Source organism: Thauera aromatica (genome assembly GCF_023093595.1).
Lineage (GTDB): Bacteria > Pseudomonadota > Gammaproteobacteria > Burkholderiales > Rhodocyclaceae > Thauera > Thauera aromatica_A.
This window is the reverse complement of record NZ_JALLIK010000095.1, coordinates 1-57142: the sequence shown is the minus strand read 5'-3', so window position 1 is coordinate 57142 and position 57142 is coordinate 1. Positions and strand designations below refer to the sequence as shown.

51 protein-coding genes (1 of these 51 cut by a window edge) are annotated in these 57142 nt (G+C 66.2%); 11 read left to right on the top strand and 40 right to left on the bottom strand.

Annotated elements, in window-relative coordinates; all coding sequences use genetic code 11:
- From infB to ylqF, 11 genes are all read right to left on the bottom strand, one after another.
- On the bottom strand, window positions 1-626 hold the 5' portion of the coding sequence (gene infB, locus MXC99_RS07200; protein ID WP_247724804.1) for a translation initiation factor IF-2. It extends 2257 nt beyond the left edge of the window; only the first 626 of its 2883 coding nucleotides appear in the window; the start codon lies at window positions 624-626; its stop codon lies beyond the left edge, outside the window.
- Window positions 627-639: 13 nt separating this feature from the next.
- Complete coding sequence (nusA, locus tag MXC99_RS07195) at window positions 640-2115, bottom strand: transcription termination factor NusA (RefSeq protein ID WP_107220556.1); 1476 nt, start codon at window positions 2113-2115, stop codon at window positions 640-642.
- Window positions 2116-2142: 27 nt separating this feature from the next.
- Complete coding sequence (gene rimP / locus MXC99_RS07190) at window positions 2143-2577, bottom strand: ribosome maturation factor RimP (RefSeq protein ID WP_247724810.1); 435 nt, start codon at window positions 2575-2577, stop codon at window positions 2143-2145.
- Between the two features lie 309 nt (window positions 2578-2886).
- Window positions 2887-4050, bottom strand: a complete 1164-nt coding sequence (gene rluB / locus MXC99_RS07185) for a 23S rRNA pseudouridine(2605) synthase RluB (protein ID WP_247724803.1) — start codon at window positions 4048-4050, stop codon at window positions 2887-2889.
- Window positions 3998-4600 (bottom strand): SMC-Scp complex subunit ScpB, encoded by a 603-nt coding sequence (gene scpB, locus MXC99_RS07180; protein ID WP_247724802.1) that lies wholly within the window; start codon window positions 4598-4600, stop codon window positions 3998-4000. Before scpB ends, rluB begins: the two co-directional genes overlap by 53 nt.
- Window positions 4578-5408 (bottom strand): segregation and condensation protein A, encoded by an 831-nt coding sequence (locus MXC99_RS07175; protein WP_247724801.1) that lies wholly within the window; start codon window positions 5406-5408, stop codon window positions 4578-4580. The genes scpB and MXC99_RS07175 overlap by 23 nt, the downstream gene beginning before the upstream one ends.
- 37 nt (window positions 5409-5445) lie before the next feature.
- Entirely contained in the window at window positions 5446-6648 is a 1203-nt protein-coding gene (locus MXC99_RS07170) for a tryptophan--tRNA ligase (protein ID WP_247724800.1), read from the bottom strand.
- 9 nt (window positions 6649-6657) lie between these two features.
- Window positions 6658-7317, bottom strand: a complete 660-nt coding sequence (locus MXC99_RS07165) for a site-2 protease family protein (RefSeq protein ID WP_247724799.1) — start codon at window positions 7315-7317, stop codon at window positions 6658-6660.
- A gap of 25 nt (window positions 7318-7342) precedes the next feature.
- A complete protein-coding gene (locus MXC99_RS07160) occupies window positions 7343-7969 on the bottom strand; it encodes an L-threonylcarbamoyladenylate synthase (RefSeq protein ID WP_247724809.1) in 627 nt (208 codons plus the stop codon).
- 112 nt (window positions 7970-8081) lie between these two features.
- Window positions 8082-8945, bottom strand: coding sequence for a 3',5'-nucleoside bisphosphate phosphatase (locus MXC99_RS07155; protein ID WP_247724798.1), 864 nt, complete (start codon window positions 8943-8945; stop codon window positions 8082-8084).
- A 113-nt stretch (window positions 8946-9058) separates the two neighbouring features.
- Window positions 9059-9982, bottom strand: a complete 924-nt coding sequence (ylqF, locus tag MXC99_RS07150) for a ribosome biogenesis GTPase YlqF (protein WP_247724797.1) — start codon at window positions 9980-9982, stop codon at window positions 9059-9061.
- 261 nt (window positions 9983-10243) lie between these two features.
- On the opposite strand from ylqF, the gene cspE reads away from it, so the two are divergent.
- From cspE to MXC99_RS07135, 3 genes are all read left to right on the top strand, one after another.
- Window positions 10244-10453 carry a transcription antiterminator/RNA stability regulator CspE gene (gene cspE, locus MXC99_RS07145; protein WP_002926583.1) on the top strand — a complete coding sequence of 70 codons (210 nt, stop codon included), beginning with the start codon at window positions 10244-10246 and terminating at the stop codon, window positions 10451-10453.
- Window positions 10454-10640: 187 nt separating this feature from the next.
- Window positions 10641-12569: a DEAD/DEAH box helicase gene (locus tag MXC99_RS07140; protein WP_247724796.1), complete on the top strand. Its 1929-nt coding sequence runs from the start codon at window positions 10641-10643 to the stop codon at window positions 12567-12569.
- A gap of 170 nt (window positions 12570-12739) precedes the next feature.
- On the top strand, window positions 12740-15874 hold the full coding sequence (locus MXC99_RS07135; protein WP_247724795.1) for an EAL domain-containing protein: 3135 nt from the start codon (window positions 12740-12742) through the stop codon (window positions 15872-15874).
- Here MXC99_RS07135 and MXC99_RS07130 read toward each other — a convergent pair.
- Together MXC99_RS07130 and MXC99_RS07125 are read right to left on the bottom strand one after the other, a co-directional pair.
- Window positions 15863-16429, bottom strand: a complete 567-nt coding sequence (locus MXC99_RS07130; protein ID WP_247724794.1) for a YaeQ family protein — start codon at window positions 16427-16429, stop codon at window positions 15863-15865. The genes MXC99_RS07135 and MXC99_RS07130 overlap by 12 nt on opposite strands.
- On the bottom strand, window positions 16429-17199 hold the full coding sequence (locus tag MXC99_RS07125) for a hypothetical protein (protein ID WP_247724793.1): 771 nt from the start codon (window positions 17197-17199) through the stop codon (window positions 16429-16431). The genes MXC99_RS07130 and MXC99_RS07125 overlap by 1 nt, the downstream gene beginning before the upstream one ends.
- Window positions 17200-17334: 135 nt before the next feature.
- Here MXC99_RS07125 and folE point away from each other — a divergent pair, with 135 nt between their 5' ends.
- Window positions 17335-17967 carry a GTP cyclohydrolase I FolE gene (gene folE, locus MXC99_RS07120; RefSeq protein WP_247724792.1) on the top strand — a complete coding sequence of 211 codons (633 nt, stop codon included), beginning with the start codon at window positions 17335-17337 and terminating at the stop codon, window positions 17965-17967.
- A 10-nt stretch (window positions 17968-17977) separates the two neighbouring features.
- Here the strand turns inward: folE and MXC99_RS07115 are convergent, their stop codons facing one another.
- From MXC99_RS07115 to MXC99_RS07105, 3 genes are all read right to left on the bottom strand, one after another.
- Window positions 17978-18319, bottom strand: coding sequence for a DUF3301 domain-containing protein (locus tag MXC99_RS07115; protein WP_247724791.1), 342 nt, complete (start codon window positions 18317-18319; stop codon window positions 17978-17980).
- 28 nt (window positions 18320-18347) lie between these two features.
- A complete protein-coding gene (locus tag MXC99_RS07110) occupies window positions 18348-19928 on the bottom strand; it encodes an inorganic phosphate transporter (protein WP_247724790.1) in 1581 nt (526 codons plus the stop codon).
- 92 nt (window positions 19929-20020) lie between these two features.
- Window positions 20021-20866, bottom strand: a complete 846-nt coding sequence (locus MXC99_RS07105; protein WP_247724789.1) for a 23S rRNA (adenine(2030)-N(6))-methyltransferase RlmJ — start codon at window positions 20864-20866, stop codon at window positions 20021-20023.
- A 173-nt stretch (window positions 20867-21039) separates the two neighbouring features.
- Between MXC99_RS07105 and MXC99_RS07100 the strand changes: the two genes are divergently transcribed.
- The 3 genes from MXC99_RS07100 (at window position 21040) to MXC99_RS07090 (ending at window position 23005) form a co-directional block, all read left to right on the top strand.
- Window positions 21040-21594, top strand: coding sequence for a gamma carbonic anhydrase family protein (locus MXC99_RS07100; RefSeq protein WP_107220541.1), 555 nt, complete (start codon window positions 21040-21042; stop codon window positions 21592-21594).
- Between the two features lie 4 nt (window positions 21595-21598).
- Window positions 21599-22327, top strand: a complete 729-nt coding sequence (locus MXC99_RS07095) for an SIMPL domain-containing protein (protein ID WP_247724788.1) — start codon at window positions 21599-21601, stop codon at window positions 22325-22327.
- A gap of 126 nt (window positions 22328-22453) precedes the next feature.
- A complete protein-coding gene (locus tag MXC99_RS07090) occupies window positions 22454-23005 on the top strand; it encodes a C40 family peptidase (RefSeq protein ID WP_247724787.1) in 552 nt (183 codons plus the stop codon).
- Window positions 23006-23044: 39 nt separating this feature from the next.
- Here the strand turns inward: MXC99_RS07090 and ftsB are convergent, their stop codons facing one another.
- From ftsB to MXC99_RS07055, 7 genes are all read right to left on the bottom strand, one after another.
- Window positions 23045-23317 (bottom strand): cell division protein FtsB, encoded by a 273-nt coding sequence (ftsB, locus tag MXC99_RS07085; RefSeq protein ID WP_247724786.1) that lies wholly within the window; start codon window positions 23315-23317, stop codon window positions 23045-23047.
- 148 nt (window positions 23318-23465) lie between these two features.
- A complete protein-coding gene (gene eno, locus MXC99_RS07080; RefSeq protein WP_247724785.1) occupies window positions 23466-24749 on the bottom strand; it encodes a phosphopyruvate hydratase in 1284 nt (427 codons plus the stop codon).
- A gap of 52 nt (window positions 24750-24801) precedes the next feature.
- A complete protein-coding gene (kdsA, locus tag MXC99_RS07075; protein WP_247724784.1) occupies window positions 24802-25641 on the bottom strand; it encodes a 3-deoxy-8-phosphooctulonate synthase in 840 nt (279 codons plus the stop codon).
- Between the two features lie 10 nt (window positions 25642-25651).
- Complete coding sequence (locus MXC99_RS07070; protein WP_247724783.1) at window positions 25652-27289, bottom strand: CTP synthase; 1638 nt, start codon at window positions 27287-27289, stop codon at window positions 25652-25654.
- Between the two features lie 152 nt (window positions 27290-27441).
- Complete coding sequence (locus MXC99_RS07065) at window positions 27442-32289, bottom strand: NAD-glutamate dehydrogenase (RefSeq protein WP_247724782.1); 4848 nt, start codon at window positions 32287-32289, stop codon at window positions 27442-27444.
- A gap of 163 nt (window positions 32290-32452) precedes the next feature.
- Window positions 32453-32995 carry an isochorismatase family protein gene (locus MXC99_RS07060; protein ID WP_348772090.1) on the bottom strand — a complete coding sequence of 181 codons (543 nt, stop codon included), beginning with the start codon at window positions 32993-32995 and terminating at the stop codon, window positions 32453-32455.
- Window positions 32996-33055: 60 nt separating this feature from the next.
- Window positions 33056-33475, bottom strand: a complete 420-nt coding sequence (locus tag MXC99_RS07055; protein WP_247724780.1) for an acyl-CoA thioesterase — start codon at window positions 33473-33475, stop codon at window positions 33056-33058.
- A gap of 187 nt (window positions 33476-33662) precedes the next feature.
- Between MXC99_RS07055 and MXC99_RS07050 the strand changes: the two genes are divergently transcribed.
- Window positions 33663-35306, top strand: coding sequence for an electron transfer flavoprotein-ubiquinone oxidoreductase (locus MXC99_RS07050; RefSeq protein ID WP_247724779.1), 1644 nt, complete (start codon window positions 33663-33665; stop codon window positions 35304-35306).
- A 20-nt stretch (window positions 35307-35326) separates the two neighbouring features.
- Here MXC99_RS07050 and MXC99_RS07045 read toward each other — a convergent pair whose 3' ends face one another.
- Window positions 35327-35887: a GrpB family protein gene (locus MXC99_RS07045; protein WP_247724778.1), complete on the bottom strand. Its 561-nt coding sequence runs from the start codon at window positions 35885-35887 to the stop codon at window positions 35327-35329.
- 164 nt (window positions 35888-36051) lie between these two features.
- Between MXC99_RS07045 and MXC99_RS07040 the strand changes: the two genes are divergently transcribed.
- The 3 genes from MXC99_RS07040 to parC are packed head-to-tail and all read left to right on the top strand — an operon-like array spanning window position 36052 to window position 40682.
- Window positions 36052-38040 carry a DNA topoisomerase IV subunit B gene (locus MXC99_RS07040; RefSeq protein ID WP_247724777.1) on the top strand — a complete coding sequence of 663 codons (1989 nt, stop codon included), beginning with the start codon at window positions 36052-36054 and terminating at the stop codon, window positions 38038-38040.
- A gap of 18 nt (window positions 38041-38058) precedes the next feature.
- Window positions 38059-38238 (top strand): hypothetical protein, encoded by a 180-nt coding sequence (locus tag MXC99_RS07035; protein ID WP_247724776.1) that lies wholly within the window; start codon window positions 38059-38061, stop codon window positions 38236-38238.
- Window positions 38235-40682: a DNA topoisomerase IV subunit A gene (gene parC / locus MXC99_RS07030; protein WP_247724775.1), complete on the top strand. Its 2448-nt coding sequence runs from the start codon at window positions 38235-38237 to the stop codon at window positions 40680-40682. The genes MXC99_RS07035 and parC overlap by 4 nt, the downstream gene beginning before the upstream one ends.
- A 61-nt stretch (window positions 40683-40743) precedes the next feature.
- Here parC and MXC99_RS07025 read toward each other — a convergent pair whose 3' ends face one another.
- The 16 genes from MXC99_RS07025 to had all read right to left on the bottom strand — a co-directional run bounded on the left by MXC99_RS07025 (window position 40744) and on the right by had (window position 56663).
- Window positions 40744-41211, bottom strand: a complete 468-nt coding sequence (locus tag MXC99_RS07025; RefSeq protein ID WP_247724774.1) for a DUF192 domain-containing protein — start codon at window positions 41209-41211, stop codon at window positions 40744-40746.
- A gap of 117 nt (window positions 41212-41328) precedes the next feature.
- A complete protein-coding gene (locus MXC99_RS07020; protein WP_247724773.1) occupies window positions 41329-42096 on the bottom strand; it encodes an ABC transporter ATP-binding protein in 768 nt (255 codons plus the stop codon).
- Window positions 42096-43910, bottom strand: a complete 1815-nt coding sequence (locus MXC99_RS07015; RefSeq protein ID WP_247724772.1) for a branched-chain amino acid ABC transporter ATP-binding protein/permease — start codon at window positions 43908-43910, stop codon at window positions 42096-42098. Before MXC99_RS07015 ends, MXC99_RS07020 begins: the two co-directional genes overlap by 1 nt.
- Window positions 43907-44944 (bottom strand): branched-chain amino acid ABC transporter permease, encoded by a 1038-nt coding sequence (locus MXC99_RS07010; RefSeq protein WP_247724771.1) that lies wholly within the window; start codon window positions 44942-44944, stop codon window positions 43907-43909. Before MXC99_RS07010 ends, MXC99_RS07015 begins: the two co-directional genes overlap by 4 nt.
- Window positions 44945-45052: 108 nt before the next feature.
- Window positions 45053-46201: an ABC transporter substrate-binding protein gene (locus MXC99_RS07005; protein WP_247724770.1), complete on the bottom strand. Its 1149-nt coding sequence runs from the start codon at window positions 46199-46201 to the stop codon at window positions 45053-45055.
- A 627-nt stretch (window positions 46202-46828) separates the two neighbouring features.
- Complete coding sequence (fabG, locus tag MXC99_RS07000; protein ID WP_247724769.1) at window positions 46829-47539, bottom strand: 3-oxoacyl-ACP reductase FabG; 711 nt, start codon at window positions 47537-47539, stop codon at window positions 46829-46831.
- 76 nt (window positions 47540-47615) lie between these two features.
- Window positions 47616-48161: a GNAT family N-acetyltransferase gene (locus tag MXC99_RS06995; RefSeq protein WP_247724768.1), complete on the bottom strand. Its 546-nt coding sequence runs from the start codon at window positions 48159-48161 to the stop codon at window positions 47616-47618.
- A gap of 36 nt (window positions 48162-48197) precedes the next feature.
- Window positions 48198-48665, bottom strand: coding sequence for a GNAT family N-acetyltransferase (locus tag MXC99_RS06990; RefSeq protein ID WP_247724767.1), 468 nt, complete (start codon window positions 48663-48665; stop codon window positions 48198-48200).
- A 57-nt stretch (window positions 48666-48722) separates the two neighbouring features.
- Window positions 48723-48968 carry a YfhL family 4Fe-4S dicluster ferredoxin gene (locus MXC99_RS06985; protein ID WP_107220521.1) on the bottom strand — a complete coding sequence of 82 codons (246 nt, stop codon included), beginning with the start codon at window positions 48966-48968 and terminating at the stop codon, window positions 48723-48725.
- Between the two features lie 25 nt (window positions 48969-48993).
- Entirely contained in the window at window positions 48994-49842 is an 849-nt protein-coding gene (bcrD, locus tag MXC99_RS06980; protein WP_103893749.1) for a benzoyl-CoA reductase subunit D, read from the bottom strand.
- 2 nt (window positions 49843-49844) lie between these two features.
- Window positions 49845-51161 (bottom strand): benzoyl-CoA reductase subunit A, encoded by a 1317-nt coding sequence (bcrA, locus tag MXC99_RS06975; protein WP_247724766.1) that lies wholly within the window; start codon window positions 51159-51161, stop codon window positions 49845-49847.
- A 10-nt stretch (window positions 51162-51171) separates the two neighbouring features.
- Entirely contained in the window at window positions 51172-52470 is a 1299-nt protein-coding gene (bcrB, locus tag MXC99_RS06970) for a benzoyl-CoA reductase subunit B (protein WP_107220518.1), read from the bottom strand.
- Between the two features lie 2 nt (window positions 52471-52472).
- Window positions 52473-53633, bottom strand: a complete 1161-nt coding sequence (gene bcrC / locus MXC99_RS06965) for a benzoyl-CoA reductase subunit C (RefSeq protein ID WP_247724765.1) — start codon at window positions 53631-53633, stop codon at window positions 52473-52475.
- Window positions 53634-53635: 2 nt separating this feature from the next.
- A complete protein-coding gene (locus MXC99_RS06960; RefSeq protein ID WP_247724764.1) occupies window positions 53636-54412 on the bottom strand; it encodes a cyclohexa-1,5-dienecarbonyl-CoA hydratase in 777 nt (258 codons plus the stop codon).
- Entirely contained in the window at window positions 54412-55545 is a 1134-nt protein-coding gene (gene oah, locus MXC99_RS06955) for a 6-oxocyclohex-1-ene-1-carbonyl-CoA hydratase (RefSeq protein ID WP_247724763.1), read from the bottom strand. The genes MXC99_RS06960 and oah overlap by 1 nt, the downstream gene beginning before the upstream one ends.
- A 50-nt stretch (window positions 55546-55595) precedes the next feature.
- Window positions 55596-56663 (bottom strand): 6-hydroxycyclohex-1-ene-1-carbonyl-CoA dehydrogenase, encoded by a 1068-nt coding sequence (had, locus tag MXC99_RS06950; RefSeq protein ID WP_247724762.1) that lies wholly within the window; start codon window positions 56661-56663, stop codon window positions 55596-55598.
- Window positions 56664-57142: the final 479 nt, after the last annotated feature.

Genomic DNA, 57142 nt, shown 5'->3' with positions numbered 1-57142 from the left:
GCCGCCTGCGGCGGCGCGGCGGCAGGCGACACAGCTCCAGTGCTGCTGGCGGGCACTTCCGCCGGCAACTGTTCGGCTGCCTCGGGCGCGGCAACCAGTTCGGTCGTCACTGCTTCGGCAGGGGCCGGCGCCTGGGCTTCGACAGGGGTCTGGGCTTCGGGCTGCGCCGGGATCTCAGTGGCGGCTTCCGCAGGCACTTCAGCCACCGCCCCGGCCTGCACCTGCTCGAACGCTTCTTCCGGGAGCTCCGCTGCGGCTGCAGCGGCAAGCACCGATTCAGGCACGGCAGCCGCTTCGCTCACCTCTGCGCCCGCTTCCCCTTGCAGTTCATCGCGTTTGACGAAGGTGCGCTTCTTGCGCACTTCGACCTGAACCGTGCGTGCGCGGCCGGTCGAGTCGGTTGCGCGGATTTCGGTCGTCTGCTTGCGGGTCAGGGTGATCTTGCCTTTGGGCTGGACATCGCCATGCGCCCGGCGCAGGTATTCGAGCAGCCTCGCCTTGTCCTGTTCGGTGAGCAGATCGGTGGGGCCGGTTTTTTCCACGCCCGCACGCTTCAACTGCTCGAGCAGCGCCGCGGCCGGCATTTTCAGTTCGCCGGCAAACTGGGTCACGCTCATTTGTTCCATTACTGCCCTCCCATCATTCTTCGAACCAATGGGCGCGCGCAATGGAAATCAGCGCCTTGGCTCTTTCTTCGTCGATCCCGGCCAGTTCGACCAGTTCGTCGACCGCGAGGTCGGCCAGGTCGTCACGGGTACGAATGCCCTTCTGGGCCAGGGTTGCGGCAAGGGATTTCTCCATGCCTTCGAGATTGAGCAGATCGTCGGAGACGTTCTCCAGCTGCTCTTCGGTGACGATCGCCTCGGTCAGCAACACGTTGCGAGCGCGGTTGCGCAGCTCGTTCACCGTGTCTTCGTCGAAAGCCTCGATGTCGAGCATCTCGGCCAGCGGTACGTAGGCGACCTCTTCGAGCGAGGAGAAGCCCTCCTCGATCAGGATGTCGGCGATATCCTCGTCGACGTCCAGTTTTTCCATGAACAGCTTGCGTAGCCCCTGCTGCTCCTGAGCGGTCTTTTCGGCCGACTCCTGCTCGCTCATCAGGTTGATCGTCCATCCGGTCAGTTCAGAGGCGAGCTTGACGTTCTGGCCGTTGCGGCCGATGGCGATCGCGAGGTTGTTCTCGTCGACGACGACGTCCATCGCGTGCGCTTCCTCATCGACGACGATCGATACCACTTCGGCCGGCTGCAGCGCGGCGACCACGAACTGGGCCGGATCGGCCGCCCACACGATGATGTCGATCTGCTCGCCGCCGATCTCGTTGCGCACCGCGGTGACACGCGAACCGCGCAGGCCGACGCAGGTGCCGATCGGGTCGATGCGCGGGTCGTTCGATTTCACCGCGATCTTGGCGCGCAGCCCGGGGTCGCGGGCGCAGGCCTTGAGCTCGAGCAGGCCGTCCTCGATTTCGGGGACTTCGAGCTCGAACAGTTTCATCAGGAATTCGGGGGCGGTGCGCGACAGAATCAGCTGCGGACCGCGGGCGCCGCGATCGATCTTGAGCAGGAAGGCCTTGACCCGGTCGCCCACGCGCAGGTTCTCGCGCGGGATCTGCTGATCCCGCGGCAGGACCGCTTCCATGCGCCCCACTTCGATGATCGCGCTGCCGCGCTCCATGCGCTTGATCGAGCCGGAAACGAGGAATTCCTTGCGCTCGAGGAAGTCGTTGAGGACCTGCTCACGCTCGGCGTCGCGGATGCGCTGCAGGATCACCTGCTTGGCCGCCTGCGCACCGATGCGGCCGAAGTCGATCGGTTCGAGCGCTTCCTCGACATAGTCGCCGAGCTGGATGTCCGGATTGACTTCGCGCGCATCGATGATGCCCATCTCGGCTTCGTCGTTGGCTACGTCTTCATCGAGCATGACCAGCCAGCGCCGGCGCGAGGTGTAGTCGCCGGTCTCGCGGTCGATCGACACCACCACGTCGGCGTCGTCATGGATGCGCTTCTTGGTGGCGGAGGCCAGCGCGGTTTCGAGCGCGGCAAAAACGATGTCCCTGGCGACGTTCTTCTCGCGTGCCAGCGCATCAACAAGCAGCAGGATCTCGCGGCTCATTTCAAGAATACCTCCACATCCACAGTCTTAGAATTTGGGTACAAGGCGTGCTTTCTCGATGTCTTCGAAAGGCAGCAGCACTTCGCCCTTCTCGGTGGAGAGCACGACCACAGCATCGCGCACTCCTTCGATCACGCCCACGAAATTACGCTGATTGCCGATCGGTAGTGAAAGGCGCACCTGGGCCTCGCTGCCGCGAAAACGTTCGAAGTCGGCGAGCTTCTTGAGCGGGCGATCGAGTCCCGGCGACGATACTTCGAGGCGGTCATAATCGACGCCTTCGACCTCGAACACGCGCTGCAACTGATTGCTCACCGTGGCGCAGTCATCTACCGTGATGCCGCGCTCGATATCGAGGAACACCCGCAGCAAGCGGCCCTTGGGGGAAAACTCGACATCGACGAGCTCATACCCGAGACCGCTCACCACCTGTTCGATCAGTTGCTCGACATCTGCACGCATGTACTCGACCCGCTCTTCGACCGGCGCCACGACCGGCGCCACAAATAAAAAATGGGCGAAACGCCCATCAAACGATTGATCCCGCCGGAAACACGCCACTGCCCACAACCGGATAACTGACAAGGCCGGCGGCAGCTGAAGCGCGCAGCCGGAAAGCCACTCATCAAAGCTTTAAAATTATAGCGTGAAAGCCGCTGCCCAGGCAAACCGTCGCAAGTCAACGGCGGCACCTGGAAACAGCGGAAGAAATGAGGGTGAGCACGGCCGTCCCGCCGCGGCAAGGCCGCGGATCGGGCCCGCTCGTGACGGTCAGCGCATTTTCGCCGCACCGCGCGGCTGGGTACGATGCATCTTCGCCGGACGCTTGGCGCGCTCGTCCTGGCTGCGCCCCTGCGGCACCGGCAGGCCGGCCAGGCTGCAGGCATCGGCCTCGGGCATTTCCATCCACATCCCGCGCTTGAGGCGGGCCGGAAGCTCGACGCTGCCGTAGCGCACCCGCATCAGCCGGCTGACGGTCAGGCCGACCGCCTCGAACATGCGCCGCACCTCGCGGTTGCGGCCCTCGGAGATCGTCACCCGGTACCAGTGGTTGGCCCCCTCGCCGCCTTCGTCGCGCAGGCTGGTGAACTTCGCCGGACCGTCTTCGAGCTGGATGCCTTCGGTCAGCGATTTCGCCTGCTCCTCGGTGAGCTCACCGAGGAGGCGCACCGCATATTCGCGCTCGAGCTCGTAGCGTGGGTGCATCAGCTTGTTGGCGAGATCGCCATCGTTGGTAAACAACAGCAGACCCGAAGTATTGAAGTCGAGCCGCCCGACCGCCAGCCAGCGCCCCTTGCGCAGCAGCGGCAGGCGCTCGAACACGGTGGGGCGGCCTTCCGGGTCATCGCGTGAGACGATCTCGCCTTCGGGCTTGTGGTACATCAGCACCCGTGGCGAACGCTGGGTGAAGCGCAGCGGCACCAGCTTGCCATTGACCTTGACCCGGTCGCCGGGGCCGATCTTCTGCCCCAGGGCGGCGGGCAGGCCGTTGACCGAGATGCGCCCGGCCACCACCCATTCCTCGATCTCACGCCGGGAAGCGACGCCGGCCTGAGCCAGTACTTTCTGCAACCGCTCGGGCTCGCTCAGGGTCGTCGGTGCCGCACGCTCGCCTCCCTGGGGGCGGCCTCGCGGTGGCCGCTCGCCGCGTTCGGGCCGGCCGAGCGCGGAATGATAGGCGTCGGGCCGGCGCGCCGGGTCGTCCCGGCTCCGCCCCGCCTCCCTGCCCGCCGCCCCCGGGCGCGGCGCCCGCGATCCGCGCGGATCGGCATTGAGGTGAGCGCCCTTGTGGCGCGGCTGGGCGTCGTCGTCGACGTGGGCAGGGCTTTCGCGATGAGCCGCACGCCCTGGCCGCGGGTCGCGATCGAGGATTTCGACCGCGTCAGACTTCTTCTTCAGGGGTGGGCGCAAGGGCCGGTTCGTTTTGCGAGACATCGACTAAGTCCATGATTTTTTGAATTTCGGTGAGCGCCGGCAGCTCGGTCAGGCTGCGCAACCCCATGTCGTCGAGAAAACGCCGGGTGGTGGCGAACAAGGCCGGCCGACCGGGCGTATCGCGGTGGCCGACGACATCCACCCAGCCGCGCGACTCCAGCGTCTTCAATATGTTCGGCGATACCGCCACGCCCCGGATCTCCTCGATATCGCCCCGGGTGACCGGCTGGCGGTAAGCGATGATCGCCAGGGTTTCCATCACCGCCCGCGAATAACGCGGCGGCTTTTCCTCCTTCAGCCGGTCCAGGTAAACCTGGTACTGCGCCCGCGTCTGGAAGCGCCAGCCGCTGGCCAGTTGCACCAGCTCGATGCCACGATCGGCGGCGCGCCATTGCGCGCACAGCTCGTCGAGCAGGCGGCGAATCAGTTCCGGGCCGGGATCTTCGTCGAACAGCCGACGCAGCTCCGACACCGGCAGCGGCGCCGGCGCGGCCAACAACGCTGCTTCGACGATGCGCAGGTACGCCTCAGGTGTCGTTGCGGCTGGCATCGGCGAGTTTCACGTAGATCGGCGCAAAAGCCTCGTTCTGAGTCACTTCGACCAGCCTTTCCTTGACCAGCTCGAGCACAGCGAGAAAGCTCACCACCAGCCCCGACGGCCCGAGCCGCACATCGAACAAGGTGTCGAACACCACGAAGGCGCCATCGCCCAGCATGCGCAGGATCGCCGTCATCAGTTCGCGCACCGACAACTGCTCGCGGCCGACACGGTGGTGCTGGCTGAGCCGGGCCTTCTTCATGATCCGCAGCCAAGCAAGTTGCAGGTCGTGCAGACTGACGTCGGGCAGGCGCTCGACCACTTTCTCGGCGACGAACACGCCCACCCATTCGAAATCGCGCTCGGCCCGCGGCAGGCTGTCGAGCCGCGCGGCGGCAAGCTTCATCTGCTCGTATTCGAGCAGGCGACGCACCAGTTCGGCACGCGGATCCTCCTCTTCGGCATGCTCGCGCAGCGGCCGCGGCAGGAGCATGCGCGACTTGATTTCAAGCAGCATCGCCGCCATCAGCAGATACTCGGCGGCCAGTTCCAGGTTCGTGGCCCGCATCGCCTCGACGTATTCGAGGTACTGCGCGGTAAGCGGCGCCATCGGAATGTCGAGGATGTCGAGGTTGGCCTTGCGGATCAGGTACAGCAGCAGATCCAGCGGCCCCTCGAACGCGTCGAGGAACACCTGCAGCGCATCGGGCGGAATATACAGGTCTTTGGGCAGTTCGAGCAGGGGTTCGCCGTAGATGCGGGCGAGCACATCCAGTGCTTCGGCGGTTTCGGGAGGCGCCAGCGGCAACGGCAGATTCATCGGCACCCCGGCCGGTGGAGGTGAATCCGTCCGTCCATCAGCCGTAATCCAGACCCATCGCTTCGCGCACGTCGCGCATCGTTTCCTGCGCCAGCTTGCGCGCGCGCTCGCAGCCGTCGGCAAGGATGCTGCGCACCAGCGTCGGATCGTCGAGATAGGGCTGGGCCCGTTCGTGCAGGATTTCCTGCTCCTCGAGTATGGCCTCGAGCAGGGGCTGCTTGCACTCCAGGCAGCCGATCCCGGCGCTTCGGCAACCCTGCTGCACCCAGGCCAGGGTCGCTTCGTCCGAATAGATCGCATGCAGCGGCCACACCGGGCAGCGCTCCGGGTCGCCCGGGTCGGTGCGCCGCATGCGCGCCGGATCGGTCTGCATGGTGCGGATCTTGCGCGTGACGCCGTCGGCGTCCTCGCGCAAGTTGATCGTGTTGCCGTAAGACTTGGACATCTTCTGCCCGTCCAGCCCGGGCATGCGCGCTGCCGAAGTCAGCAGGGCCTCCGGCTCGACCAGGATCATCTTGCCGCTGCCTTCGAGATAGCCGTAAAGGCGCTCGCGGTCCCCCAGGCTCAGGTTCTGGGTTTCATCGAGGAGAGCCTTGGCCTGCTCCAGCGCATCTTCGTCACCTTCTTGCTGGAAGCGGATACGCAGCTCCTGATAAAGCCGCGCACGCTTGGCGCCGAGCTTTTTGACCGCCTCTTTCGCCTTATCCTCGAAGCCGGCCTCGCGCCCGTAAAGGTGGTTGAAGCGGCGGGCGATTTCGCGTGTGATTTCGACGTGCGGGACCTGGTCCTCGCCCACCGGCACCTTGTCGGCGCGGTAAAGCAGGATATCGGCCGACTGGAGCAGGGGATAGCCGAGAAAACCGTAAGTGGACAGGTCGCGCCCTTCCAGCCTTTCCTGCTGCTCCTTCCAGCTCGGCACGCGCTCGAGCCAGCCGAGCGGCGTCATCATCGACAGCAGCAGGTGCAGCTCGGCATGCTCGGGCACGCGGGACTGGATGAAGAGAGTGGACTGGGCGGGGTCGACGCCGGCCGCGAGCCAGTCGATCACCATATCCCAGACATGGTCCGCAATCACCTGCGGGGTGTCGTAATGGGTGGTGAGCGCATGCCAGTCGGCGACAAAGAACAGGCAGGGATATTCTTCCTGCAGCTTCACCCAGCTCTTGAGGACACCATGATAATGGCCGAGATGCAGGCGGCCGCTGGGGCGCATGCCGGAAAGGACGCGTTCTGCGTACATGGGCGGAACTCAGAGACCGAAAACGAGGGAGAGCAGGTAGCGGAAGCCGGCGATCAGCGGCCACAGGATGGCGCCGAGAATGCCGGTAAACAACAGCACGAGCAGGATCGGAAATCCGTACGGCTCGAGCTGGGCGAAACGCCAGGCGAGGCGGTCCGGCAGCAGGCTGACCGCGATCCGCCCGCCGTCGAGCGGGGGAATCGGCAGCAGGTTCAGCACCATCAGCACGGCATTGATCTGGATGCCCGCATCGGCCATCTTCAGCATCGCCAGTGAATAGCCGCCGGGCTCGGCGGCGGCGGCGATGCGAAACAGGAGTGCCCAGCCGAGCGCCATCAGCAGGTTGGTGAACGGCCCCGCCGCCGCCACCCACAGCATGTCGGCCTTGGGCCGGCGCAGGCGGCCGAAATTCACCGGCACCGGCTTGGCCCAGCCGAACAGGATGCCACCCCCGCCCATCAGGGCGCTCAGCGCCAGGATGCCGACCGGCACCAGCACCGTGCCGACCGGATCGATGTGGCGCAGCGGATTGAGCGTGATCCGTCCGGCCAGGTGCGCCGTCGGGTCGCCGAAATGGCGTGCGACATAGCCGTGTGCCGCCTCGTGCAGGGTGATCGCCAGCAGCACCGGCAGGGCCCAGATGGCCAGGGTCGGAATCAGCGCGTCCATGACGGAGTCGGCGGCAGTAAAGCGTTCATTCTAGCCCGAAGGGTGCGAGCGGACCGCGTCCGGCCCGGATCAGCTCGGGCGCCCCCGAAGTGAGATCGATCACGGTGGTCGCCTCCGGCCCGCAGTAACCGGCTTCGATGATGAGGTCGACCAGCTTGTCCAGGCGCTCGCGGATTTCGTCGATGTCGCTGAGCGGCAAATCCTCGCCGGGCAGGATCAGGGTGGAGGTCAGCAAGGGGCCGTCGAGCTCGGCGAGCAGCGCCGACACCACCTCGTGCACGGGCACGCGCAGGCCGATCGTTTTGCGCTTGGGGTGGAGCACGCGACGGGGCAGTTCCTTGGTGCCTTCGAGAATGAAGGTGTAAGGGCCGGGCGTGGTCGCCTTGAGCAGCCGGTACTGGCGGTTGTCCACCCGCGCATAGGTGGCGATTTCGGACAGGTCGCGGCACATCAGGGTGAAATGATGGCGCTCATCGACCGCGCGGATGCGGCGGATGCGGTCGAGCACACCGGCATCGCCGATCTGGCCGCCGAGGGCGTAGGCGGAATCGGTCGGCAGCACCACCAGGCCACCAGCGCGGACGATTTCCGCGGCCTGGCGGACCAAGCGCGGCTGCGGATGCTCGGGATGAAGGGTGAAGAACTGTGTCATGGTCGTATTGTTGATTGCGGGACGGTGCACATGCACCCCGTCACGCTCGAAGCGGATCGGCGGTGGGTCGGGAAAAGGCATCCCCGGGCAGGCGGGCAGCGCGGGCTCGCCCTTACAGCAGGCGCGACCACACCGGCTCGAGGTCGGGAGGAAGAGGATTGCAGCGACCGAGATCGACCGCGCTTTCCTTTTCGCCGTGGAAATCCGACGCGCGCGAAGCGAGCAAACCACGCTGGCGCGCGACCGTGGCGAAGCGGCGCATCTCGTCTTCGGTATGCGCCCCCGAAACGACTTCGACCGCCTCGCCCCCGGCGGCGACAAAACGATCGAAAAGACGCGCGAGATCGGCCGCGGACAGACGGTAACGCGCCGGATGGGCGATCACCGCGATGCCGCCGGCAGCACGGATCCAGCCCACCGCCTGCTCCAGGGTCGCCCACTGGTGGTCGACGAAGCCGGGCTTGCCGCGCACCAGATAGTGGTCGAACACGGTCCTGACGTCGGGCATCACGCCGCTCGCCACCAGATGACGGGCGAAGTGGGCCCGGCTCAGCAGGGCCGGATTGCGCGCGAAGCGGCGGGCACCGGCGAGCGCATCGCGGATCCCGACGCGCTCGAGCGATTCGCTCATCCGCACCGCACGCGCATCGCGTCCTTCCCGCACCTGTGCCAGTCCCGCGCTCAGCGCAGGGTCGCGGTGGTCGATACCGAGGCCGACGATGTGGACGGTCTCCCCGGCGAAGGACACCGAAATCTCCACCCCGGGGACGAAGCGCAAGCCGTGCGCCGCCGCCACCCTGGCGGCAGCATCGATGCCGCCGACCTCGTCGTGGTCGGTCAGGGCGAGCAGTTCGACGCCGTTGCCGAGCGCGCGCAGCACCACCGCCTCCGGCTCCAGCCAGCCGTCGGACACGGTGGAATGGCAATGCAAATCGGCGTTGATGGCATGCAGTGCGGCAGCCGGCAGGGAGGTCATCGGTCACGGAGTCGAAGTCTGTTCGCCCCAATGATAGCAAACCGACCGCGCTCCCCCCGCTGGCGGGGGAGGCGATCGCCATCGAATCCGCCCGCCGAGTCCGCCACGGGGGCTCAGCCGGCATCCTGCCCGGCGGCATCCGGGTCCTGCACCGCGGCCCGCGCGGCCTCCGCGGCGGCGATCATCTGCATCCGCGTCTGCGGCGTTTCCAGGCTGATCCGCCCGAGCACGCCGTCGCGGTAATCCTGAAGCAGGATCTGCGCCGCCTTTTCCAGGTCGAGCCCCCCGCCCTTCACCAGGCAACCGCGGCGGTGACCGACCGCCTCCACCAGTGCCGGACCGTCAAAGCCGGCCAGCGTCGCCGGTTCGAGCCGGTAGCGTGCGGCGAGCAAGGGGCGGTAGCGTGCGATCAGGATTTCGCCCAGGAAAGCCGCCACTTCCTCGTCGATCACCGCATTGCGCCCGATCGCATGGCTGGCGGCGAGCATGTAGCCGTCGGCGTCGTAGTCGATTTTCGGCCACATCATGCCGGGGGTGTCGGTCAGGGTCATGCCCGGCCCCAGATCGAGCGTCTGCTGGTGCTTGGTCACTGCCGGCTCGTCGCCGACCTTGGCCACCTTGCGCTTGAGCAGGGCATTCATCAGCGTCGATTTACCGACGTTGGGAATCCCCATGATCATCATCCGCAGCGGCTTGGTGCCGTCGTCGCGGTGCGGAGCGAGCTGGCGGCACAGCGCCGGGACACGGGCGGCCTCGGCCGCGTTCTTGGCCGAGATCGCCACCGCCCGGACTCCCGGCTGGCGGTTGTAAAACTCCATCCACGCCTTGGTCGCTGCCGGATCGGCCAGATCGGACTTGTTCAGCAGTTTCAGGCAGGGCCGGTTCCGGAACCGGCGCAACTCGGCGATCATGGGGTTGCTGCTGGCCTCGGGCAGACGGGCGTCGGTCACCTCGATGACGACGTCGATCGCGGCCATGGCCTCGGCCGCTTTCTTGCGCGCCGAGGCCATATGACCTGGAAACCACTGGATGGGCATGGGAAATCCACAGGACTGTCGAATTTGTAATTATCCCACCCCGGCTAAAGAATTTTTTCGCCGGAGGCCGCAAATAAATTCACCCAAGCGATGAAAACCGTGTATCGTGCCGTTCGCAGTCGATTCAAGCAGTGGTTGTTCTGGTGGTTACCCAGCGTGTTCCAAGAGAGCGCGTGCCGGTCCGATGCCTCCTGATTACGTTTCTTGATCGTTCCTGCATTTTCAGGGCGCGAGCCCGCAATCTTTATATATGGAACGCAAATGAGCACTCAAACCGGTACCGTCAAGTGGTTCAACGACGCCAAGGGCTTCGGCTTCATCACTCCGGAAGGCGGCGGCGACGACCTGTTCGCCCACTTCTCCGAAATCCAGAGCAAGGGTTTCAAGAGCCTGGCTGAAAACCAGCGCGTGGAATTCGAAGTCAAGACCGGCCCGAAGGGCCTGCAGGCGGCCAACATCCGCCCGCTGTAATCGACTCGTTTCGGTTATCCGGAAACGCGGCCAGAGGCCGCGTTTTTGCTTTTGTGGCGCCGCAAGCATGCAGGCGCGCGGCCGTGAGCCGCTTTTTTCATTCGCCGCGCCGAATCGCCGATAATCGCGGCTTCGCAGCGCTGCTGCCTTTCGCCCTGCCTTCCGCCACTTCCACGGCCCGCCTGCCATGACCGACTCCAGCCTCCCCGACGCCAGCCTTCCTTCGCCCGCCATCGGCGCTGCCTTGCGCTTCGCCGACCTCGAACTGCCCGCGCCCCTCCTGTCCGCGCTGACCGAAGTCGGCTATGAGACGCCATCCCCGATCCAGGCGGCATGCATCCCGCTGCTGCTCGCCGGCCGCGACATCCTCGGCGAAGCCCAGACCGGCACCGGCAAGACCGCCGCCTTCGCCCTGCCGATGCTGGCCCGCCTCGATCTCGCCGACAGCCGGCCGCAGGTATTGGTGCTCACTCCCACACGCGAGTTGGCGATCCAGGTCGCCGAGGCGTTCGCCAAGTACGCCCACCACCTGAAGAACTTCCACGTCCTGCCGATCTACGGCGGCCAGAGCATGGTGGTGCAACTGCGCCAGCTGTCGCGCGGCGCCCAGATCATCGTCGGCACCCCGGGACGGATCATGGACCACCTCGAACGCGGCAGCCTCAAACTCGACAGCCTGCGCGCACTCGTCCTCGACGAAGCCGACGAGATGCTGCGCATGGGCTTCATCGAGGATGTCGAGTGGATCCTCGAACACACTCCGGCCGAACGCCAGACCGCGCTGTTCTCGGCGACGATGCCGAACGTGATCCGCGAAGTCGCCCGCCGCCACCTGCGCGAGCCGGAAGAAATCAAGATCCGCTCCGCCACCGCCACGGTGTCCAAGATCAGCCAGCGCTACTGGCTGGTGCGTGGCGTGGACAAGCTCGACGCCCTCACCCGCATCCTTGATGCCGAAGAGAGCTTCGACGCGGCGCTCGTCTTCGTGCGCACCAAGATCGCCACCGAAGAGCTCGCCGACAAGCTCGCCGCCCGCGGCTACGCGGCCGCCGCGCTCAACGGCGACATGACCCAGGGCCTGCGTGAGCGCGTGATCGAGCAGTTGAAGAACGGGGCGCTCGACATCGTCATCGCCACCGACGTCGCCGCGCGCGGCATCGACGTTCCGCGCGTCTCCCACGTCATCAACTACGACATCCCCTACGATACCGAAGCCTACGTACACCGCATCGGCCGCACCGGCCGCGCCGGCCGCGAGGGCGCGGCGATCCTGTTCGTCGCCCCGCGCGAGACGCGCATGCTGAAAATGATCGAGCGTGCTACCCGCCAGCCGATCACCCCGATCGCGCTGCCCAGCAGCGAAGAAGTGACCAACCTGCGCGTCGCCCAGTTCAAGCGCCAGGTGGTCGACACCCTGGGCGGCGGCGAGTTGGGGTTCTTCATGAACCTGGTCAACGATCTCATCGACGAGAACGAGCTCGACGTCCACGAAGTGGCCGCCGCCCTCGCCTTGCTGGCGCAGCGTGACCGCCCCCTGCAGCTCGAGGAATCCGGCCGCGGCTGGGAGATCGCCACCACGCCCTCCGTAGAAGGAGGCCGGCCACCGCGCGCCGAACATTTCACCACCGGCGCCGCACGCGAACGCGCACAGCGCCCCAACCGCGACGAAATCCTCGCCCGCCGCCGTGCCTTCAGCGACGGCGCCCTGGTGCGCTACCGTATCGAGGTCGGCCGCAACCAGGGCGCGAGCCCGAAGGAGATCGTCGGCGCCATCGCCAACGAAGGCGGCATCGAGGGCAGGTTCATCGGCCAGATCCACCTGTTCGACGATTTCGCCACGGTGGAGCTGCCCGCCCGCCTGCCCGAAGACCTGCTCGCCACCCTGAAACGCACCCGCGTCCGCCAGATGCCCCTCAACATCCGCGCACTGAGCGATGCCGAAGCGGCCGCCATGCCCGAACGCCGGCCGCGGCCGCGCGACGCCGCGCCCGCCGGCGGCGAACCCCGTCCGCGCGGGAAAGACGGTTTCGAAGCGCGCGGGGCGGTGCACGCCGGCGACAAACCCCATGCCCATGGTGCGCCCCGGCGCCCGGCCAAGCCTCCCCGTCGTGGATAAACCCGCCAGCACATCCGAATGACAGTAATTCGTGCATTCATTCACGAAACACAAGGACGGCCTGCGTTATCATCGTCCCGCCAGAATGACAAGAGCGTCGAAATGCACCTGCTGCCGGCCCACCTGCCCCTCACCACTCCCGCCACTGCGGCAGGAGGCCACGACGGGCGATGACGCGCTTGCTCCGATACTTCAGCGCGCTCGTGCTCGCCCTTTGCGCCGGGATGGTCATTGCCGCGGACACGAAACCGATCACGCTGGGCGTGTTCGCCCTCCGCCCAAAACCCATCATCGAGGCCGCCTGGCGCCCTTTCGCGGATTATCTCCGTAGCGGCCTGGGCGGACGGGAAGTCCGTCTGCGCGTTCTCGACCAGGCGGAGATGCAGGCCGCACTGCAAAGCCACGAGCTCGATCTGGTCCTCACCAACCCGGCGCATTTCATCGCCCTGCGGGCGGAAAACGAACTCTCCGGCGCGATCGCGACCCAGGTCAACCTGGACTACGGCCGCCCGGTCTCGACCTACGGCGGCGTAATCGTCGCCCGCTCGGACAACCCGGCGATCCGTCGCCTCGAAGACCTCAAGGGCAAAGTCGTCGCCACTTCCAGCGCCAACTTTCTCGCGACCTATGCCGCCCAGGCCCTCGAACTCAAGACCGCCGGCATCGACCCGGATACGCTGCGCCTCAAGCCCCTCGACCAGGAACAGGACAGCGCCGTGTTCGCAGTGATCGCCCGCGAGGCCGATGCCGCCTTCATCCGCACCGGACTCCTCGAGCAACTCATCCGCGAAGGACACCCCGAAGTCTCCAGCCTCCAGGTCATCAACCGCCAATCGCCGCCCAACTACCCTTACGTCACCTCCACCCGCCTCTACCCGGAATGGCCGCTCGTCGCGCTCCCCCACGCGGATGAAAGCGTGGTCCGCAAGATCGGTGCGCTCGCACTGCTGCTGCCTGCCGAGCACCCCGCCGCACAGGCCGCGGCCATCCAGGGCTTCACCGTGGCGGCCGACTACTCGGACGTCGAAACCCTCCTGCGCGAACTGCGCCAGCCCCCCTTCGAAGCCGCCCCCGTGTTTACTTGGGACGATGTGTGGACGCGCTACCGCTTCAAGCTGCTCGCCGTCGCCCTGGCCGCGGCCGCCCTCGTCCTGCTGCTGTTGCGGCTGCTGTGGGCGCACATGCGGATGAAAGCCCTCGCAAGCGAGCTCGAATTCGAGCATCGGCATATGGGCAACGTCGTCGAAGCCACCCGTGCCGGCAGTTGGGAATGGGACGTCGGCAGCGGCGAGCGCCGTGTCGACCGGCGCTGGGCGGAGATGCTCGGCCTGGGCGGCGAGGAGCGCCTCACGCTGAACCTGGACCGATGGCGCACCCTGGTCCATCCCGACGATCTGGCCCGGGTCGAAACCGCCCTGGTCGGCCACCTGAACGGCGAAACCTCCTACTATGAGCAGGATCTGCGCCTGCGCCACCATGCCGGACACTGGGTCTGGGTGCATGACCGGGCACTGGTGCTGCGGCACAACGACGCCGGCCGTCCGCAACTGGTGGTCGGCGCCCAGATCGACATCTCGGGGCGCAAGCGCAACGAGGAAAAGCTGCGTCTAGCGGCCAACGTATTCTCCAGCAGCTACGAGGCGATCGTCATCACCGACGCCGAAAACCGGATCATCGACGTCAATCCCGCCTTCACCCGCATCACCGGGTATGCGCCCGAGGAGGCCCTCGGCAAGACGCCCTCCCTCCTGCGCTCCGGGCGGCACGATACCGACTTCTACCGCAGGATGTGGGCCGCGCTGAACGAAACCGATCACTGGCAGGGTGAAATCTGGAATCGGCGCAAAAGCGGTGAGGAATATGCCGAAATCCTCTCCATCAGCAGAGTCAAGGACGACAACGGGACGCTGAGCCACTATGTGGCCGTATTCGTGGACATCAGCCGCCTCAAGCGCCACGAGGAGGAACTCAAGCGCATCGCCCATTTCGATCCGCTCACCGGCGCCCCCAACCGTCGTCTGCTCGGCGAGCGCCTGCGCCAGGCCATCGCGCGCGCGCGGCGCAGCGGCAAGCCGCTGGCGGTGTGCGTCCTCGATCTGGACGAATTCAAGCCGATCAACGACCGCTACGGCCACGAAATCGGCGACCGCGTGCTGGTGACCACCGTACAGCGCCTGAACACCATGCTGCGTGGCACCGACACCGTGGCCCGGCTCGGCGGCGATGAGTTCGTCCTCCTGCTCGAGGACGTTGTCAACACCAGAGTGCTCGAGCGGGTACTGCACGCGGTCAGCGCCCCCATCCAGATCGGTACCGAGACCGTCTCGGTATCGGTCAGCATCGGCGCGACGCTGTTCCCGGAGGACGACGCCGACCCCGACACCTTGCTGCGCCACGCCGACCAGGCGATGTACCGGGCCAAGCAGCAGGGGCGCAACTGCATCCAGATGTTCGATCCGGGGATCGAAGTGGAACTGATCAACCGCAGGCAGCGCTACACCCGGCTCGAGCAGGCATTGCAGGCGCACGAGTTCATCCTCCATTACCAACCCCAGGTGAACATGGTCACCGGCGAAATCGTCGGCACCGAGGCGCTGATCCGCTGGCTGCACCCGGAAGAAGGCCTGCTGCCGCCCGCCAGCTTCCTGTCCTATATCGAAGGCACCGCGCTCGAACCTGCCCTCGGAGAGTGGGTGATCGACACCGCACTGAGCCAGATCGAAGCCTGGGCGCACGCCGGACATCCGCTGTCGGCCAGCGTCAACATCGGCGCCAACCATCTGCTGCAGCCGGATTTTCCCGAACGACTCGAGCAGCTTCTCGCCCGCCACCCCGAAGTGCGACCGAACCAGCTCGAGCTCGAAATCCTCGAATCCACCGCGATCGACGACATGGACACCGCGCTCGAGGCCCTGCGCACCTGCCACGCCCTGGGCGTGCGCCTGGCGCTGGACGACTTCGGCACCGGCTACGCGTCGCTCAAGTACTTCCGCCAGCTCCCGGTCGACCGCCTGAAGATCGACCGCAGCTTCGTGCTCGACATGCTCGACGATGCCGAAGACCGCGCCATCGTCCAAAGCGTGATCCAGCTCGCCGAGGCCTTCGGCCGCGAAGTCATCGCCGAAGGGGTGGAAACGCCCGAACATGCCGCCGCGTTGCGCGCGCTCGGCTGCCGCCTCGGCCAGGGCTACGGCATCGCACGCCCGATGCCGGCCGAGCACATCGTCGGCTGGTTGTCGTGGTACGCCGGCCACGACAACCGGACCGAATCCGCGACCGAACCGACCGAACCCTCAGTCGCCTGAGCCTTCGGCCAGCCGCCGCTCGCCCAGCAGCCAGCGCGGCTCGATGCTCACCGTGGCGCGTCCGTTGGTGACCCACACCTGGCCGTCCTGGATGCTGAACTGCAGGCGCATCGTGCGCTCGGCGAGCTTCGCCAGCTCGGCGCCGGCTTCGCGCGTCAGCTCGATCACCTGCAGCCCGGACTGCCGCTCGAGCCGTGCCCGGGCACCGCTCCACCATACATCGAGCGCGCGCCCGTAGGCGAGGACGACCACTTCGCGGGCGCGCCCGCAGGCTTTGCGCACCCACTTCTCGTCGGGCTGGCCGACGTCGATCCAGCGCTCGATGGTGCCGGTCAAGTCCTTCTGCCACAGATCGGGTTCGTCATCGGCGCACAGCCCCTTGCCGAAACCGAGCGCGGGGTCGGCGAACAGCGCAAACGCGAGCAGGCGCACCATCATCCGCTCGTCGGTTTCCGACGGGTGGCGCGCCAGGGTCAGCGCATAGTCGGCATAGTGGCCGCGGTCGATGTCGGCGACCTGGATCTCGGCCTTGAAGATCGTGGCCTTGAGCGCCATCAGTGCACCTGCCCGGCGGCACGTTCGGCCTGCTGCCAGGCGATCACCGCGCGCGCCGCGTGGGCCATCACGCGCTCGCCGAGTTCCTTCGGCAATTCGCGCCCGAGCGCGGCGAACAAGGCCTGGGTCGCCTCCTGTCCCACCCCTTCGGCCGCAAGGCCGTCGGCCAGGCAACGGATCTGGATGAAGGCGAGGGCGTCGGCGACCAGGCGCCAGCCGGCGTGCGGCATGTCGCGCACCAGGGCCAGCAGCTGGCTGCCGAGCTGGCCGGCAAGGCGCAGCGCCTGATCGCGGTCTTCGGCGGCGATCGCAGCGTGCCACAAGGCTAAATGAAGGCCCCGGCGCAGTTCCACCTTGAAATCGATGGCGCTCTCCTCGGCCGCAGCGAGCGCCTCGAACTGTCGCAGGAAGCGCGCCTCGGCCTGCTCATCGAGCCCGGTGCGCAAGGCGCCGACCAGTTCGCTCAGGCCGGGGATCGCCACCAGCCCGAAGGCCTGGCTCCACGCCAGCCCCCATTGATCCATCCCCGACAACAGCAGGGCCAGGCGCAACGCGCGCGCTTCCTCGCCTGCTCCGGTGCCGGCCCAGTCGCGCAGGTCCGCGTGCAGTTCGGCCACCCCTTTGCGACGGGCCGCATCGCTTTCCGACACGCTGAGGCGGAACACGCGTGCGAATGCATCCTGCGCCAGCCGCGCGGCCTGACGCTGGGCGGCGGCATCGACCTGCGCGGCGAGCGGGTCGGCGGGCAGGACGGAGTCGGAAAGAATCATGACGGGCACCGTGAAAAAGGCGCCCATTGTGCCCACCCGCTGCCGCAGAGGCAATGCGCGAAGCGGTCGGCAGCGGCGGCGCGGGGGCGTATCATCGGATCCTCCCGATGCACAGGCAGCGCCAGGAATCCAGGCATGAGCACACACGAACATCCGCCCCCTCCCCGGCCGCGGGCAATAGGAATCGCCCGCCGCGGCGAGTTCGACCCCGCCGCGTTCGAGCAGGCCGTGGTCGATCTGCTGCGCGCCTGCGGCGTCGCTGCCGACACTTCGCACACCGGACGCACCGCCCAGCGCGTGCGCGAGCTGTGGCAGCATCGCCTGCTCGGCGGCTACGATCTCGATCCGGCCGAAGTGCTCGGCGACGGCTTCGAAGACCCGCGCCGGGACATGGTGGTGGTGCGCGGCATCGCCGTGCATGGCGTCTGCCCGCACCACCTGGTGCCTTTCCGCGGCCTTGCCCACGTCGCCTACCTGCCGGGAGGGCGGCTCCACGGTTTCGGCCGCATCGCCCGCCTCGTCGATGCGATCGGGCACCGCTTCACGTACCAGGAATGGATGACGCGCGACATCGCCGAAGCCCTGATGACGCACGGCAAGGCCGCGGGCGCGGCGTGCGTGATCGAAGCCGAACAGCTGTGCCTGCTCCTCGGCGAGGACCGCCGCGGCGACGAACGCGTGATCACCCAGGCTTTCTGCGGAGAATTCGAGCGCTCGCCCCAGTCGCGCGCCGAGTTCCTGCGCGCCATCGAACATCGCCGCAGCTGAGCGGGCGGCTTCAGCGCAGGTCGACGACGACCGCCGACACCGGCGGTCGATGTTCACTCACATCAACCAGCGTCACCTCCCGCCCTTCGAGCACCACGCTGCCGTGATAGCGGTCATTGCCGGTGAGCGAGTATTCGAACTCGTAGGCACGCCGCAGCACCATGTGGCCGCGCTCATCGCGCGCCGGACGAAGGCCGTGGCCGACGACGGTTTCGTCGAGGAACTGCACGCCTTCGCGCGCGCAGGCCCGCCGCGCCGCCAGCACACCGGCTTCGCGCGCTTTCAGGCTGTCGAGCCAGAACCACGCCACCCCGCCCAGCGCCAGCAGCGCGGCAACTTCAGCCAGGTTCATGCGCGCAGCCCCCGCCCGGCCGCCGGACTCAAGACACCATCATGCCGCGGATGGTAAAGAAGAGAATTGCCGCCATCAGCGCCGAGGCCGGAACGGTGATCACCCAGGCGGCGGCGATGCGCAGCAGTTGCGAGCGCTTGACCAGCTCGCGGCGGTAGACCTTTTTCAGGTTCTTGCGCTCACCCTTGGAAAAATGCGCAGGGTCCTCGGCGTTCTTCGAGCGCTCCTTCAGATCGCGCAGCATCGCTCCCTTTTCTTCCACCGAGGCTTTTTCGAAGCGCGCGATGAAACCTTCGATCGCGGCCTGGTCGCCCTCGGGGTGGTGCGCCTTGATCTCGGACAGCATCCGGTCGTAATTGCTCTTGAGGTACTCGCGCAGGAAGCCGACGCCGAACACCCCGCCCACCGCGATATGGGTCGAGCTCACCGGCAGGCCGAACTGGCTGGCGACGATCACCGTGATCGTGGCCGCCATCGCGATGCAGTAGGCCCGCATCTGATCGAGCTCGGTGATCTCCGAGCCCACCGTGCGGATGACTTTGGGGCCGAACAGCGCCAGTCCGAGCGAAATGCCGATCGCACCGACCATCATCACCCAGGTGGGGATCGCCGCCGCCTTGCTGATCACGCCCTCGTGGGTAACGACATCGACGATCGCCGCCAGCGGCCCGACCGCGTTGGCGACGTCGTTGGAACCGTGGGCGAAACTGAGCAGCGCCGCGGCGAAGATCAGCGGCACGGTAAACAGCCGGTTCACGCTCTGCTTGGTGTTGGCGACGATGCCGTTCCGCCCCGACACCAGCCGCCTCACCAGCAGGGTGACGCCGATACCGACGACGAAGCCATACCCCAGCGCGGCGACGAAGCCCACTTTCCACACCTTGTTCAGGCCTTTCAGGATCAGGTAGGTAGCGAACGTCCACGCCATCAGTCCGACCAGCAGCGGCACCATCCGGCACGCCGCCTCGGCCATGTCGGCCTGGTAGGTGATGCTGCGCTTGACCAGGTACAGGAAGCCGGCGGCGAACACGCCGCCGAGCAGCGGCGAAATCACCCAGCTCGCCGCGATGTTGCCCATCGTCGCCCAGTCGACGATGGCGGGGCCGGCCGCCGCCATGCCCGCACCGAGCACGGCGCCGACAATCGAGTGCGTCGTCGACACCGGCGCTCCCACCGCGGTGGCGATGTTCAGCCACAGCGCGCCGGCGAGCAGCGCGGCGAGCATGATCCAGACGAAAGTGTCGGCATCGGGGATCAGATCGGGGTCGATGATGCCGTTGCGGATGGTGCCGACCACTTCGCCACCGGCGATCAGCGCCCCGGCGGCCTCGAACACGGCGGCGATCACCAGGGCGCCGGCCAGGCTCAATGCCCGCGAGCCGACCGCCGGGCCGACGTTGTTGGCGACATCGTTGGCGCCGATGTTCATCGCCATGTAGCCACCGATCATCGCCGCCATCACCAGGATCAGGCTGGCTTCGCCGTTGCCTCGCATCCCGGCGTAGAACATCACCCCGACGATGAAGAGGACGCCGATCCCGAGTCGCAGTAGTTCGCCCCGCCCGGTCCGGGCGGCACGCTCGAGTTCGCTGATTTGCTGCAGGTCCACAATGGGATTCCGGTCAATACGAAAGCGCGTATTGTTTCAGAAAAATTGCGCTCGCCCAATCTTATCGTGCGCTGCAGCGTAAAAACTCCGCCTCACTCGATATGGTGCTCGAGATCGAAGCCCGCGCCCTCATCGATCGCCAGGCGCTCGACCAGCCAGGGCATCATCGCCTCCAGCCTCGCAGGCAGCACCCAGGGCGGATTGACGATGTAGAGTCCGCTGCCGAACATGCCGAACCCGTCGCGCGGCGGGCTACGGACCGCCAGCCGCACCTCCAGCCAGCTCTGCGCCCCCAGTTCGGCCAGCCGGCCCGGCAGCGCCCGGGCTTCGGCACGGCTCAGCATCGGATACCACAGGGCATACGTCCCGGTGGGGAAACGGCGCATCGCATCGCGCAGCACCTCGACTGCGCGGCGGTAATCTTCCTTCAGCTCGTAAGGCGGGTCGATCAGCGCCAGGGCGCGGCGCGAAGGCGGCGGCAGCAGGCTTTTGAGGGCGGCAAAGCCGTCGGCCCGGCTCACCTGGACGCGCCCGCGCTCGGCGGCGAAGGTGCGCTGCAAGGAGTCGAAATCGGCCGGATGCAGTTCGAACAGCCGCAGGCGGTCCTGGCTCCGCGCGGCTGTCATCGCCAGCGCCGGCGAGCCCGGATAGAACAGCAGGCGCCCCTGGGGGTTGAACTGGCGCACCGCGGCGACATAGGCCGCGACCGGCTCGGGCAGGTCTTCGCGCGCCCACAGCCGGCCGATGCCGTCGGCGGATTCGGCGTTCTTTTCCGCCTGCGCGCTCGCGAGCGCGTAACAACCGCCGCCGGCATGGGTGTCGATGTACTGCCAGGGCTTGTCCTTGCGGTTGAAATAGGCGAGCAGTTCGAGCAGAACCACATGCTTGAGGACGTCGGCGTGGTTCCCGGCATGGAAGGCGTGACGATAGCTGAGCATGAAGACTTTCCCTGTGCGGCCCGCATCCTAGCACCGTCACCGCGGCAGCGAGAAATCTCCAGCCAGATCAGCGACATCGCCCTCGGCTCGGGTTTGCACCGGATCACGCGCTTGTTATGATGCGCCCCCGGCTGCGAAGACCGTGCAGCGAGAGACAGAGAGCGAGAACGAACATGAGCATCTATGCCTTGGGCGAACGTACGCCCAGCTTCGGCGACGGAAGCTGGATCGCCCACAACGCGACGGTGATCGGCGAAGTCGAGGCGGGGCGCAACGTCAGCGTCTGGTACAACGTGGTCATTCGCGGCGACAACGACCCGATCCGGATCGGCGACAACACCAACATCCAGGACGGCTCGGTGCTGCACACCGACGACGGCGTGCCGCTCACCATCGGCAGCGATGTCACCGTCGGCCACATGGCCATGCTGCACGGGTGCACGGTGGGCGACGGCAGCCTGATCGGAATCAACGCGGTGCTGCTCAACAACGCGGTCATCGGCAAGAACTGCATCATCGGCGCGAACACCCTGATCCCCGAAGGCCGGGTGATTCCCGACCGCTCCCTGGTCGTCGGCTCACCCGGGCGCATCATCCGCACGCTCAGCGACGAGGACGTCGCCCACTCGATCCACAACGCGCAGAACTATGTCGACAATGCCCGCCAGTACGCCACCGGGCTGCGCGCGCTCGAGCCGGCGAGCGTGATCCGGCCCGGCGAGGGCTGAAACCATGTCCACGCCCGCCTTCCTGCGCGGCGCCGCGCTGCTGGCGATCGCGCTGCAGTTCTGGCCCGCCTCGCCGGCGCTCGCACAGCCGGAGCCGATCGCACAGACAAAGCACGCCGCACCGGGCGTCGATCTTTCGGCCAGCGCCGAGCGGAGCGCGACCAACGACCTCGCCGTCGCCGTCCTCTACGCCGAACACAGCGCCCCCACTCCGGCGGCCGTGGCGAGCGAACTCAACCGCCGCATCGCCGCGGCACTGCAGCGGGCCGCTTCCCATGCCGACGTCGACACCCGCTCGGGCAGCACTTCGACCTGGCCGGTGTATGCCAAGGAGGGCGGAGGGCAGATCGAAGCCTGGCGGATGCGCTCCGAAATCCGCCTCGAAAGCCGCAAGCTGGCGGCGATGTCCGAGCTCATCGGCACCCTCCAGAACAGCCTCGCGCTGTCGCAGATCACCCTCCAGCCGAGCCCCGAAACCCGCCGCGGCGCCATCGACGCCGCGACCGTCGCCGCCCTGCGCGCCTTCGAGCAGCGCGCCGAACTGATCGCCGGAACGCTCGGCAAGCGCTACCGCATCACCCACCTGAGCGTCGGCGACGGCGACCTGCCACCTCCGGTCCTGCCCCGCATGCGTGCCGCAGCGCTCGCCGCCGAGGCCGCGCCGGCCCCCCTTGAAGGCGGCGAAAGCCGGGTCTCGGTGCATGTCAGCGGGCGCATCGAGCTCATCGACTAACGCTGCACGGCGCCGCGACGGGCAGGCTGGAGCCGCGCTCACCCCCGAACCGGGCCGCGGCACGCGGCGGCACGGCTCCGCCGCCACGGTGGACCGGACAGCGCGCTCCGGCTTATCTTTGCCGACATGAGCGCGCTCCTGTCTCTCCGAAGGCTTCATCTCCCGGCCATCCTCGCCATTGCAATCGGGCTTGCCGCACTCGCCGGTTGCAGTTCGGCACCCGTCACCCGGCGGCCCGACACGAACACCACCGCCCCGGCGGGGGGCGGAACCTACTTTGCCCTCGCCGGCGAAGAGCAGGCGGGCGAGATGGTGCTGTTCGCGCTCGGCCTGCTCGACACCGGTTACCGTTTCGGCGGGCGCAATCCGGAAGCCGGCCTCGATTGCAGCGGCATGGTGGCGTACATCGTCGAGAGCATCAGCGGGCAGCGCCTGCCGCACAACGCGGCGCAGATTGCCGAGTACACCCGGCCGATCGCGCTGCACGCGCTCCGCCCGGGGGACCTGATATTTTTCAACACATTGCAGCGCCGCCACTCCCACATGGGGATCTACATCGGCGACGGGCGCTTCATCCACGCGCCCTCGAGCCGCGGCGCGGTCAGGGTGGAACGGCTCGACAACCGCTACTTCGCGCAGCGCATCGACGGCGCGCGCACCCTGGTGGCCCGCAACTGAGGTCCGCAGCGTGAGGCCTGCAGCACCGGGTTGCGCAGCTCAGCGCTTGGGAATCTGGACGTAGATCTCGCCCGGCCTCGTCAGGCCGAGCTCGAAGCGGGCGCGCTCCTCGATCGCCTCGTTGCCCGACTTGAGGTCATTCACCTCGGCCTCCAGCCCGGCATTGCGCTGCTCGAGCCGGAGGTTGTCGTTCCGCTGCGCCTGCACCTGGCGGCCGGTCTCCCAGACCTGCAGCCAGCCCCCCTTCCCCAGCCAGAGCGGGTACTGGAGGAGGACGACGAGTGCGGTCAGGATCAGGATCGGCCAGCGCATGGTATGAAGTAGGCTCCAACGATCAACGCTTGAGTGGATTGGTGCGATGCGGATCGGTCGACTGCGACCGCCGGCGGCTCCGCGGTGCAAAAAGGCCGACGGGATCGCCGCCGGCCTTTTCCAGTCCTGCACTCACCGCGGCAGGAGTTCAGCGCAGGTTGTAGAACGCACGCTTGCCCGGGTAGAAGGCGGTGTCGCCGAGGTCCTCCTCGATGCGCAGCAGCTGGTTGTACTTGGAGATACGATCCGAGCGGCTCAGCGAGCCGGTCTTGATCTGCATCGCGCGCAGGCCGACGGCGATGTCGGCAATGGTCGAATCGTCGGTCTCGCCCGAGCGGTGCGAGATCACCGCGGTGTAGCCGGCGAGCTTGGCCATCTCGACCGCGGCGAAGGTCTCGGTCAGGGTGCCGATCTGGTTGATCTTGATCAGGATCGAGTTGGCCACGCCCTGCTCGATGCCCTGCGCGAGGATCTGGGTGTTGGTGACGAAGAGGTCGTCGCCCACCAGTTGCACGCGCTTACCCAGGCGCTCGGTCAGGATCTTCCAGCCGTCCCAGTCGCCCTCGGCCATCGCGTCCTCGATCGACACGATCGGGAACTTGTCGCACAGGGTCTCGAGGTAGTCGGTGAAGCCTTCGGCGGTGAGCGACAGACCCTCGCCCTTCAGCTCGTACCTGCCGTCCTTATAGAACTCGGAGGCAGCGCAGTCGAGCGCCAGCAGCACGTCCTCGCCGGGCACGTAGCCGGCGGCGACGATCGCTTCCTGGATCAGGTTGAGCGCCTCTTCGGTGCCCGAGACGTTGGGGGCGAAGCCGCCCTCGTCGCCGACGGTGGTGGGGTAACCCTTGCCGTCCACGATCTTCTTCAGGTGGTGGAAGATCTCGGCGCCGCAGCGCAGGGCCTCGCGGAAGCTGCCCATGCTCACCGGCATGATCATGCATTCCTGGATGTCGAGGCTGTTGTTGGCGTGCTCGCCGCCGTTGATGACGTTCATCATCGGCACCGGCATCACCATCGGGCTGGAGCCGCCGAAGTAGCGGTACAGCGGCAGGCCGGCCTCCTCGGAAGCAGCCTTGGCCACCGCCATGGAAACGGCGAGCATGGCGTTGGCGCCCAGGCGCGACTTGTTCTCGGTGCCGTCGAGCTCGATCAGGGTGCGGTCGATGAAGGCCTGCTCCTCGGCGTCGAGGCCGATGATCGCTTCGGCAATCTCGGTGTTCACGTTCTCGACCGCGCGCAGCACACCCTTGCCGAGGAAGCGCGACTTGTCGCCGTCACGCAGTTCGATCGCCTCGCGCGAGCCGGTGGAAGCGCCCGAGGGCACGGCGGCGCGGCCCATCACGCCCGATTCGAGCAGCACGTCGGCTTCGACGGTGGGGTTGCCGCGGGAATCGAGAATCTCGCGGGCGATCACATCAACGATTGCACTCATGTCTTGTCCTGTTGCAGTTACGGATCATTCGAAACGACGGGAGGTTCGAAACTCAAAGCGTGGTTTCGAGGAAGCCCTGGCGCTTGACCAGCGCATCGATTTCCTTGAGGGTGGTCAGCAGCGCCTTCATTTTCGCCAGCGGCCAGGCGTTGGGGCCGTCCGACAGCGCCTTCGCGGGATCGGGGTGGGTCTCCATGAAGAGGCCGGCGACGCCGACCGCGACGGCGGCGCGCGCCAGCACCGGGACGAACTCGCGCTGGCCGCCCGAGGCCGTGCCCTGACCGCCCGGCAGCTGCACCGAGTGGGTGGCGTCGAACACGACCGGGCAGCCGGTGTCGCGCATGATCGCCAGCGATCGCATGTCGGAGACGAGGTTGTTGTAGCCGAAGGAGGCCCCGCGCTCGCACACCAGGATGGTGTCGGCGCCGCCATTGGCCTCCTTCGCCTTCTCCGCGACGTTCTTCATGTCGCCCGGGGCGAGGAACTGGCCCTTCTTGATGTTCACCGGCTTGCCGCTGGCCGCCACCGCATGGATGAAGTCGGTCTGGCGGCAGAGGAAGGCTGGCGTCTGCAACACGTCGACCACGGAAGCGACGAGCGGGATCTCCTCGATCGTGTGCACGTCGGTCAGCACCGGCAGGCCGAGCTGCGTCTTCACCGCCTCGAGCATCTTCAGCCCGGCATCCATGCCGTGGCCGCGGAAACTCTTGCCCGAGCTGCGGTTGGCCTTGTCGTACGAGGCCTTGAAGATGTAGGGGATGCCCAGCCCGGTGCAGATTTCCTTCATCTGCCCAGCGATGTCGAGGCACATCTGCGCGGACTCGGCGACGCAGGGTCCGGCGATCAGGAACAGCGGCCGGTCGAGACCGACTTCGAAGTCACACAGTTTCACGCTCGCTCCTTCAGGCCGCGGCCTGCTGGCGCGCGATCGCCGCCTGCACGTAGGCGGTGAACAGCGGATGGCCCTTGCGCGGGTTGGAGGTGAACTCGGGATGGAACTGGCAACCGACGAACCAGGGGTGGACATCGGCGGGCAGCTCGACCATCTCGCACAGGTCGGTGACCGGCGCGCGGCCCGACACCACCAGCCCCTTGTCCTCGAGCTTCGCCAACAGCGAGTTGTTCACCTCGTAACGGTGGCGGTGGCGCTCCATGATCTCGGCCGCGCCGTAGACTTCGCGCGCCAGCGTCCCTTCGGCGAGCTGACAGAGCTGGCCGCCGAGGCGCATCGTACCGCCGAGGTCGGAATCCTCGGTGCGCTTTTCCAGCTTGCCGCTGCGGTCCTTCCATTCGGTGATCAGGCCGATCACCGGGAACGGAGTGTCGCGCTCGAACTCGGTCGAGTGCGCCCCTTCCATGCCGGCGACGTCGCGCGCGAACTCGACCACCGCGAGCTGCATGCCCAGGCAGATTCCCAGATACGGCACCTTGTTCTCGCGCGCGAAACGGATCGCGGCGATCTTGCCTTCGGTGCCGCGCTTGCCGAAGCCGCCCGGCACCAGGATCGCATCCATGGACTGGAGCACGCCGCAGCCGTCGCGCTCGATATCCTCGGAGTCGATGTAGTGGATCTTCACTTTCGACTCGGTGTGCATGCCCGCGTGATTGAGCGCCTCGATCAGCGACTTGTAGGACTCGGTGAGGTCGACGTACTTGCCGACGAAGCCGACATTGACCGTCTGCTTCGGATGCTCGAGCGCGTGGATCAGCTTTTCCCACACCGACAGGTCGGCCGCGCGGGCGAGGATGTCGAGCTTGTGGCAGACGATCTGGTCGAGCATCTGGTCGTGGAGCTGGCCGGGAATCTTGTAGATCGAGTCGGCATCGAGGCACTCGATGACGGCCTCGGGCATCACGTTGCAGAACAGCGCGATCTTGCGCCGCTCATCGGCCGGGATCGAGCGGTCGGCACGGCACAGCAGGATGTCGGGCTGGATGCCGATCTCGCGCAGCTCCTTCACCGAATGCTGGGTCGGCTTGGTCTTCAGTTCGCCCGCGGTCGGGATGTAGGGCAGCAGGGTGAGGTGGATAAAGCAGGTGCTGCTGCGCCCTTCCTCGATCCCCATCTGGCGGATCGCCTCGAGAAAGGGCAGCGACTCGATGTCGCCCACGGTGCCGCCGACCTCGACGATCGCCACGTCGGCGCCTTCGGCGCCGCGCTTCACGTACTGCTTGATCTCGTCGGTGATGTGCGGGATCACCTGCACCGTCTTGCCGAGGTATTCGCCGCGGCGCTCCTTCTTGATCACCGCCTCGTAGATCTGGCCGGTGGTGAAGTTGTTGCGCCGGCTCATCTTGGCGCTGGTGAAGCGCTCGTAGTGGCCGAGATCGAGATCGGTCTCGGCACCGTCTTCGGTGACGAACACTTCACCGTGCTGGAACGGGCTCATGGTGCCCGGATCGACGTTGATGTAGGGGTCCAGCTTGAGGTGCGTGACCTTGATGCCACGGGACTCGAGAATCGCCCCCAAAGAGGCGGCCGCGATGCCTTTGCCCAGGGAGGACACGACACCGCCGGTAACGAAGACGTATTTGGTCATGGGAGATGTGCTGCGGGAAAGCGCGATGATAACCGATGAGCCGGACGCGCGTCAGCAGTCCGGCCCAACACAGTCCGGCCCAACAGCACGCCCATCGTCGGCTCCATCGCCGGGGCCATTGGCGGTCCGCCCCACAACGGCTCCGGCAGGATTCAGCCCAGCCCGCGGAGCTCGCGCAAGGCCACCGACAGCATCGCCAGGTCGATGCTCGGCGCGGCGTGGATTTCAGTCAGCAGGTGACGGTAACGCTCGAGCTGGAGCGCGTACTTCGCCTGCCAGGCGGTCCGGACCTGGTCCGCCTCCCCGGCGTCGGGGGCGAGTTTCAGGGCATCATTGACCAGCGCCCGCGCCACTGCGGACAGATCGCCGCGCAGGGCGCTGCGCGCGAGCGTCTGCCAGCGGGTCTCGGTGGGGAGCAACGAGATCTGGCGTCCCAGCCAATGCAGGTCGAGATCGCCGCCGAGCGCGAAATAGACCCGCGCCACCAGCACCTCGTCCCGACCGCTCTCGGCCGCGACCTCGACCAGGTCGAGCGCCGAATACAGCTCGTCGAGCACCGCAATACGCTGCGCCAGGGCCCACGGTACCCCCTGCCCCACCCGGCGTGCGACCGCTTCCTCGAGTTCGGCCTTGTAGGCCGGCGCCACGTAGTCCGCCAGACCGTCGGCAAGCACGCCCACGCCGGGCGAGAAATGCGCCAACGTCGCCTGCAGGTCGGTGAGCCACGGCCGATGGCGCAGGAACCACAGCGTGCCGCGCTGCACCAGGCGGTCGGCCTCGCGGATCAGCTCGACCTGGACTGCATCGTCGATGCAGGTGTCGAGCGCCTCGATCTCGCTCCACACCGGGACCAGGCCGAAGACCTCGCGGGTCGCCATGTAGGCACGGACGACATCGGGAGGAGCAGCTCCCGTTTCCGCCCCGAGGCGGCCGACGAAGGTCGGCCCGACACGGTTGATCATGCTGTTGACGACGTGGGTGGAAACGATCTCGCGCCGCAGCGGATGGCGCTGGATATGCTCGGCGAAGCGCTCACGCAGCGGCACCGGAAAATAGCGCTCGAGAGCGCTGCGGATGTAGGGGTCTTCCGGTACGTCCGAGGCCAGCACTTCGTCATAGAGTTCGATCTTCGAGTAGGCCAGCAGCACCGCCAGCTCGGGAGTGACCAGCCCCACGCGCACCGCCTTGCGCTCGACCAGATCCTCGTCCATCGGCAGGAACTCGAGCTTGCGGTTGAGCCGCCCGGCATGGCCGAGGCGGCGCATGAACTCGGCCTGTTCGTCGAGCAGATCCACGCCGCGGGCGCGGACCACCGACAGGATCCGGGTTTGTGCATAGTTATCGCGCAACACCAGCGCGGCGACCTCATCGGTCATCTCGGCGAGCAGCTGGTTGCGCTGCTTCATCGTCAGCTCGCCTTCGGCGACCACGCTGCCGAGCAGGATCTTGATGTTGACCTCGTGGTCCGAGCAGTCGACCCCGCCCGAGTTGTCGATGGCGTCGGTATTGACCCGCCCGCCCCCGAGCGCGAACTCGATGCGCCCGAGCTGGGTGGCACCGAGGTTGCCGCCCTCGCCCAGCACCTTGCAGCGCAGCTCGGCGCCGTTGACACGCACCGCGTCGTTGGCACGATCGCCCACCACAGCGTCGGTCTCGGCCGCGGACTTGATGTAGGTGCCGATGCCGCCGTTGTAGAGCAGATCGACCGGCGCGGTGAGGATGGCGCGGATCAGCTCGGTCGGCGCCAGGCTGTCGGCATCGATGTCGAGTGCCGCACGCAGCTGGGGAGACAGGCGGATCGATTTCGCGCTCCGCGGCCACACCCCGCCGCCCTCCGAAATCAGGGTCTTGTCGTAGTCGTCCCAGCTCGAGCGCGGCAGGGCGAACAGGCGGGCGCGTTCCTGCCAGCTCGTCTCCGGGTCGGGATCGGGGTCGACGAAGATGTGGCGGTGATCGAACGCTGCCACCAGGCGGATCTGCCGCGACAGCAGCATGCCGTTGCCGAACACGTCGCCCGACATGTCGCCGATGCCGACGACGGTAAACGGCGTTTCCTGGATGTTGCACCCGATCGCACGGAAATGATGCTTCACCGCCTCCCACGCACCGCGCGCGGTGATCCCCATCTTCTTGTGGTCGTAACCGGCCGAGCCGCCCGAGGCGAAAGCGTCTCCGAGCCAGAAGCCGTACTCCGCGGCGACCTCGTTGGCATAGTCGGAGAAGGTCGCCGTGCCCTTGTCGGCCGCCACCACGAGGTAGGGGTCGTCCTCGTCGTGGCGCACCAGATCGGGAGGCGGAACGACCCTGCCCTGCACCAGGTTGTCGGTCAGATCGAGCAGGCCGCGCAGGAAGTTGCGATAGCAGGCGACGCCTTCGGCGACCAGCGCCTCGCGCCCGCCCTCCACGGGCGGGCACTTGACGACGAAGCCGCCTTTCGAGCCCACCGGCACGATCACCGCGTTCTTGACGATCTGCGCCTTCACCAGGCCGAGGATCTCGGTGCGGAAGTCCTCCATCCGGTCCGACCAGCGCAGACCGCCGCGCGCCACCTTGCCGGCACGCAGATGCACGCCTTCCATGCGCGGCGAATAGACGAAGATCTCGAACATCGGCAGCGGCTGCGGCAGGTTGGGGATCTTCGCCGGAGCGAACTTGAACGCGGTGTAGGTCTTGGGACGGCCATCGGCGCCACGCTGGAACCAGTTGGTGCGCAGCGTCGCCAGGATCAGGGCGAGGAACTGGCGCAGGATGCGGTCCTCGTCGAGGTTGGCCACCGCGTTCAGACCCTGCTCGATCGCCGCCACGATGCCGTTGCAGGCCGCCTCACGCCCCTGGTCGAGGGCGGGCTCGAAGCGCACCCGGAACAGTTCGAACAGCGCGCGCGCGAGTTGCGGGTACGCCGCCAGGGTCTGCTCCATGTAGGCCTGGCTGAACGTGAACGCGGCCTGGCGCAGGTATTTCGCGTAGGCGCGCAGCACCGCGACTTCGCGCCACGACAGGCCGGCGCGCAGCACCAGGCGGTTGAAATCGTCGTTCTCGACCTCGCCGCGCCAGGCATGCGAAAAAGCGTCCTGGAACAGCGGCCGCACTTCATGGATGTTGAGGCTGTCGGCCTCGGCATAGCTCAGGCCGAAATCGTGCAGCCACACCGTGCGCCCGTCCTGGCGCGAAATGGCGTACGGCCGCTCTTCGATCACTTTCACGCCCATCTTCTCGAGCATCGGCAGGCTCGAAGACAGCGGCACCGGAGCGTCGAGGTGATACAGGCGCAGGTTCAAGCGGCCCGCGGGCGCTTCCAGCGGCACGTACAGATTGAGCCCGAGAGCCTCGCGATCGACGAGCGCCTCCATCTGCTCGATGTCGAACACCGCCATCCGCGCCGAATGGTCCTCGCGGTAGCCGGCCGGGAAACCGCTGCCGTAGCGCCGGGCCAGCGCCAGGCCGCGCTCTTCGCCGCACTGCTCGACCAGTGCCTGCAGCATTTCGTCCTCCCAGCGCCGCGAGGCACGGATCAGACGCTGCTCGAGTTCGCGGGTATCGAAAGGCGGAATCACCGAATCCCGGGTGCGCACGGTGATCAGGATGCGCGCCAGCGCGGAATCCGAGAACTGCACGTCGAATTCGGAGGCGGTGCCGTTGAAGGCATCCATCAGCACCGCCTGCATGCGCTTTCTCTGATCGGTGTTGTAGTGTTCGCGGGGAACGTAGATCAGGCAGGAAACGAAGCGGGCGAAAGGGTCGCAGCGCACGAACAGGCGCGTGCGCAGGCGCTCGCCCAGACGCAGGATGCCCATCGCATGAACGTAGAGTTCCTCCGGTGAAATCTGGAACAGCTCGTCGCGCGGGTAGCGCTCGAGCAGGGTCAGCAGCGCCTTCGCCGCATGACCGCCGGGCAACAGCCCGGCGCGCTCGAACACGGCCTCGACCTTGCGCCGCAGCAGCGGGATCTGCTTCGGGCTGGCGCTGTAGGCGGTCGATGCCAGCAGGCCGATGATGCGGCGCTCGCCGAGCACCCGGCCGGCGTCATCGAAACGCTTGACGCCGACAAAGTCGAGGTAGCCCGGGCGGTGCACGGTGGAGCGCGAATTGGATTTCGTCACCGTGAGCAGGTGGGGCAGATGGGCCTGGGCGCGCAACTGCGGCGGCAGCGCGGCGAACGAGCGCGACTGCCCGTCCTCGCCATCGCCGCGCAGCAGGCCCAGGCCGGAGCCGCTGACGATGCGCAGTTCGTTGCCATCCCCGGTATCGACCAGCTCGTAGTCACGGCAGCCCAAAAGGACGAAGTTGTCGGCCGCGAGCCACTCGAGAAAGGCGCGCACTTCGGCCAGCTCGCCCGCTTCGAGCGACGGCACGCCCCCTTCCAGCCCGGCGATGATCTCGGCCATGCGCGTGCGCATCGCCGGCCAGTCGCCCACCGCCGCACGGACGTCGGCAAGCACGTGCTCGATCCCCTGCTGTAAGGCGGCGAGGTCGGCCGGATCGGTACGACGATCGACCTCGAGGTGCATGATCGACTCGAGACGCGCCCCACCCGGCCCTTTATCCCCCGCTGCGGCCTGCACTTCATCCTGCTCGGCGAGGCGCACGAAGCGCCCCTCGTCGTCGCGCACCACGCCCATCACCGGATGGATGATCAGGTGCAGGGCCGAGCCCTGGCGGGCGATCTCCATCGCGATCGAATCGACGAGGAAGGGCATGTCATCGCCGACGATCTCGATGACCGTATGCGTACACTCCCAGCCGTGTTCGTCGAGCCTGGGGTTGAACGCGCGCACCCGGCTGCCCGAGCGTCGCCGGGCGATGAAGTGCCACTGGCTGAGCACGGCGCCATAGAGATCGGCGACCGGCAGCGCCTCGAGGTCTTCGGGATCGACCTGGGCGAAGAATCGCGCGGCAAAGGCGCTCACCGCGGTGGCCTGCGCCGCCGGCAGGCGCGCTGCGATTTGTTCGACCACCGCATCGATCTGCGCGATCAACCGGCTTGCTTCCCGCGTGTTCATCCGAATCTCCCCACTTGCGTGTCAGGACATGGCGAGGCGAGAAGGGGCCCGGACGAGCGGCAGATCCGGGCCACGACCCGCCTCGCCATGGAACAAAAGAGTCAGGCTAAGAGAACGCCGGGATGAACGATACCCCCGTTTTCCCTAACGAGGCCGGCCCCGCTCAGCGAATGAAATCACGGTTGATCTGGCGAAACAATTCGGTGCCGCCGCGTTGCAGCCACTCGAACGCGACCATTTCGCGCGACACGATCTCGACCCCGTGATCGCGCATGCGGGCGAAGGCGAGATCCCGGTCGGCGGCGGCGCGCGACCCCGAAGCCTCGGCGACGACGAACACTTCCTTGCCCGCCCAGCGCAGCTCGAGCGCACTCTGCATCACGCAGACATGGGCTTCGGTGCCGCACACGATCACCTGCCGACAGCGCTCCACCGCAGTGTCGGCGAGACCGCCTTCAGCCTGCGCGGAAAAGCAGCGCTTGCCCACGTAGCGGGCGTTGCCGGTGGCCGCGCGCAGCTCGTCCACCGTCGCGCCGAGCTTCTCCTGAAAATGCTCGGTAACCACTACCGGCACTCCTGCGCGCTCGGCCACCCGCGCCAGCCAGATGCAGTTGGCAACCACCTGCTCGTGGTCGTGGATGTGCGGAGCCAGCCGCGCCTGCACGTCGATCACCAACAGCACCGACTTGTCCCGATTCATCAGCATCATCGAAGCTCCCTCGACCGTGGATCCGGGCCAGCCGGCGGCTACCCGTGCCGCCCCGAGTCAGGCGGCGGAATCATCGAACAAGGCACGTACCGCCTGCGGGATCGGCACCGACTTTCCGCTGCGCATGTCCATCCATACCGTCTTGGCCGCGCCTTCGGCATACAACCGGTCCTCGCCTTCGACGAACAGTTCGTACCACGTCATCAGGCTCGTTCGCCCGGGCGAGCCCGCGTACATCCTGACGACCACCGTGGCAGGATAATTCACCGGCGCCAGAAAAGTGCAGCTGGCATTGATGATCACCGGCCCGACATCCTCGAAGGGGCTGACCCGCGAGCCCATCCGTTCGGCCCACTCGATCCGGGCCTGTTCGAAGTAGCGGAAATACACTGTGTTATTGACGTGGTTGTAGGCGTCCATGTCGCCCCAGCGCACCGCGATCCGGCTGGTGTGGATCAGTCTGGCCTTGTCCTTCATCGCCCTCGCTCCTGTTATTCGGGTCGCGAGCTAATGTAGCATACGCCCCCGTATGTCATGAGCCGCTGCATCCGTGGGAGAGCCCCGGTCCGGCGCGAAACGGCACAAAGGTTTAAACTCGCGCGGTTTGAACAACTTGCGCAGTCGCAGGGCGGGCACGCCCTCCACACCAATCCAGGAGAACAGGATGGAACGCGAATCGATGGAATTCGACGTGCTGATCGTCGGCGGCGGCCCCGCAGGGCTGGCAGCGGCGATCCGCCTCAAACAGCTGGCGGGGCAGAAAGGCCAGGAAATCTCGGTATGCCTGATCGAGAAGGCGGCCGAAATCGGTGCCCACATCCTGTCGGGCGCGGTGATGGACCCGAAGGCGCTGACCGAACTTTTCCCCGACTGGAAGGAACGCGGCGCCCCGCTCAACACCGCGGTGACCGAGGACAAGGTCCTGTTCCTCACCGAAACCGGTGCCCGCCAGGCCCCCAACGGCCTGCTGCCGGACTGTTTCATCAACCACGGCAACTACATCGTGCGCCTGGGCAACGTCGTGAAGTGGCTCGGCGAGCAGGCCGAAGCCCTCGGCATCGAAGTCTATCCCGGCTTTGCCGGCGCCGAAGTGCTGTACGACGGCCACGGTGCGGTCAAGGGCGTGGCCACCGGCGACATGGGCCTCAACCGCGACGGCACGCCCGGCCCGCACCACCAGCCGGGGATGGAGCTCCACGCCAAATACACCCTGTTCGCGGAAGGCTGCCGCGGCCACCTGGGCAAGCAGCTGGAAGCGAAGTTCAAGCTGCGCGACGGCGTCGACCCCCAGACCTACGGCATCGGCATCAAGGAACTGTGGGAAGTGAAGCCCGAGAACCATCGTCCCGGCCTCGTCGTGCACACCGCCGGCTGGCCGATGGACAACGCCACCTACGGCGGCGGCTTCGTCTACCACCTCGAAGACAACCTGGTCGCGGTCGGCTATGTGGTCGGCCTCAACTACAGCAACCCGCACCTGTCGCCGTTCGAGGAGATGCAGCGCTATAAGACCCACCCCGAGATCCGCAAATACCTCGAAGGCGGCAAGCGCCTCGCCTACGGTGCGCGCGCGATCACCGCCGGTGGGCTGCAGAGCCTGCCGCGGCTGGTATTCCCGGGCGGAGCGCTGGTCGGCGACGACGCCGGTTTCCTCAACGCCGCCCGGATCAAGGGCAGCCACGCCGCGATCAAGTCCGGCATGCTCGCTGCCGAGGCCGCTTTCGAGGCGCTCGCCGCCGAACGCCAGCACGACGCGCTCACCGCCTACCCTTCGTCCTTCCGCGACTCCTGGCTGTACGCTGAACTGCACAAGACCCGCAACTTCAAGCCCTACATGAAGAGAGGCCTGTGGATCGGTTCGCTGCTGTTCGGCATCGACCAGAAGCTGTTGATGGGCAAGGCGCCGTGGACGCTGCACAACAGCGCCGATCACGACAAGCTCAAGCCGGCTGCCGAGTGCCCGAAAATCGACTATCCGAAGCCCGACGGCGTGCTCACCTTCGATCGCCTGTCCTCGGTGTTCCTGTCCAACACCAACCACGAGGAAGAGCAGCCCTGCCACCTGCAGCTGAAGGACGCCTCGGTGCCGATCGCGATCAACCTCGCCCGGTACGACGCGCCCGAGCAGCGCTACTGTCCGGCCGGCGTGTACGAGATCGTCCGCGACGGCGAAGGCGGCGCCCCGCGCCTGCAGATCAACGCCCAGAACTGTGTGCACTGCAAGACCTGCGACATCAAGGACCCGACCCAGAACATCAACTGGGTCGTGCCCCAGGGCGGCGAAGGGCCGATCTACCAGGGCATGTAAGCGGGCGCGGCGCGGGAAGCTCAGGCGCGCGCTGCCCGCATCGCCCGCTCGATGAAGTCGGTCTTCGCCCTGGCGTAGGCGATGCGGTCGTCCGGGTGTTCGCGCGCGATGCGGCGCTTGAGTTCGCCGTACGCCTGCGCCGCATCCGGATGGGCGCGCAGGTAGTCGCGCAGCAGCAAGCGCTCCCACTCCGGCGAATCCGCCGCGAGGCAGTGGATGTGATGCGTGCGCCGGCCGCGCGCATCGCGCCGGATGAACCAGGCATAGGCGATGCCGGGCATGCCGGGCTCCCGCGGCCGCCAGAAATATTCATAGCCTTCGCGCTGCAGGACCGGTGCGATGTGCAGGGCAACGTCTTCCAGCGAACGCACTTCCATCAGCATGTCCACGATCGGCTTGGCCGCCAGGCCAGGGACCGCGGTGCTGCCGAAATGTTCGATGCGCCCGATCAGACCGGGCGGCAGCAAGGCCCGCAAGCGCTCGGCCTCGGCGGCGAAAGCAGCCGGCCACCGGGCATCGTAGGGCTCGATCTCGATGCGCTCGTGCAGGGCGCGGACGACGTGTTCGGGCGGCTCGCTCATCGGCGGAAGCGGGAGACGGATCCATTCAGTATAGTCAGCCGCGCCGGGAAGCGGACACCGCCCGCTTCCGTGGCCGCCGCCGAGAGCGGGAACTGGTTATTCATTCAGTAACGGGCTCTGCTATCCTTGCCCCCTTCGCATCGAACCGGACAGGCCCGCACAGCATGGCAGGCAAGCAAGACACTTTGCAGCACTACGACGAATCCTCCTTCCGCGTCCTCAAGGGGCTGGAACCGGTGCGCGAGCGCCCCGGCATGTACACCCGTACCGACAGCCCGGCGCACATCATCCAGGAGGTCATCGACAACGCCGCCGACGAGGCGCTCGCCGGCTTCGCCAGGAAGATCCACGTCACCCTGCACCAGGACGGCTCGGTCACCGTCGCCGACGACGGCCGCGGCATCCCGGTCGGCCTGCACCCCGAGGAAGGCGTGCCGGTGGTGGTGCTGGCCTACACCCGGCTCCATGCCGGCGGCAAGTTCGACAAGCGCGAGGGCAACTCCGCCTACGCCTTCTCCGGCGGCCTGCACGGCGTCGGCGTGTCGGTCACGAACGCGCTCTCCACCCGCATCGAAGTGGAGGTCAAGCGCGACGGCAGGATCCACCGCATCGACTTCAGCGACGGCGGCGAAACCATCAGCGCGCTGCGCAGCGAAGGCGAATGCGGCCGCCAGACCGGCACCCGGGTGCGCGTGTGGCCGGACGCGAAGTACTTCGAGTCGCCGCGCGTGCCGATGAACGAGCTCGAGCGCCTGCTGCGCAGCAAGGCGGTGCTGCTGTCGGGCGTCGCCGTGCGCCTCGACATCGAGCAGGCGAACGGCCCCACGCTGTCCAAGACCTGGTCCTACCCCGAGGGGCTCGCCGGCTACCTGAAGGAAGTCGCCGGCGACACCGAAGCGGTGGCACCGATCTTCACCAGCGAGAAGTACGCCGGCAAGGATGACCCCAGCTTCGCGCCGGGCGAAGGCGCGGCCTGGGCGCTGGCCTGGTTCGAATCCGCGGTGCCGAGCGAGTCCTACGTCAACCTGATCCCGACGGTGAACGGCGGCACCCACGAATCCGGCCTGCGCGCCGGCGTGTTCGAGGCGATGAAGTCCTTCATCGACCACCACACGCTGCTGCCGCGCGGCGTCAAGCTGCAGCAGGAAGACGTCTGCGGGCGGATGAGCTTCGTGCTGTCGGCGCGCCTGCTCGACCCGCAGTTCCAGGGCCAGGTGAAGGAAAAGCTCAACTCGCGCGAGGCGGTGAAGCTCGTCTCCAGCCAGCTGCGCGACCCGTTCGAGATCTGGCTCAACAACCACGTCGAGGCCGGCCGCGCGATCGCCGAGCTCTCCATCAAACAGGCGCTGGCGCGACAGAAGAGCGCGCAGAAGGTGGAGAAGAAGAAGACCTCCGGCGTCGCCGTGCTGCCGGGCAAGCTCTCCGACTGCGAATCCGAGGACCTCGCCGACAACGAGCTCTTCCTGGTCGAAGGCGACTCCGCCGGCGGTTCGGCGAAGATGGCGCGCAACAAGGAGACCCAGGCCATCCTGCCGCTGCGCGGCAAGGTCCAGAACGCCTGGGAGATCGACCCCGATCGCCTCTTCGCCAACGCCGAGATCCACGACATCGCCGTCGCCCTGGGCGTCGATGCCCATCGTGCCGACAGCGAGGTCGACCTTTCCGGCCTGCGCTACGGCAAGGTCGTCATCATGTCGGATGCCGACGTCGACGGCGCCCACATCCAGACCCTGCTGCTGACGCTCTTCTTCCGCCATTTCCCGAAGCTCATCGAACGCGGTCACGTCTATGTCGCCCAGCCGCCGCTGTACCGCATCGACGTCCCCGCGCAGGGCAAGAAACGCCCGCCGCGCCGCCTCTACGCGCTCGACGACGGCGAGCTCACCGCGATCCGCGACCGCCTCGAAAAGGAAGGTTTCAAGCCCGAGGCAATCGAGGTCGGCCGCTTCAAGGGCCTGGGCGAGATGAACCCCGATCAGCTGCGCGAAACCACCATGGACCCGGCCACCCGCCGCGTGCTGCCGGTGAAGGTGCGCCGCGGTGCGGCGGACGAGACGCTGAAGATGTTCACCCTGCTGATGGGCAAGGGCGAAGCCTCCGGCCGCCGCGCCTGGATGGAGGAGAAGGGCGACAGCGTCGAGGCGGATGTCTGAGCGCCGGAGGAACTGCACATGAACATGAATCCCGCGAAGAACCTCACGCCTGCCCGCGCGTTCGACGCCCCGGGCCGATTCAGACCCGATTTTTTGATCGTGCCCGATCAGCCTGCCAAAGCGCAAACGCGCAAGCCGATCTACACAAGGGCGAACGCAGCGAACGTGGCGAACAAAGGCGAAGATCACCAAGCATGAGCAACGACACTCCCGACCTGTTCGGCGCCTCCGAAGCGCCTGAATCCGCCGCGCCACTGGCAACCGCTGTCGCACCGGCACCAGCCGCGACGAGCGAGCCCCCCGCAACCATGGCTGGAGTGGACCGCCCGCCCCCCCCTGCCCCGCCCACCGCCCCCGACCCGGAGCCCGAGGACGACGGCACGCTCGCGCTCGACCGCTACGCCGAGCGCGCCTACCTCGCCTACGCGATGAGCGTGGTGAAGTCGCGCGCCCTGCCCCAGGTCGAGGACGGCCTCAAGCCGGTGCAGCGCCGCATCCTCTATGCGATGAACGAGATGCGCCTGTCGGCCACCTCGAAGCACGTGAAATCGGCGCGCGTGGTCGGCGACGTGATCGGCAAGTACCACCCCCACGGCGACTCCAGCGTCTACGACGCGATGGTGCGGGTCGCGCAGGACTTCTCGCTGCGCTACCCGCTGGTCGACGGCCAGGGCAACTTCGGCTCGCGCGACGGCGACTCGGCGGCGGCGATGCGCTACACCGAATGCCGCCTGACCCCGATCGCCGAGCTGCTGCTCGCCGAAATCGACCGCGGCACGGTCGACTTCATCCCCAACTACGACGGCGCCTTCGAAGAGCCGCAGCTGCTGCCCGCGCGCCTGCCCTTCGTCCTGCTCAACGGCGCCTCGGGGATCGCCGTGGGCATGGCGACCGAGATCCCGCCGCACAACCTGCGCGAAGTGGCCGAAGCCACCTGCCACCTGATCCGCCACCCCGAGGCCACCCTCGACGACGTACTCGGCATCCTCCCCGGCCCCGACTTCCCCGGCGGCGGCCAGCTCATCTCGCCGCCCGAGACCATCCGCGACGCCTACGCATCGGGCCGCGGCAGCCTGCGCGTGCGCGCGCGCTGGAAGATCGAGGAGCTCGCCCGCGGCCAGTGGCGGGTCATCGTCGACGAGCTGCCGCACGGCGTCTCCGCCGCCGGCGTGCTGTCCGAGATCGAGACCCTGACCAACCCGCAGCCGCGCGCGGGCAAGAAGGAAGTCAGCCAGGAGCAGAAGAACCTCAAGCAGCTCGTGCTCGGCGTGCTCGACACCGTGCGCGACGAATCCAGCGACAAGGCGCCGGTGCGCATCGTGCTGGAGCCCAAGTCCAGCCGCCAGAACCGCGACGAGTTCATGGCGGTGCTGCTCGCCCACACCAGCCTCGAGACCTCGGTGTCGGTGAACCTGACCATGATCGGGCATGGGCCTGTCCATGGCGGCCGGCCGCAGCAGAAGAACCTGGTGCAGATCCTCAAGGAATGGATCGACTTCCGCTATGTCACCGTCGAGCGCCGCAGCCGCCACCGCCTCGACGAGGTGGACCGCCGCCTCCACATTCTCGAAGGCCGCATGATCGCCTTCCTCCACATCGAGGAAGTGATCCGCGTCATCCGCGAGTCGGACGAGCCCAAGCCGGCGCTGATCGAAGCCTTCGGGCTGTCCGAGATCCAGGCCGAGGACATCCTCGAAATCCGCCTGCGCCAGCTCGCCCGCCTCGAAGGCTTCAGGATCGAGAAGGAGCTCGCCGAGCTGAAGGACGAGCGCAGCGGTCTGCAGCACCTCCTCGACAGCCGCGCGGCGATGACCAGGCTCATCCTCAAGGAGATCGGCGACGACGCCAAGAAGTACGGCGACGACCGCCGCACCTTGGTCGAGGCCGTCGCCGCGGTGGCGCCGGCCGAGTTCAACGTGCCGGACGAGGCGGTCACGGTGATCGTGTCGAAGAACGGCTGGGTGCGCACGCGCCAGGGCCATGGCATCGACGCCGCAGCGGTCGGCTACAAGGCGGGGGACTTCGCTTTCGCCGTGCTCGAGACACGCACCATCTGGCCACTGATCGTCGTCGACAGCAACGGTCGCGCCTACACGGTAAAAGTGTCGGATCTACCCGGCGGCCGCGGCGACGGCACCCCGATCACGACCCTGGTCGAGTTCCAGGACGGGGCCAAGCTCGCCCAGGTGATCAGCGACATGCCGGATTCAGCCTACTTCTTCGCCAACAGCGGCGGCTACGGCTTCCTGTGCAGCGTCGCGGACGCCACCAGCCGCCAGCGCGCGGGCAAGGCTTTCATGAGCCTGGAAAAGGGGGAAAAGGTGCTGGCCCCGGCCAAAGCCTTCGGCGACTGGATCGCCGCCGCCTCGGAAAACGGTCGCCTGCTGGTCTTCCCGCGGCCGGAGATGAAGACGCAGAGCGGCGGTCGCGGCGTCATCGTGATGGCGCTCGACGAAGGCGAAGCGCTCGCTGCGGTGGCGGTCCCGGCCGATGATGCGGTGCTGAGCGTGGAAGGCACGGGGCGCGGCGGCAAGCCGGTGCGCATCGAACTGAAACCGGCGCAGCGCGAGCCGCTGCGTCATCGCCGGGCGCGCAAGGGCGCCCCGCTGACGCCGAGAGTGAAGCCGGAACGGATGCGGTGAAGAAGGGAGACGGAGCGCGAAGGGCAACCCTCACCCGGCCGCGCCGTGGTAGCGCAGAGCCTCAGCGCGCCGGCGGCAGGCGATCGAAACCGCGCAGGAGCGCACCCGGACCGATGCCGCGCTCGGCAAACCAGCCGAGGTTCATTTCCAGCGCGAAGCGTGCCGGGGCAGCCGCGCAATGGCTGTCCTCGGTCTGCGGCTGCATGTCGGCGACGTTGATCAACCTGCCGCCGGCATCGATGAAGGCGACCGACAGCGGAAGGTAGGTGTTCTTCATCCACATGCAGTGGATGGCGTCCTCCGGGAACACGAACACCATGCCGTGATTCAGGGGCATCGAGCGGCGCTGCATCAGGCCGCGCTGACGAGCCTGGAAAGTGTCCGCGACCTCCGCCGCGATGCGGTACATCCCCGCCCCGAGTTCGGCCACCGGCGGAGTGCCCGGGGGCGGAGCGGCCTGCGCGAGGACGCTGCCGGCCCCGGTCAACGATAGAAGCGCGAAGATCCACCCACGGACGCTGCCCGACATCGCTCTCCACCTCTCCCGATTGCAAAGGACCGCAGCGTAGCGCAGTTCGCCGCCGGACGCAGCAGGCAGAGGCATGCCGCCCCTGCCCCGCCAGGCTCCGGACGGCGCCTCCGCGGCTCAGGTCGCGAGCATTTCCTGGTGCTTTCCGCCCAGCCCGAGATAGGCCTCGATCACGCGCGGGTCGTCGGCGAGCTCCGCCGCCGGCCCTTCCATCGCGATCTCTCCGGTTTCGAGCACGTAGGCGTAGTCGGCGACCTGCAGCGCCGCACGCGCGTTCTGCTCGACGAGCAGGATCGACACTCCACGGCTGCGCAACTGGGTGATGATGCGGAAGATCTCGCGCACGATCAGCGGCGCCAGCCCCAGGCTGGGCTCATCGAGCATCAGCAGCTTGGGCTTGGCCATCAGCGCCCGGCCCACGGCGAGCATCTGGCGCTCGCCGCCGGACAAGGTCCCGGCGAGCTGGCTGCGCCGCTCCTTGAGCCGGGGAAACAGCGCGTAGACTTCTTCCATGGTCTGCGCCTGGTCGCGGAAACCCATCCGGTAACGCTGAAAGGCGCCGAGCACGAGATTGTCCTCGACACTCATCTCGCCGAACAGCTCGCGCTTTTCCGGCACCAGGTTCATGCCGTGCGCGACCATTTCCTCGACTTCCGGCGAACTCAGGGCCAGCCCGTCGAACTCGATCCGGCCACGCGAAGGCAACAGCCCCATGATCGCCGACAGCATGGTGGTCTTTCCTGCACCATTGGGGCCGATGACGGTGACGATCTGTCCCTCGCCGACCGTCAGCTTGGCATTGGTCAGGGCTTCGACCAGGCCGTAGGAAACGCACAGGTCGCTCACCTGGAGCACCGGGTTGCTGGTCAGATTCTGCGTAGCCATCATTCCCCTCCCCCGAGGTAAGCCTCAAGCACCGCCGGGTCGCGCTGTACGTCCTCGGGCAGACCTTCGGCGATCTTTTCACCGAACTCCATGACCACGACCCGATCGACCAGGCCCATCACGAAATCCATGTCGTGCTCCACCAGCAGAACCCCCATGCCCTCCGCCTTGAGCTTCTTCAGCAGATCGCCGAGGGCCTGCTTTTCCTTGTAGCGCAAGCCGGCTGCCGGCTCGTCGAGCAGCAGCAGGCAGGGATCGGAAGCCAGCGCGCGGGCGATTTCGAGGATGCGCTGCTGCCCCAGGGCGAGGCTGCCGGCCTCGTCATGCATGTGCTCGGCCAGGCCGACACGCTCGATCTGGCGCGCGGCCTCGGCCAGCAGACGCTTCTCCTCACTGCGGTCGAGGCGCCAGGCCGCCGCCAGCACGCCCTTGCTGCCGCGCAGATGGGCGCCGATGGCGACGTTCTCGAGCACGCTCATCGTCGGCAGGATGCGCACGTGCTGGAAGGTGCGGCTCATGCCCATCCGTGCGATCGTGCGCGACCCCTTGCCCACCACCGACTCGCCGAGAAAGCGCACTTCGCCGGAAGTCGGTGTATCGACGCCCGAGACCTGGTTGAACATCGTGCTCTTGCCCGCGCCGTTGGGCCCGATCAGCGCCAGGATCTCGCCGGCGTGCACGTCCAGGCTCATGTTGTTGTTCGCCAGCAGGCCACCGAAACGCCGGGTAACCCCCTTGGCTTCGAGCAGCAAGGTGCCGGCGGCCGGCAGTTCGCGCCGCGCCAACATGGCGGCATTGCGGTCGATCGTGCGGCGCACCGCGGCGATCGGCACCATGCGCTTGACCGCGGCGACCAGGATCGGCCACAGCCCGCCGCGCGCCTTGTGCAGCACCAGGACCATCAGCGCGCCGAAGACGATCACTTCGAAGTTGCCGCTCTGCCCGAACAGCTTGGGCAGCAGGTCCTGCAGCCACTGCTTGAGCACCGTGATCACCCCGGCACCGACGAGCGCCCCCCATACGTGCGCCGCGCCGCCGACGACGGCCATGAACAGGTACTCGATGCCGATGTGCAGGCCGAACGGCGTCGGGTTCACGAAGCGCTGCATGTGCGCGTACAGCCAGCCGGAGGCGCAGGCGAGCAAGGCGGCGAGGACGAAGATCACCATGCGCGAACGCGTGGTATCGACTCCCATCGCCTCGGCCATCACCATGCCCCCCTTGAGCGCACGGATCGCACGCCCTTCGCGCGAATCGAGCAGATTGCTGGCGGTGAACACGCCGGCGAGGACGAAGAACCAGATCAGGTAGTAGATCTCGTGTCCCTGGCGCAGCTCGTAGCCGAACACGGCGATCGGCTCGATGCCGGTGAGCCCGGTATGGCCGCCCAGGATCTCCATGGTGCCGAACAGGAAATACAGGCTGAGACCCCAGGCGATCGTCGCCAACGGCAGGTAATGCCCGGACAGGCGCAAGGTCAGTTTGCCGATCAAATACGCCACTGCGGCGGTAAGCACGAGGCCGACCACCAGCGACAGCCAGGGCGACGCCGACGCCCAGCCCAGCCAGGCGGGGAGATCGGTCGCGGTCGAAATCACCGCGGTGGTATACGCGCCGAGACCGACAAAGGCCGCCTGGCCGAAGCTGGTCAGGCCGCCGACTCCGGTCAGCAGCACCAGGCCGAGCGCCACCATCGCATACAGACCGATATAGTTGAGCAAGGTGACGTAGAAAGCCGACAGGGTCAGCGGCGCAAGCAGCAGCAACGCGACGAACACGCCCTGCACGACGCGGGGGGAGAGTGCAAATTTCATTCCTCTTCCTCCATGTGGTGGCTGGTCAGCGAACGCCACAGCAGCACCGGGATGATCAGGGTGAACACCAGTACTTCCTTGTAGGCACTGGCCCAGAACGAACTGAACGACTCGAGCAGGCCGACCAGCAGCGCGCCGAAGGCTGCGATCGGGTAGCTCCCCAGCCCACCGATGATCGCGGCAACGAACCCCTTCAGCCCGATCAGGAATCCGCTGTCATAGTAGATGGTGGTGATCGGCGAAATCATGACGCCGGACAACACCCCGATCAGCGTCGCCAGCAGGAAGGTCAGCTTCCCTGCCAAGGCCGGCGGGATCCCCATCAGCCGTGCGCCGTTGCGATTGATCGCCGTGGCGCGCAAGGCCTTGCCGTACAGCGTGCGGCCGAAAAACAGCGCCAGGGCGATGATCAGCACCAGCGAGGCGGCGACCACCCAGATCGTCTGTCCGGTCACGGTCAACGACCCGAGCTCGAAGCGCGCATCGGAGAACGGCGGCGTGCGATAACCTTCCGCACCGAAGAACAGCAGGCCGAGCCCGACCATCGTCACATGCGCCGCGATCGACACGATCAGCAGCACCAGCACTGGCGCTTCGGCGATCGGCTGATAGACGATGCGATACATCATCGGCCCCAGCGGGACCACCACCAGCAGCGTCACCAGCACCTGCAGCGCCAGCGCGAGCTCGGTCAGCGGCAGGGACTGGAGCACTGCCAGCATCACCAGCGGGTAGCCGATGTTGAGCGCCGCGATCGAACCCAGGCGGCGGCCATGGCCGGACTGCAACGCCACCCGCCCGTCGAGCACCGCGACGACGATCCCGGCGCCGAGCAGCAGCCAGGCGGTCGCCGGAAAGAAACCATTGTCGATCATCGCCAGGGTCAGCGCGCCGTAGGAGACGAACTCCCCCTGGGGAATGAAGATCACTCGGGTAACCGCGAACACCAGCACCAACGCGAGTGCGAGCAGCGCGTAGATGGCGCCGTTGGTGATGCCGTCCTGCCCGAGGATCAATGCAATCTGAAAATCCATGACCGCAAGCCCCCCCACGCTTCCGTCATGAAACGGAAGCGGGATCCTTTGGATTGATTGATTGAAAAGGCCGCCGAGCGGAACACCCGGCGGCCGTCACCAGATCGTTTACTTGGCGAGTTTCCAAGCGCCGTTCTGGATCTGCACCATCACTCGGGCACGCTGATCGAGGCCGAGGTGATCGGTCGGGCTCATGCTGAAGATGCCGTGGGCACCGACGACTTCAGAGACACTTTCGAGGGCGTCGCGCAGGGCCGCACGGAATTCGGCGGTCCCCGGCTTGGCGCTCTTGAGCGCGGCCGGCACGGCGGCTTCGAGCAGCACGCCCGAGTCCCAGGCGTGGGCACCGAAGGTCGACACGCTGCCCTTGCCGTGGGCCGCCTCGTACGCGTTGATGTACTTCATCGCGCTGGCCTTCACCGGATTGTCGGCAGGCAGTTGCTCGGCGACCAGGACCGGTCCGGCAGGCAGCAGCGTGCCTTCGCAGTCACGCCCGCAAACCCGGAGGAAATCGTTGTTGGCGACGCCGTGGGTCTGGTAGACCTTGCCCGTCCAGCCGCGCTCCTTCAGCGTTTTTTGCGGCAGGGCGGCAGGAGTGCCCGAACCGGCGATGAACATCGCGTCGGGGCGTGCCGACATCATCTTCAGTACCTGGCCGGTAACCGAAGTGTCGGTGCGATTGAAGCGTTCGTTGGCGACGATCTCGATCCCGCGCGCTTCGGCGATCGACTTGAACTGCTCGTACCAGCCCTCGCCGTAGGCGTCGGCAAAGCCGACGAAGGATACTTTCTTGACGTTGTTGCTGGTCATGTGCTGGACGATCGCAGTCGCCATCTGGGCGTCGTTCTGCGGCGTCTTGAACACCCAGCGCCGCTTCTCGTCCACCGGCTCGACGATGCGACTCGAAGCCGCCCACGAGATCATCGGCGTCTTGGTTTCTGCGGCGACGTCGATCATCGCCAGCGAATTCGGCGAAGTGGTCGAGCCGAGCACGATATCGACCTTGTCTTCGGAAACGAGCTTGCGAATGTTCTTCACCGCACTGGTGGTGTCCGAGGCGTCGTCGAGCACGACATAGCTCACCGACAGGCCGCCGATCGTCTTCGGCATCAGATCGACGGTCTGGCGCTCCGGGATCCCGAGCGAAGCCGCCGGGCCGGTCGCCGAAACGCTGATCCCGACCTTGAGCTGGGCCTGGGCCGTACCGGCGACGAAAGCAAGACTCATCGCGACCAACAGGGTTTTCTTCAATTTCATGGTGTTTCCTCCGGCTTGATGCCTTTGTATGCTTTTCGGCGACGGCCCTGCGGACAGCCTGCCGTCTTCAACGCGACCCGATGACGCTCGCCAGCGAACGTTCCGCAGCCACCGGCGACATGTTAGACGATTCTGACGAATCGAAACACTCCAAAGATGGCGCTATTTTCACCCCATGAAGCAAAACCAAACGTATTGTCCAGCATCCGCGCGAATCACTTTCCCAAGAACCATGCGCACGCCCCAAAATGCCAAGACTGCTACCCTAGCACAGGCTTCTGCCGCATGCGATCGGGCCCTTCGGATGCCTCCCCTCCCTCCTTGCTCCCTCTTGCCGGCGCCCGGTCAGAGACACCATCCAGCCTAGCGCCGTAAGCCACCGGAAGCCTTTCAGCCGCCATGCGCTGAAATGGGGTACATTAACGCCAACAGACTACCCAGTCAAACAATTGTTTGTTTAATTAGATGAAAATGGGCGATGCAGCCCAGCCTCCCGCCCGCACCGCAGGGGGTCCCTCGGAATGCTCCGCAAAAAAACAATCCCCACCGGGCACCATTGCCGGGCAGGGATCATCCATCAGGGCGCACCGGAGGCCGGGCAATCCCCGGCACGTTCGGTGCAGGCGCTCAGATGTACTGACCGGAGTCCACCCGGATGACTTCGCCGGTAATCATCCGGGCCATGTCGGAGAGCAGGAACACGACCGCGGCGGCGATGTCCTCCGGTGCGGCCAGCTTGCGCAGCGCGGATTCCTGCAGGGCGCGGTCGAGCACTTCGGGCGGCAGGGCGCGGGCCATTTCGGTCATCACCATGCCCGGAGCGACGGCGTTCACCGTCACCCCCTTCGGACCAAGCTCGCGCGCAGCCGTCTTGGTGAGGCCGATCATTCCGGCCTTGGCCGAGCTGTAGTTGGCCTGGCCGAACTTGCCGCGCATGCCGTTGATCGAGGTGATATTGACGATGCTGCCGCAACCGGCGGCGACCATTCCCGGCGCGCAGGCGCGCAGCATGTGGAAAGCCCCGCTCAGATTGACGTCAATCACCGAGCGCCACTCGTCGTCGCTCATCTTCAACAGGCTGCGGTCGCGCGTGATGCCCGCGTTGTTGACCAGCATCGTGGGCGGCGCCGGCAGACTCGCGACCGCTTGCGCCACACTGTCGGCATCGGCGATGTTGACCCGGTGCAGCGTGCCCGCCGACTCGTTGGTGTCGGTGAGGTCGAAGACATGGACTTCAGCGCCACGCGCCACCAGGGCGTTGGTGATCGCACTGCCGATCCCGCGCGCGCCACCGGTCACGATGGCCACACGGCCGCACAATTCGCCAGAAAAACTCATTTCGTTCCTACCTTGAAAAAGTAAGCCCGGACACGACCAGCGTGCCCGGGCTGTGGGTTACAGACAGGGCTTCGGCTCAGTTCAGCGGACGTGATAGCGCCAGTTGCTGCCCTGGGCGGAAGCCGCAGCGCTCGAGGAAGTGCAGCAGGCCGAACTGGTTCCATTCGACTTCAGAGCGGACCGACTCGACCCTGAGCGTGGTCAGATTGGCAAGCAGCTGGGAAACGAGCGCACTGCCGATATGGCGTCCCTTCATGGCCGGATCGACGCCCACGGTGTCGATCACCGCTGCTGCTGCGGCACGGCCGAATTCGCCGAAATCGACGCGTGCCATCAGAAAGCCGACCACGGCACCGTCCTGCTCGGCGACCACCGAGACGCGCACGCCGGAGCCGCCGAGCGCTTCCTCGAACTTGCGCCGGTAATACGCGCTGCGATCCTGGCCGCTGTCGTGGCGGTCGATGCGGACGACGGCATCGAAGTCTTCCTGCGTCAGCGAGCGCACCGGGATCCGGTCGCGCGACAGCGCTACGGCATCGTCCGGGTTGGGGTCGCTGTAGTTGGGTTCCCCGGAAAACTGGTCGATCATCTGCTTCGTAGTGGGATGGGGATGGCTGGTCATCGTAGATCTCCGTCAATGGTCCGTTGCAGCGGGAACTCAGAAGTTCACGTACTCGGTCGGGCGTTCGAGCACCACCCGCGGCGCCAGACGGAAACCTGCCGCGGCAAAGAACTCGACCAGCGCCGGCTGGTTCCACTGCGCCTGCGTGCGCATCTCGTTGGCCCCGCGCGCACGCGCGACACGGTCGAACTCATCCATCAGCGCCCGCGCCACCCCCTGGCGCTGGGTGCCCGGGTCGACGGCGATCGCGTCGAGTACGGCAACCCGCCCCTTGACGCCGAACTCGCCATCGAGCAAGTGCCCGAGCGCGAAGCCGACGATGTTGCCGCCGCGCTCGGCGATGCAGGAGAAGAAGCCTTCTGCGCGCGCCTGCTCGGCCTTCAGTCGGCGCTCGAAGAAGCTGGTACGGCTACCGCCGCCACTGGTCATGGCGTCGAGACGGGTAAGACGGTCCACATCGCCGGCGGCGAGCGGGCGCAACCTGGTTTCGGTATTCGCAGTCATCATGCCTCCCGTAAGAATGTGAAAAGGGGCCACCTATTGGTGGCCCCGGCAGGTCAATCAGCCGTGCAGGCGATCGTACTTCTCCTGCAGTTCTTCGCGCGTTTCGCGGTAGTCCGGATTATCCGGAATGCAATCCGCCGGACAGACCAGCCGGCATTGCGGCTCGTCGAAAGCGCCCACGCACTCGGAACACTTGGTCGGGTCGATCACGTAGATCGGATCGCCCGGGGTAATCGCCTCGTTCGGGCACTCTTCCACACAGGCGTCGCACGCCGTGCAGTCGTCGTTAATGTACAAGGCCATGCTGCTTTCTCCTCGATAGTTTGGCTCAGGCGGCTTCCGCCACTTGCTGCTGGCCGAGGCGGGCCAGTTTTTCATGACGGAAGGCGCCCCACAGTGCTGCACCGATCGCCCCGGCATAGGGCGAGTCGGGATGATTGTAGGCCACAACCGCCATTTTCTGCTCTTGAATCGACTCGTTGAGCGTCTTCAGCAGACCTTCGTCGAGCGCCAGACCACCGGTGCAGAGCACCACGCCTTCGCGTGCACCGACCGACTTCAGCAGCTTCGCCAGGCGGCCGGCCATCGAGATGTGGATGCCCTTCAGGATGTTCGGCGCCGAAATGCCGCGCGACACCATGTTGATGACGTCGGTTTCGGCCAGCACGGCGCAGATGCTCGACACCACTTCGGGGTTGTCGGCCTGCGTCGACAGCGAGCCGATCTCGTCCTGCGCGATGCCCAGATAGCGTGCGATGTTCTCGAGGAACTGGCCGGAGCCCGACGCGCACTGGCTGGTCATCTTGTAGGTTTCGACCTTGCCGCGCTCGTCGTTGCGGATCGCACGGCCGTGGAGCGCGCCGATGTCGAGGACGGCACGCGCTTCGGGGTTCAGGTACACCGCCCCGCGCGCATGCGTGGTCATCGAGTAGAAGTGCCCGGTGTGGAAGGCGAGGCTCTCGCCTTCGCCGGTGGTGGCGACGTAATCCACGTCCGACGCCTTGAGGCCGGCTTCCTCGAGCAGGCCGTTGTAGGCCTCCTCGGCAAGCTTGAACGGGTCGCGCTGACGGATGCGGTCGTTGCGCTTGGCGAGCCATTCGGTCTTGTCGCCTTCGACGCGGAAAAGAACGGTCTTGACCGCGCCAGTGCCGATATCGATGCCTGCAGTGATCGTCATTTTCATGCCTCCACGACGGCGCGACGGGCGAACTCGGAAGCCCCCAGAGCACCGGTATAAATCGAATCCGGGTCGATGTTGATCTGCACTTCGCCGTAGTTTTCCTTGACCAGCTGGCGCAGCTCCTTGACCGCTGCCTCGTTCTTGGCCACGCCACCGGTGAAGGTGAATTGGTCGGTGATGCCGCCCGAACGCGAGATGATCGACATCGCACGCAGCATGATCGCACGGTGCAGGCCGGCGAGGATGTCCTCGCGCTTGTCGCCCAGCGCCAGACGGTCGCGCAATTCGGCGCCGGCGAACACGGTGCAGGTCGAGTTGATGCGGATCGACTTGGTCGACTTCATCGCGAGCGGGCCGAGTTCGTGCAGGCCCATGTTCATCTCGTCGGCGACGTAGCCCAGGTAACGGCCGGTACCGGCGGCACAGCGGTCGTTCATCTGGAAGTTCACCACGATGCCCTTGTCGTCGATCTGGATGCCCTTGGTATCCTGGCCGCCGATGTCGAGCACGGTGCGGGTCTTCGGATACATCAGGTGCGCGCCCAGGCCGTGGCACAGGATCTCGGAACGGATGTGCTCCTTCGGGAAGGGCAGGCGGACGCGGCCGTAGCCGGTGCCGACAACGTAGCGCTCCTGCATGTCGACATCAAGAGCGGCATCGATCGGCGCGCCCAGCGCAGCGGTATCGAGGGCACTGGACATCTCACCACGAACCCGCTCCATCGCGCTGCGGAACTTGCGGTTCATGTCGGCCGACGGCGGACGGTTCTCGACCTCGATGATCGACTTGTCGTACATGTGCAGCAGGTGATCGAACTCGACGCCGTTGGCGCGGGCCACTTCTTCACCGATCTGCATGAAGCGCGAACCGGCGAGATCGCGGAAGAAGTCCGACTTGCGCTGTGCGGTGGGCGAGAACAGGGCGTCCGCCTCTTCCTCGCGCAGGCGGCGGAAGACTTCGGTGAGCGCACCGATGATCGCCTTTTCCTTGCCGGCGAAGCGCGGACCTTCGACGTTGGCCACGCAGGTCTGCTCCAGGTCGCCGAGCTGCTCGATGAACTGCTCGCGGCGGAAGTTGCGGGTCAGACCGTCGATGATTTCATCGACCCGCCCGGCCACCGCCGGCACCTTCTCGAGTTCGCGGCGGATCAGGCTCAGGCGCGCATCGATGAAAGCTTCGAGCTTCGAGACACGCGCGGCGGTGTCGTAGTTCGAGCGCGAGTTGGTGATGCCGCGGCCGAGCACCTGCCCCTTGTCGTCCATGACGACCGCTTTGGTCGTGGTGGACCCCAGATCAATTCCGACGAAACATTCCATGGTTCGCTCCTTACGCGGTTGCCAGCGACGCGCCGCTGCGTTTCTGATCCACCATCTGGAAGTAGCTCTCCAGACGGTTCTTGACGTTTGCGTGCGAGAAATAACGCGGATCGACAAGGTCGGTCTCGATGAACGCGGCCGGCTTGCCGGTGCGCTTCTCGATTTCGCGCATCATCAGCAGCTGCCCAGCGGAGAAGCTGTTGCAGCTCTTGATCGAGTTGATCAGCAGGCCGTCGGCCTGGTACTCGTTCATGTACTTCTCGAGCAGTTCGACGCGCTGCGGCAGGTTGTTGTTGGTGTAGCAACCCAGGCAGTAGTCGGCCAGCGTGCCCAGCGGGTCGTTCGGGTCGTGACGGAAGCCCTGGTCGTAGAGGCCGCCCACCTTGGTGTAGGAGCTCGCCACCACCACCGCGCCTTCGTCGTAGAACAGCTTCCAGAACTCGCGGAAGCTGGTCCAGTTCGGGGGACCTTCGACGACCAGGCGGTACTTCTCTTCCTTCATGTCGCCTTCGGGGGTGATCGGCCCCTTGCCTTCGCGGATGCGCTGCTCGATTTCGCCGCGCAGCAGGCCGTAGTACTCGACCGCATCGGCGGTGCCGCGGAAAGCGGTGAACATCGGGCCGATGTAATACACGCCGCCGAAGTAGGCGTCGATCGGCGAGGGACGGTTCTTCGCGCTCTCGAGCACCCACACCAGATCGTCTTCGGCCTTCGCCGAATTCTTCAGGTATTCGCGCAGACGGTCGATGTCGAACTTGACGCCCGAGACCTGCTCGAACATCGGAATGACTTCTTCCTTGAGCTGCTTGACGACGAAATCACGCATGTTCTTGGTGATCTTGCCATCGCCCTGATACGGGATCTGCAGCATCACGGTCGGGCACTTGTACTCGTGGCGCAGCAGCTCGAACCACTTCATGAAGGTGAAGCAGCCGGTGTAGGACAGCAGCAGCATGTCCGGAGCGGGCATCGGCTTGCCGTTGGGGGCGATGTTGCCGCGGCCCATCATGCCGATGTCGGCCTTGACGTAGGTACACACGTCTTCCGAGTGGCCGGCCTTCTCGGCATCCATGATCATGCCGCCGCTCTGCTTGCGCATGCCGTTCTGGATGGCGTTGGTTTCGGGCAGGTTGTTGACCATGTCGAAGCACATGATCAGCTCGTTCAGGTTGCCCGGCACGAAGGTCGACACGACTTTCTCGCCCGACTCCTTGGTGCCCGTGAGACGATCGTAGTTACCGGCGATCATCTCCTTCTGCTTCACCATCGAAGATTCTTTGATGACTTCAGGGTTGGTTTTTGCACTCATGATTAGCTCCAGAGTTTGATCGAGTCGGCAAAGGTACCGGCCTGCTCACGGATCGGCTGCATCTGGCCCGAGTTCTCGGCGTACTTGAAGGAGATGTAGGGCACCTTGTTCTCCGAGCAGCGGTCGGCCAGCATCGGACGCTCGAGCAGCGCCGGGTCGCAGAAGCTGGGCGCGGCGAAGATGACGCCTTCGGCGGCATTGGTGCGGACCTGTTCGAGCAGGTACTTGCCCTTGTCCTCTTCCTTGTCGTCGTACTTGGCGGCGGTGCTGATCGACTCGTGCAGGAAGGCGAGCGACAGGTTCTGCATCGGATCGCCGGCGGTCGACACTTCGTTGCGCAGGAAGCGATGCACGATCATGTAATCGTCATCGACGATGTAGCAGCCCGAGAGCTCGATCGACTTGATCAGGTTGAGCGGCGGCTGTTCGCAGAACGAGCCGTTGATCACCACGCGACAGTTGTCACGCTTTTGCGCCTCGATCTTGACCGCGGCGGCCAGGTAGTCCTTCAGCATCTGGTTGTGCTCTTCGACCGGCAGCACCAAGCCGGCGCGCATCAGCAGATAGACGTCGGCCGACGGCACTTTCCAGGGCTCGCGCGAACGCAGGCCATAGACATCCTGGACGAGCTTGCGGTTTTCGTTGTAGACCTTGATCGAAGCGCGCAGGGCGTCGTCGGTGATCTTGCGGCCCGACAGGTGCTCCAGGCCTTCGCGCAGTTCGTTCAGTTCGGCGGTGTAGTAGTTGCCGCCGACGTCGTCGCGGTAGTTCTGGGGTACGTCGAAGTAACGCACGTACTTGCCCGGGAACATCAGCTTCCACATGCCCGACAGGTTGCGGATGACGTCACAGATGCTGGGGAACAGCATGCCATCGACGAAATCCATGCGCTTCGACAGGCCGAGTTCGATGGTCGAGCGTGGGATGCGGCAGATGTAGCTCTGGTAGAAGGCGTCGCCGTGGATCACCTCCAGCCCGTCGCCACCACCCATGATGCCCAGGGGCAACATGCCAGCCGCATGAATGATCTCGCGCGGCACATATACCGGCATGTAGGCGATAACCTTGCGAGAGGGATCGGCCTCCTTCCATTGCCTGGCGGCAGTGAAATCAAGGTCCTCGTAAAGCGCTTCACAGCGCGCGATGATGTCTGCCGTACTCATGGTCAACGGTTCTCCCAGTTTGCAGAACGCTTCTCAAGAAAGGCTTTCAGCCCTTCCACCGCATCGTGGCTGGCCATCAGTTCCTCAAGATAGAGGGCCTCCACGGTATCGAGTTTTTGCTTGATGCCCGGCACGCTGTCGCAGCGGGCGGCACGGACCGCGAAACGCAGCGAGCTCGCGCTCAGGCGTGCAATGTGTTCGTCGAACCACTGCAGCGCCGCGGCCTCCGGGTCCTCGGCGAGGACGTCGATGAGGCCGATCCGGTGCCCTTCGGCACCGTCGATGCTGCGCCCCGACCACAGCAGGTCTTCGGCGCAGGCCTGGCCCACGCGCGGCGGCAGCAGGCAGGACGCAGCGGGCGCGAACACGCCGAGACGGATCTCGGGCTGGCCGAACTTGGCGTCCGGTGCGGCGAACAGCAGGTTGCCCGCCGCCGCCACTTCCAGTCCGCCGCCCAGGCACTGGCCGCGCAGCGCGACCAGGATCGGCACCGGGCTGTCGAGCATCTCGCGCACCAGCCCGTGCAGACTCTTCAGCATCTGCGCGCACTGGTCCGGCATGTGCTCGTCGACGCTGGCGCCGAAGCTGAAATGCGGACCTTCGGCATCGAGCAGCACCGCGCGCAGCGCCGGAGCCTGGAGGTGCTCGCGCAGCGCCTGGCGCAGCGCGGCGATCATCGCGGCATCGACGATGTTGGCCTTGGGCCGGGCCAGGCGCAGACGCAGCAGGCTGCCGTCGCGCTCCAGCCAGACCTTCAGCGGGGAGCTGGCCTCGCTCATCACTTGGCACCCGGCATCAGGCTTTCGATCAGCTCGGGCGTCCAGGGCATGCCCTTGGCCAGCGCCTGGCGCAGATCGGTGAATTCGATCTCGCGGCCGGTTTCCTTGTTGCCTTCGTTGAAGGCGCGGAAGCCGGTGCGCGCTTCGTTCATCATGTTCAGCGCAAGCCAGGCGCGGCTGTTTTCCTTGTTGCGGTTCCAGGCGTCGAGCTTGGGCTTGCGCAGTTCCTCGAAGCTCTTGGTCAGGCACTCGGGGAAGGTGGAGATCAGCTTCGCGCACAGCTTTTCGACCGCTTCGTCGAGCAGCGACAGATCGATCTCGCCACGCTTCATCAGCTCCTTGCCCGCGGCCAGCTCCTCGCCGGTCTTGAATTCGCCGTGGATGATGCGGCCGAACTCGTCGAGGTAGCGGTCGGTGATCACCAGCGGGTTGGCGATGAACTTGCCGTCGACCTTGAGCGCCGGCACGATCTGCATGCAGATGCCGAGGCGGTTGGCCTTGTGCGCCGAGAACGGCTCACACAGCGTGCCCGACACCATCGCCTGCTCGCAGCCGATCATTATCGGCAGGAAGTCGGTCGCACCGCCGATCGCCGCCGAGCCGTGCTTCGGACCGGCCTGGCCGAAGTTGGCCAGATCCTGGGCCACGGTGAAGTCGGCCGCCATGCCGATTTCCTGGCCGCCGCCGATGCGCATGCCGTTGACGCGGCAGATCACCGGCTTGTCGCAACCGAGGATCGCCGACACCATGTCGTTGAACAGGCGCATGTACTGGCGGTATTCCTGCGGGTTGCCGGCGTAGTACTCGGCGTATTCCTTGGTGTTGCCGCCGGTGCAGAAGGCCTTGTCACCGACCGCGGTGAACACCACCGTGGCGACGTCACGCGCGCAGGAGGCGGCGCGGAAGGCGAGGATCAGCCCCTTCACCATGTCGGTCGTGTAGGAGTTGTACTGCTTCGGGTTGTCGAGCGAGATCCAGACGTTGTACAGCCCCGGAACCACTTCACCCTTCAGGTTGCGCGCCGGGCGCTTCTCGTAGAGCACACCCGGACAAACGGTTTCGGGCACCAGGTTGTGGTCGACCAATTTCGCCGGCGCGTTCTGCTCGACCAGTTTTTGCGTAGTCGGATTCATGTCATCGAACTCCTGTGTCTTTTCTCGTTGCGTGCTTAAAAGGGATGCGTTCAGGGCGTGAGGATGGCGCGACGGGTCAGCTTGTGGGCATGCGCCGCGGCAAACACTTCGCCGATCTGGTCGAGCGGATGACGCTCGATGAAACTGGCAAGATCGATCTTCTTGTCGAGCACCAGATCGAGCGCCGCCGGGTAGTACTCGGGCAGGCAGCCCCAATTGCCCAGTGCGCGGGCATGGAAGGCCATCAGGTTGGAAAGACGGACTTCGACCTTGTCCATCGTGAAACCGACCACCGCCAGCGTCGCACCATGGGTAAGCAGACCATAGGCACTGGTCTGCCCCGCACCGGTGCCCGAGCACTCGAAAATTTTCCAGCGCGTCAGGCGCAGGCCGTTGGCCTTGGCATGCGCCTCGATCGCCTTCTTCAGATCGCGCCCGGAGATCTCACGCGCGTTGAGCGTGAGCGCCGCACCGTGCCTGGACATCATCTCCAGCTTAGCAGGATCGACATCGATCGCCACCACGCTGGCACCGAAGGCATTGGCGATCTGCACGGCGTAGCCGCCGACGCCGCCGACGCCGATCACCACCGCCACATCGCCCGGCTCGACGCCGGCCTGCAGCACCGCCTGATAGGGCGTGGTGACCGCATCGGCAACCACCGAGACGTCGGCCAGCTGCAGGCCGGCGGCAGCAAGTCGCGCCTCGTCGACCAGGCACAGACCACGCGCCGGCACCACCACATGGGAAGCGAAGCCGCCCTGGATGTCGTTGCCCGGCATCACCTGGTCACGGCAGATCGTGCCATGGCCGGACGTACACAGCTCACAGGTACCGCAAGGCATCACCGCCGGCACGATCACGGCACGGCCCAGCCACTGCGCCGCATTGGCGCCGGCCTGCACCACCCGCCCGCTGATCTCGTGACCAAGCGCCAGAGGCAGCGCATGATTGGTGCGCACGCTGTCGTAGTAGTAGCCGAGATCGGTGTGGCAGACTCCACAGCCCACCACGGCCACGACGACCTGGTCGGCAGAAAGCTCACCGATCTCGAACTCGGCGCGAACCATCGGCGCGCCGGGCGAGGTCATCATCCAACGATGCGGATTGCTGCTCATCTCACTCCTCCATGAACTGACTGAACTCTTCGCCGTCATGACGTTGACGTTAACGTCACGATATTGTGACACATCTCTGTTTAAAAGCGGAAACTGCATGTCGCGATGGACGAACCTTAAACGAGGCCCCCGGACGTCCAGTTGACCTAAGTCAACGGATTGACGTTTGCGTCAACGTAAACTTTGCGGCGTCCAGAGGGATGAAGCAGTGCCCCGGGTGCCTCGGCTCCGGAAGACCCTCGGAAACATCGGTCACCCAACGGCAAGGACGCAGCCGCACCGCACTCGCCGCGCATATGCATATTCATATTGATATGGCCTGTGCGCACACAAGGTGATCCCGAACCGGCCTCAGCGGCCTGCAGTTGAACTTGGAGAATGAGGATGACAGCCCGATCGGTTTCGATAACCTTCGCCGGCAGCGGCGGAGCCGGGGTGATGACGGCAGGCAGCATGCTGCTCGATGCCGCCGGCCACGC

Bases quoted from the DNA above. Each gene is read 5' to 3' on its own strand.
- nusA (WP_107220556.1), bottom strand. From the start codon at position 2,115: ATGAGCCGCGAGATCCTGCTGCTTGTTGATGCGCTGGCACGCGAGAAG.
- rimP (WP_247724810.1), bottom strand. From the start codon at position 2,577: ATGCGTGCAGATGTCGAGCAACTGATCGAACAGGTGGTGAGCGGTCTC.
- rluB (WP_247724803.1), bottom strand. From the start codon at position 4,050: ATGTCTCGCAAAACGAACCGGCCCTTGCGCCCACCCCTGAAGAAGAAG.
- scpB (WP_247724802.1), bottom strand. From the start codon at position 4,600: ATGCCAGCCGCAACGACACCTGAGGCGTACCTGCGCATCGTCGAAGCA.
- MXC99_RS07175 (WP_247724801.1), bottom strand. From the start codon at position 5,408: ATGAATCTGCCGTTGCCGCTGGCGCCTCCCGAAACCGCCGAAGCACTG.
- MXC99_RS07170 (WP_247724800.1), bottom strand. From the start codon at position 6,648: ATGTACGCAGAACGCGTCCTTTCCGGCATGCGCCCCAGCGGCCGCCTG.
- MXC99_RS07165 (WP_247724799.1), bottom strand. From the start codon at position 7,317: ATGGACGCGCTGATTCCGACCCTGGCCATCTGGGCCCTGCCGGTGCTG.
- MXC99_RS07160 (WP_247724809.1), bottom strand. From the start codon at position 7,969: ATGACACAGTTCTTCACCCTTCATCCCGAGCATCCGCAGCCGCGCTTG.
- MXC99_RS07155 (WP_247724798.1), bottom strand. From the start codon at position 8,945: ATGACCTCCCTGCCGGCTGCCGCACTGCATGCCATCAACGCCGATTTG.
- ylqF (WP_247724797.1), bottom strand. From the start codon at position 9,982: ATGCCCATCCAGTGGTTTCCAGGTCATATGGCCTCGGCGCGCAAGAAA.
- cspE (WP_002926583.1), top strand. From the start codon at position 10,244: ATGAGCACTCAAACCGGTACCGTCAAGTGGTTCAACGACGCCAAGGGC.
- MXC99_RS07140 (WP_247724796.1), top strand. From the start codon at position 10,641: ATGACCGACTCCAGCCTCCCCGACGCCAGCCTTCCTTCGCCCGCCATC.
- MXC99_RS07135 (WP_247724795.1), top strand. From the start codon at position 12,740: ATGACGCGCTTGCTCCGATACTTCAGCGCGCTCGTGCTCGCCCTTTGC.
- MXC99_RS07130 (WP_247724794.1), bottom strand. From the start codon at position 16,429: ATGGCGCTCAAGGCCACGATCTTCAAGGCCGAGATCCAGGTCGCCGAC.
- MXC99_RS07125 (WP_247724793.1), bottom strand. From the start codon at position 17,199: ATGATTCTTTCCGACTCCGTCCTGCCCGCCGACCCGCTCGCCGCGCAG.
- folE (WP_247724792.1), top strand. From the start codon at position 17,335: ATGAGCACACACGAACATCCGCCCCCTCCCCGGCCGCGGGCAATAGGA.
- MXC99_RS07115 (WP_247724791.1), bottom strand. From the start codon at position 18,319: ATGAACCTGGCTGAAGTTGCCGCGCTGCTGGCGCTGGGCGGGGTGGCG.
- MXC99_RS07105 (WP_247724789.1), bottom strand. From the start codon at position 20,866: ATGCTCAGCTATCGTCACGCCTTCCATGCCGGGAACCACGCCGACGTC.
- MXC99_RS07100 (WP_107220541.1), top strand. From the start codon at position 21,040: ATGAGCATCTATGCCTTGGGCGAACGTACGCCCAGCTTCGGCGACGGA.
- MXC99_RS07095 (WP_247724788.1), top strand. From the start codon at position 21,599: ATGTCCACGCCCGCCTTCCTGCGCGGCGCCGCGCTGCTGGCGATCGCG.
- MXC99_RS07090 (WP_247724787.1), top strand. From the start codon at position 22,454: ATGAGCGCGCTCCTGTCTCTCCGAAGGCTTCATCTCCCGGCCATCCTC.
- ftsB (WP_247724786.1), bottom strand. From the start codon at position 23,317: ATGCGCTGGCCGATCCTGATCCTGACCGCACTCGTCGTCCTCCTCCAG.
- eno (WP_247724785.1), bottom strand. From the start codon at position 24,749: ATGAGTGCAATCGTTGATGTGATCGCCCGCGAGATTCTCGATTCCCGC.
- MXC99_RS07070 (WP_247724783.1), bottom strand. From the start codon at position 27,289: ATGACCAAATACGTCTTCGTTACCGGCGGTGTCGTGTCCTCCCTGGGC.
- MXC99_RS07065 (WP_247724782.1), bottom strand. From the start codon at position 32,289: ATGAACACGCGGGAAGCAAGCCGGTTGATCGCGCAGATCGATGCGGTG.
- MXC99_RS07060 (WP_348772090.1), bottom strand. From the start codon at position 32,995: ATGCTGATGAATCGGGACAAGTCGGTGCTGTTGGTGATCGACGTGCAG.
- MXC99_RS07055 (WP_247724780.1), bottom strand. From the start codon at position 33,475: ATGAAGGACAAGGCCAGACTGATCCACACCAGCCGGATCGCGGTGCGC.
- MXC99_RS07050 (WP_247724779.1), top strand. From the start codon at position 33,663: ATGGAACGCGAATCGATGGAATTCGACGTGCTGATCGTCGGCGGCGGC.
- MXC99_RS07045 (WP_247724778.1), bottom strand. From the start codon at position 35,887: ATGAGCGAGCCGCCCGAACACGTCGTCCGCGCCCTGCACGAGCGCATC.
- MXC99_RS07040 (WP_247724777.1), top strand. From the start codon at position 36,052: ATGGCAGGCAAGCAAGACACTTTGCAGCACTACGACGAATCCTCCTTC.
- MXC99_RS07035 (WP_247724776.1), top strand. From the start codon at position 38,059: ATGAACATGAATCCCGCGAAGAACCTCACGCCTGCCCGCGCGTTCGAC.
- parC (WP_247724775.1), top strand. From the start codon at position 38,235: ATGAGCAACGACACTCCCGACCTGTTCGGCGCCTCCGAAGCGCCTGAA.
- MXC99_RS07025 (WP_247724774.1), bottom strand. From the start codon at position 41,211: ATGTCGGGCAGCGTCCGTGGGTGGATCTTCGCGCTTCTATCGTTGACC.
- MXC99_RS07020 (WP_247724773.1), bottom strand. From the start codon at position 42,096: ATGGCTACGCAGAATCTGACCAGCAACCCGGTGCTCCAGGTGAGCGAC.
- MXC99_RS07015 (WP_247724772.1), bottom strand. From the start codon at position 43,910: ATGAAATTTGCACTCTCCCCCCGCGTCGTGCAGGGCGTGTTCGTCGCG.
- MXC99_RS07010 (WP_247724771.1), bottom strand. From the start codon at position 44,944: ATGGATTTTCAGATTGCATTGATCCTCGGGCAGGACGGCATCACCAAC.
- MXC99_RS07005 (WP_247724770.1), bottom strand. From the start codon at position 46,201: ATGAAATTGAAGAAAACCCTGTTGGTCGCGATGAGTCTTGCTTTCGTC.
- fabG (WP_247724769.1), bottom strand. From the start codon at position 47,539: ATGAGTTTTTCTGGCGAATTGTGCGGCCGTGTGGCCATCGTGACCGGT.
- MXC99_RS06995 (WP_247724768.1), bottom strand. From the start codon at position 48,161: ATGACCAGCCATCCCCATCCCACTACGAAGCAGATGATCGACCAGTTT.
- MXC99_RS06990 (WP_247724767.1), bottom strand. From the start codon at position 48,665: ATGACTGCGAATACCGAAACCAGGTTGCGCCCGCTCGCCGCCGGCGAT.
- MXC99_RS06985 (WP_107220521.1), bottom strand. From the start codon at position 48,968: ATGGCCTTGTACATTAACGACGACTGCACGGCGTGCGACGCCTGTGTG.
- bcrD (WP_103893749.1), bottom strand. From the start codon at position 49,842: ATGACGATCACTGCAGGCATCGATATCGGCACTGGCGCGGTCAAGACC.
- bcrA (WP_247724766.1), bottom strand. From the start codon at position 51,161: ATGGAATGTTTCGTCGGAATTGATCTGGGGTCCACCACGACCAAAGCG.
- bcrB (WP_107220518.1), bottom strand. From the start codon at position 52,470: ATGAGTGCAAAAACCAACCCTGAAGTCATCAAAGAATCTTCGATGGTG.
- bcrC (WP_247724765.1), bottom strand. From the start codon at position 53,633: ATGAGTACGGCAGACATCATCGCGCGCTGTGAAGCGCTTTACGAGGAC.
- MXC99_RS06960 (WP_247724764.1), bottom strand. From the start codon at position 54,412: ATGAGCGAGGCCAGCTCCCCGCTGAAGGTCTGGCTGGAGCGCGACGGC.
- oah (WP_247724763.1), bottom strand. From the start codon at position 55,545: ATGAATCCGACTACGCAAAAACTGGTCGAGCAGAACGCGCCGGCGAAA.
- had (WP_247724762.1), bottom strand. From the start codon at position 56,663: ATGAGCAGCAATCCGCATCGTTGGATGATGACCTCGCCCGGCGCGCCG.